General features: G+C 60.6%; 48 protein-coding genes and 2 pseudogenes (1 of these 50 running past the window's edge). 30 read left to right on the top strand and 20 right to left on the bottom strand.

The features are described from left to right. A protein-coding gene (locus ACM5SV_RS30540) for an adenylate/guanylate cyclase domain-containing protein (RefSeq protein ID WP_221969512.1) crosses the window boundary here: on the bottom strand, positions 1–492 show its 5' end (the start). Its footprint begins 1,725 nt before the window's first position; the window shows 492 of its 2,217 coding nt (coding positions 1–492); the start codon lies at positions 490–492; its stop codon lies beyond the left edge, outside the window. Between the two features lie 221 nt (positions 493–713). Further along, on the bottom strand, positions 714–2,453 hold the full coding sequence (locus tag ACM5SV_RS30545; RefSeq protein WP_221973601.1) for a rhomboid family intramembrane serine protease: 1,740 nt from the start codon (positions 2,451–2,453) through the stop codon (positions 714–716). 244 nt (positions 2,454–2,697) lie between these two features. Between ACM5SV_RS30545 and ACM5SV_RS30550 the strand changes: the two genes are divergently transcribed. Further along, a complete protein-coding gene (locus ACM5SV_RS30550; protein WP_222015007.1) occupies positions 2,698–3,465 on the top strand; it encodes an adenylate/guanylate cyclase domain-containing protein in 768 nt (255 codons plus the stop codon). A 259-nt stretch (positions 3,466–3,724) separates the two neighbouring features. Here the strand turns inward: ACM5SV_RS30550 and ACM5SV_RS30555 are convergent, their stop codons facing one another. From ACM5SV_RS30555 to ACM5SV_RS30565, 3 genes are all read right to left on the bottom strand, one after another. Next, positions 3,725–4,114 (bottom strand): hypothetical protein, encoded by a 390-nt coding sequence (locus ACM5SV_RS30555; protein ID WP_221969508.1) that lies wholly within the window; start codon positions 4,112–4,114, stop codon positions 3,725–3,727. Between the two features lie 149 nt (positions 4,115–4,263). After that, complete coding sequence (locus tag ACM5SV_RS30560) at positions 4,264–4,572, bottom strand: DUF982 domain-containing protein (RefSeq protein ID WP_313903245.1); 309 nt, start codon at positions 4,570–4,572, stop codon at positions 4,264–4,266. A gap of 200 nt (positions 4,573–4,772) precedes the next feature. Further along, on the bottom strand, positions 4,773–5,114 hold the full coding sequence (locus ACM5SV_RS30565) for a lipoprotein (protein WP_221969506.1): 342 nt from the start codon (positions 5,112–5,114) through the stop codon (positions 4,773–4,775). Between the two features lie 247 nt (positions 5,115–5,361). On the opposite strand from ACM5SV_RS30565, the gene ACM5SV_RS30570 reads away from it, so the two are divergent. The 9 genes from ACM5SV_RS30570 (at position 5,362) to dusA (ending at position 19,782) form a co-directional block, all read left to right on the top strand. Continuing rightward, positions 5,362–7,152, top strand: coding sequence for a glycoside hydrolase family 15 protein (locus ACM5SV_RS30570; RefSeq protein ID WP_221969503.1), 1,791 nt, complete (start codon positions 5,362–5,364; stop codon positions 7,150–7,152). Positions 7,153–7,330: 178 nt separating this feature from the next. After that, positions 7,331–10,324: an excinuclease ABC subunit UvrB gene (gene uvrB / locus ACM5SV_RS30575; RefSeq protein ID WP_222015008.1), complete on the top strand. Its 2,994-nt coding sequence runs from the start codon at positions 7,331–7,333 to the stop codon at positions 10,322–10,324. A gap of 202 nt (positions 10,325–10,526) precedes the next feature. Further along, positions 10,527–10,913 (top strand): GNAT family N-acetyltransferase, encoded by a 387-nt coding sequence (locus ACM5SV_RS30580; RefSeq protein ID WP_026157400.1) that lies wholly within the window; start codon positions 10,527–10,529, stop codon positions 10,911–10,913. A gap of 381 nt (positions 10,914–11,294) precedes the next feature. Next, complete coding sequence (locus ACM5SV_RS30585; RefSeq protein WP_113545899.1) at positions 11,295–14,093, top strand: metal-binding protein; 2,799 nt, start codon at positions 11,295–11,297, stop codon at positions 14,091–14,093. Positions 14,094–14,320: 227 nt separating this feature from the next. Continuing rightward, positions 14,321–17,149, top strand: coding sequence for a metal-binding protein (locus tag ACM5SV_RS30590; protein ID WP_012757958.1), 2,829 nt, complete (start codon positions 14,321–14,323; stop codon positions 17,147–17,149). Positions 17,150–17,377: 228 nt separating this feature from the next. Then, positions 17,378–17,845 (top strand): DUF3828 domain-containing protein, encoded by a 468-nt coding sequence (locus ACM5SV_RS30595; protein ID WP_003560376.1) that lies wholly within the window; start codon positions 17,378–17,380, stop codon positions 17,843–17,845. Positions 17,846–18,042: 197 nt separating this feature from the next. Beyond that, on the top strand, positions 18,043–18,171 hold the full coding sequence (locus ACM5SV_RS30600; protein WP_260687155.1) for a hypothetical protein: 129 nt from the start codon (positions 18,043–18,045) through the stop codon (positions 18,169–18,171). Between the two features lie 217 nt (positions 18,172–18,388). Beyond that, complete coding sequence (locus ACM5SV_RS30605) at positions 18,389–18,601, top strand: cold-shock protein (RefSeq protein WP_003540801.1); 213 nt, start codon at positions 18,389–18,391, stop codon at positions 18,599–18,601. A 179-nt stretch (positions 18,602–18,780) separates the two neighbouring features. Beyond that, positions 18,781–19,782 carry a tRNA dihydrouridine(20/20a) synthase DusA gene (gene dusA / locus ACM5SV_RS30610; protein ID WP_012757960.1) on the top strand — a complete coding sequence of 334 codons (1,002 nt, stop codon included), beginning with the start codon at positions 18,781–18,783 and terminating at the stop codon, positions 19,780–19,782. 38 nt (positions 19,783–19,820) lie between these two features. Here the strand turns inward: dusA and ACM5SV_RS30615 are convergent, their stop codons facing one another. Further along, positions 19,821–20,777, bottom strand: a complete 957-nt coding sequence (locus ACM5SV_RS30615) for a S1C family serine protease (protein ID WP_222015009.1) — start codon at positions 20,775–20,777, stop codon at positions 19,821–19,823. Positions 20,778–21,372: 595 nt separating this feature from the next. Here ACM5SV_RS30615 and ACM5SV_RS30620 point away from each other — a divergent pair. The 3 genes from ACM5SV_RS30620 (at position 21,373) to ACM5SV_RS30630 (ending at position 22,940) form a co-directional block, all read left to right on the top strand. Continuing rightward, entirely contained in the window at positions 21,373–22,209 is an 837-nt protein-coding gene (locus ACM5SV_RS30620; protein WP_113545901.1) for an alpha/beta fold hydrolase, read from the top strand. A gap of 43 nt (positions 22,210–22,252) precedes the next feature. After that, on the top strand, positions 22,253–22,534 hold the full coding sequence (locus ACM5SV_RS30625) for a hypothetical protein (RefSeq protein WP_222015011.1): 282 nt from the start codon (positions 22,253–22,255) through the stop codon (positions 22,532–22,534). Between the two features lie 196 nt (positions 22,535–22,730). After that, positions 22,731–22,940, top strand: coding sequence for a hypothetical protein (locus ACM5SV_RS30630; RefSeq protein ID WP_222015013.1), 210 nt, complete (start codon positions 22,731–22,733; stop codon positions 22,938–22,940). A gap of 159 nt (positions 22,941–23,099) precedes the next feature. Here the strand turns inward: ACM5SV_RS30630 and ACM5SV_RS30635 are convergent, their stop codons facing one another. Beyond that, positions 23,100–24,152, bottom strand: coding sequence for a calcium-binding protein (locus tag ACM5SV_RS30635; RefSeq protein ID WP_222015014.1), 1,053 nt, complete (start codon positions 24,150–24,152; stop codon positions 23,100–23,102). 448 nt (positions 24,153–24,600) lie between these two features. Here ACM5SV_RS30635 and ACM5SV_RS30640 point away from each other — a divergent pair, with 448 nt between their 5' ends. The 3 genes and pseudogenes from ACM5SV_RS30640 to ACM5SV_RS30650 all read left to right on the top strand — a co-directional run bounded on the left by ACM5SV_RS30640 (position 24,601) and on the right by ACM5SV_RS30650 (position 26,717). Next, positions 24,601–25,083: a BA14K family protein gene (locus ACM5SV_RS30640; RefSeq protein WP_221973604.1), complete on the top strand. Its 483-nt coding sequence runs from the start codon at positions 24,601–24,603 to the stop codon at positions 25,081–25,083. A 266-nt stretch (positions 25,084–25,349) separates the two neighbouring features. After that, entirely contained in the window at positions 25,350–25,871 is a 522-nt protein-coding gene (locus ACM5SV_RS30645; protein ID WP_012757968.1) for a BA14K family protein, read from the top strand. A 255-nt stretch (positions 25,872–26,126) separates the two neighbouring features. After that, a pseudogene (locus tag ACM5SV_RS30650) lies at positions 26,127–26,717 on the top strand (GNAT family N-acetyltransferase). A gap of 131 nt (positions 26,718–26,848) precedes the next feature. Here ACM5SV_RS30650 and ACM5SV_RS30655 read toward each other — a convergent pair. From ACM5SV_RS30655 to ACM5SV_RS30665, 3 genes are all read right to left on the bottom strand, one after another. Beyond that, positions 26,849–27,781, bottom strand: coding sequence for a DUF3313 domain-containing protein (locus ACM5SV_RS30655; protein WP_260690151.1), 933 nt, complete (start codon positions 27,779–27,781; stop codon positions 26,849–26,851). Between the two features lie 75 nt (positions 27,782–27,856). Further along, positions 27,857–29,209 (bottom strand): sensor histidine kinase, encoded by a 1,353-nt coding sequence (locus ACM5SV_RS30660; RefSeq protein ID WP_221993302.1) that lies wholly within the window; start codon positions 29,207–29,209, stop codon positions 27,857–27,859. Further along, a complete protein-coding gene (locus ACM5SV_RS30665) occupies positions 29,209–29,880 on the bottom strand; it encodes a response regulator transcription factor (protein ID WP_017994465.1) in 672 nt (223 codons plus the stop codon). Before ACM5SV_RS30665 ends, ACM5SV_RS30660 begins: the two co-directional genes overlap by 1 nt. Positions 29,881–30,020: 140 nt before the next feature. Between ACM5SV_RS30665 and ACM5SV_RS30670 the strand changes: the two genes are divergently transcribed. Continuing rightward, positions 30,021–30,167, top strand: a complete 147-nt coding sequence (locus ACM5SV_RS30670; protein ID WP_012757973.1) for a hypothetical protein — start codon at positions 30,021–30,023, stop codon at positions 30,165–30,167. A 16-nt stretch (positions 30,168–30,183) separates the two neighbouring features. Here the strand turns inward: ACM5SV_RS30670 and ACM5SV_RS30675 are convergent, their stop codons facing one another. After that, positions 30,184–30,726, bottom strand: coding sequence for an NADPH-dependent FMN reductase (locus ACM5SV_RS30675; RefSeq protein ID WP_017994467.1), 543 nt, complete (start codon positions 30,724–30,726; stop codon positions 30,184–30,186). A gap of 163 nt (positions 30,727–30,889) precedes the next feature. Between ACM5SV_RS30675 and ACM5SV_RS30680 the strand changes: the two genes are divergently transcribed. Genes ACM5SV_RS30680 through ACM5SV_RS30690 form a run of 3 tightly spaced genes read left to right on the top strand, consistent with a single transcriptional unit; the run spans position 30,890 to position 33,494 of the window. Beyond that, a complete protein-coding gene (locus tag ACM5SV_RS30680) occupies positions 30,890–31,891 on the top strand; it encodes an ABC transporter ATP-binding protein (RefSeq protein WP_012757975.1) in 1,002 nt (333 codons plus the stop codon). Then, the gene (locus ACM5SV_RS30685; protein WP_222015017.1) at positions 31,888–32,688 is read left to right on the top strand and encodes an ABC transporter permease; all 801 of its coding nucleotides are present in this window, start codon (positions 31,888–31,890) and stop codon (positions 32,686–32,688) included. Before ACM5SV_RS30680 ends, ACM5SV_RS30685 begins: the two co-directional genes overlap by 4 nt. A 2-nt stretch (positions 32,689–32,690) precedes the next feature. After that, positions 32,691–33,494: an ABC transporter permease gene (locus tag ACM5SV_RS30690; RefSeq protein ID WP_222015019.1), complete on the top strand. Its 804-nt coding sequence runs from the start codon at positions 32,691–32,693 to the stop codon at positions 33,492–33,494. A gap of 25 nt (positions 33,495–33,519) precedes the next feature. Here the strand turns inward: ACM5SV_RS30690 and ACM5SV_RS30695 are convergent, their stop codons facing one another. Next, on the bottom strand, positions 33,520–34,041 hold the full coding sequence (locus tag ACM5SV_RS30695; protein WP_164563625.1) for a winged helix-turn-helix transcriptional regulator: 522 nt from the start codon (positions 34,039–34,041) through the stop codon (positions 33,520–33,522). 90 nt (positions 34,042–34,131) lie between these two features. On the opposite strand from ACM5SV_RS30695, the gene ACM5SV_RS30700 reads away from it, so the two are divergent. Both ACM5SV_RS30700 and ACM5SV_RS30705 read left to right on the top strand, forming a co-directional pair. Next, positions 34,132–34,773 carry a dihydrofolate reductase family protein gene (locus ACM5SV_RS30700; RefSeq protein ID WP_222015020.1) on the top strand — a complete coding sequence of 214 codons (642 nt, stop codon included), beginning with the start codon at positions 34,132–34,134 and terminating at the stop codon, positions 34,771–34,773. A gap of 188 nt (positions 34,774–34,961) precedes the next feature. Further along, positions 34,962–35,165 carry a hypothetical protein gene (locus tag ACM5SV_RS30705; RefSeq protein WP_012757980.1) on the top strand — a complete coding sequence of 68 codons (204 nt, stop codon included), beginning with the start codon at positions 34,962–34,964 and terminating at the stop codon, positions 35,163–35,165. Between the two features lie 144 nt (positions 35,166–35,309). Here ACM5SV_RS30705 and ACM5SV_RS30710 read toward each other — a convergent pair whose 3' ends face one another. Next, positions 35,310–35,954, bottom strand: coding sequence for a TetR family transcriptional regulator (locus ACM5SV_RS30710; protein ID WP_113545909.1), 645 nt, complete (start codon positions 35,952–35,954; stop codon positions 35,310–35,312). Positions 35,955–36,042: 88 nt separating this feature from the next. Here ACM5SV_RS30710 and ACM5SV_RS30715 point away from each other — a divergent pair, with 88 nt between their 5' ends. Further along, positions 36,043–36,696 carry an O-methyltransferase gene (locus tag ACM5SV_RS30715; protein ID WP_221973612.1) on the top strand — a complete coding sequence of 218 codons (654 nt, stop codon included), beginning with the start codon at positions 36,043–36,045 and terminating at the stop codon, positions 36,694–36,696. A 69-nt stretch (positions 36,697–36,765) separates the two neighbouring features. On the opposite strand, the gene ACM5SV_RS30720 is transcribed toward ACM5SV_RS30715, so the two are convergent. After that, positions 36,766–37,386, bottom strand: a complete 621-nt coding sequence (locus tag ACM5SV_RS30720; protein WP_113545911.1) for a TetR/AcrR family transcriptional regulator — start codon at positions 37,384–37,386, stop codon at positions 36,766–36,768. 135 nt (positions 37,387–37,521) lie between these two features. On the opposite strand from ACM5SV_RS30720, the gene ACM5SV_RS30725 reads away from it, so the two are divergent. Continuing rightward, positions 37,522–38,553 carry an aldo/keto reductase gene (locus ACM5SV_RS30725; protein WP_113545912.1) on the top strand — a complete coding sequence of 344 codons (1,032 nt, stop codon included), beginning with the start codon at positions 37,522–37,524 and terminating at the stop codon, positions 38,551–38,553. 149 nt (positions 38,554–38,702) lie between these two features. Here the strand turns inward: ACM5SV_RS30725 and ACM5SV_RS30730 are convergent, their stop codons facing one another. After that, on the bottom strand, positions 38,703–39,578 hold the full coding sequence (locus tag ACM5SV_RS30730; RefSeq protein ID WP_113545913.1) for a bifunctional helix-turn-helix transcriptional regulator/GNAT family N-acetyltransferase: 876 nt from the start codon (positions 39,576–39,578) through the stop codon (positions 38,703–38,705). 62 nt (positions 39,579–39,640) lie between these two features. On the opposite strand from ACM5SV_RS30730, the gene ACM5SV_RS30735 reads away from it, so the two are divergent. Next, positions 39,641–40,537 carry a hypothetical protein gene (locus ACM5SV_RS30735; RefSeq protein ID WP_113545914.1) on the top strand — a complete coding sequence of 299 codons (897 nt, stop codon included), beginning with the start codon at positions 39,641–39,643 and terminating at the stop codon, positions 40,535–40,537. A gap of 151 nt (positions 40,538–40,688) precedes the next feature. On the opposite strand, the gene ACM5SV_RS30740 is transcribed toward ACM5SV_RS30735, so the two are convergent. Then, a complete protein-coding gene (locus tag ACM5SV_RS30740) occupies positions 40,689–41,576 on the bottom strand; it encodes a transcriptional regulator GcvA (RefSeq protein ID WP_222015022.1) in 888 nt (295 codons plus the stop codon). Between the two features lie 177 nt (positions 41,577–41,753). Between ACM5SV_RS30740 and ACM5SV_RS30745 the strand changes: the two genes are divergently transcribed. Both ACM5SV_RS30745 and ACM5SV_RS30750 read left to right on the top strand, forming a co-directional pair. Next, a complete protein-coding gene (locus tag ACM5SV_RS30745) occupies positions 41,754–42,233 on the top strand; it encodes a VOC family protein (RefSeq protein WP_221970859.1) in 480 nt (159 codons plus the stop codon). 43 nt (positions 42,234–42,276) lie between these two features. After that, entirely contained in the window at positions 42,277–43,008 is a 732-nt protein-coding gene (locus ACM5SV_RS30750; RefSeq protein ID WP_221970858.1) for an SDR family oxidoreductase, read from the top strand. 73 nt (positions 43,009–43,081) lie between these two features. Here the strand turns inward: ACM5SV_RS30750 and ACM5SV_RS30755 are convergent, their stop codons facing one another. Next, complete coding sequence (locus tag ACM5SV_RS30755; protein WP_012757990.1) at positions 43,082–43,516, bottom strand: MarR family winged helix-turn-helix transcriptional regulator; 435 nt, start codon at positions 43,514–43,516, stop codon at positions 43,082–43,084. Between the two features lie 122 nt (positions 43,517–43,638). Here ACM5SV_RS30755 and ACM5SV_RS30760 point away from each other — a divergent pair, with 122 nt between their 5' ends. After that, positions 43,639–44,007, top strand: coding sequence for a hypothetical protein (locus ACM5SV_RS30760; RefSeq protein ID WP_012757991.1), 369 nt, complete (start codon positions 43,639–43,641; stop codon positions 44,005–44,007). Positions 44,008–44,024: 17 nt separating this feature from the next. Here ACM5SV_RS30760 and ACM5SV_RS30765 read toward each other — a convergent pair whose 3' ends face one another. Then, positions 44,025–44,492, bottom strand: a complete 468-nt coding sequence (locus ACM5SV_RS30765) for an Lrp/AsnC family transcriptional regulator (protein WP_062941699.1) — start codon at positions 44,490–44,492, stop codon at positions 44,025–44,027. Between the two features lie 124 nt (positions 44,493–44,616). Between ACM5SV_RS30765 and ACM5SV_RS30770 the strand changes: the two genes are divergently transcribed. Next, positions 44,617–45,828, top strand: a complete 1,212-nt coding sequence (locus ACM5SV_RS30770) for an argininosuccinate synthase (protein WP_221993310.1) — start codon at positions 44,617–44,619, stop codon at positions 45,826–45,828. Between the two features lie 347 nt (positions 45,829–46,175). Then, on the top strand, positions 46,176–46,349 hold the full coding sequence (locus tag ACM5SV_RS30775; RefSeq protein WP_003540843.1) for a hypothetical protein: 174 nt from the start codon (positions 46,176–46,178) through the stop codon (positions 46,347–46,349). A 98-nt stretch (positions 46,350–46,447) separates the two neighbouring features. On the opposite strand, the gene ACM5SV_RS30780 is transcribed toward ACM5SV_RS30775, so the two are convergent. Next, a complete protein-coding gene (locus ACM5SV_RS30780; RefSeq protein WP_221993312.1) occupies positions 46,448–47,038 on the bottom strand; it encodes a TetR/AcrR family transcriptional regulator in 591 nt (196 codons plus the stop codon). 220 nt (positions 47,039–47,258) lie between these two features. Then, positions 47,259–47,378: pseudogene (locus ACM5SV_RS30785) on the bottom strand (IS110 family transposase); the annotation flags it as partial.

A 47,378-nucleotide genomic window follows, 5' to 3' on the forward strand; every position in this document is an offset into this window, starting at 1 on the left:
CCGGACCGGTTCGGTGATGCTCTTCAACCGCTGTTCGCCAAGCGAAGCAAAACCGACCGGGACTTTCGATTTCACCTGGTCGTATGTCGTGCCCGATATGGCGATGCCGCCCGGTTCGGCCAGCGCCTGTATTCGATCGGCGATATTGACGCCGTCGCCCTGGATGTCTTCGCCCTCGACGATGATATCGCCGAGATTGATGCCGATCCGGAACTCGAGCCGATGCTCCGGCAGCGCCGCGGCACTCTGCGTGGCTTTCAGTTGCTGAACCTCCACCGCGCAGCGCAAGGCATCGACGACACTCTGAAATTCGACCAGCAGCCCGTCGCCCATGGTTTTGACCAGTCGGCCATGGTGACGCGCAATCGCCGGCTCGAAGACATCGTTCTGGTCCGCTTGAAAACGCGCACGGGTGCCCTCTTCGTCGATCTGGCTCAATCGACTGTAACCGACGACATCAGCGATCAGGATTGCTGCAAGACGGCGCTCCATCCCCGGTCTTTCCTGGAGAGCGAAGGTATTACTAAAAATATTCTACAGTATGTCCTGCCGCGATGCTATCGTCGGCGCTCGCGATATTCAACTTAACGATGCTATCGGATTACACAGACAAAGCAGACGTCTGCCGCCTACCACGGCGGTGTGATCGATACTGGCGAATTCATCCGCCTTTTCCCGGTCCTGGTCGGTTTCGGGCCTGAGCGGGCACAGAATTATTGCACGCCGAGGCTGTTCAATTCACCCTTCGCGCCGTCATATTCCATGTATGTCGTGGGACAGGAGGACAAGGCGGCCTCGAAACGTCGGCGCGCCTCCTGGGTGTTGCCGCCCAACAGATACCATTCGCCATTGTAAAATGTGGCTTCGCAACGCTGGTTGCTATCGGCCGCCTTCGCCATCAGTTCATCCGGTTTCAAATCGCCGAGAAAGAGACTGAAAACGGGATAGGGCCATGTTCCCTGGTCGGTTTTACTGGCCGCGATCTTGAGATCGGCGATTGCCTTTGTATCATTGCCCCGGCTTTGAGCCATAAAGCGCCAGAGATGATAATAGGGAGCCGTCGGGGGATTCTCGGTTGTCCTAATGACGAACCCTGTCGCGGCTTGCTCGTACTTTCCTGCGAAATAGTTCGCCATGGGGTCATTGACGATGAATTGACGTGTGTTGCTGATCGGCCAAAGCGACGCCGCCGCTATAATAACGAACAGAGTGCTGAAGGCTGTTGCCGCGGCGCCGAAACGAGGCGTCGGGCGTTCTCTCGGCCAGAAAGCCAACAGCAGCGACGATAGCGCGGCCCCGGTCAAGGCGCCGCCGAAATGTCCGGCATAATCGATGTTCTCACCGCCTCTTGCTGCCGAAAGGAATGGCAGCAGCGAGGGAATCAGAATTTGAGCTGCCCCGATCCGCAGGGTATCTGCAATCGGCCCTGAGCGGAAACGGAAGCTGGCAGCGATCACGGCTGCAAAAAGACCGACAATCCCGCCGGAGGCGCCGACCCCGATCGTGTTCGGCGCATTGATCCACACCGATGCGACAGACCCGCCAAGCGCGCTTGCGAAAAAAATCGCTGCAAACCAGCGCCAGCCGATCAGCCGTTCAAAGAGCCCTCCTGCGAACCATAAAGAAACGCAATTGAACGCGAGATGGAGGATACCTCCATGCATGAAGGGTGCGGTAAACAGCCGCCACCATTGACCATGCTCGACAATGCTTTGACGAAACGTCCCACCGAGGACGAAGAGAGTCCAATTGGTGGGAGTGCCGGCGACGGGCGGCTCGAGACCGAAGGTTAGTTCGCCGGCATAGACCGCAATCAGAGTGGCGAGAAGAATGTAGGTGAATATAGGATGCCCGCCGCTGTTGAGAGCGGGTTCCAACGCTTCGTCTTCATCATCCGGGGCGGTCGAGCCATCTTCCTGCATGGTTTGGCGTTCGGCTTCGTAAGCTTCGGACAGCAATTCGACGAACTCATCGAATATCCTGTCCGAATTGCCCCGCAAGAGCTTCAGGGCAACGCCGACCTTGGCGCGTGAACCAACAAACCATTCCGGCAGCCGGCTCGTCAGCCCCCGTCTGACCAAGGTCCTGGCGGCAGTGGGATCAAGGTGCAGAATGATGTTATCCGCATATTTGGTCTGGACTCTGCCAATGCTTTGAATGGCAGACCACGGCAGTGTCTGGCCGGGGAAATTCGGCAAACGGATTCCGGCCGTCGACATGACGAGTCCCGGCTCCACGGAGAATAGCTTGGGCAGCAGCAGCAATGCTAGGATGCCAAAAAACGCTGCACCCGGCACCACGAAGAACCAAGCCACACGAGGGTCCTTATCCCCAGGTGGATGGAAGCCTAGCCAAATGATTCCTGCCGTGATGGCAACTATAACCAGGAAGATCAGGAGCAATTTACGTTTGTTGTAGGCATATTCCGATCTGCGCAATTCTTCAGACGTCATCCAAACTTCTCGCTAAAAAAGTATCGACTGCACCTTGTAGACAAGGCGATGACACTGGATCGAATTTATCTACCGGGAATAGCATTTTGCAAGATGGGTTTCGACATCCTCAACAAAATGAACGCATCATAATTCGATATGAAATACTTCAGGTCATCGTCACCCCAGACCATCAGCAGAGTTGCAAAAAGCAGGCGAGTATCGGAAGCTTATTTCTTGGTTATCAGGCGATGGATTGCGCGACATGACGACAGCCTCATCGAGTGAGCCAACCAGGCACGGCAGCGCCAGGATTTGTCGCGGCTGCTGGGACCAGATGCATGTGCCGATCCCGATCGGCGGTCCGCTTGCCCTGCCCTTCCGCGCCCTCGGCATCACGCGCAGCAAGATGAACCCGGATATCTGCACGATCTGCGAACGCTCCTTCCAGTACGTCAAGAAGCAGCGCCAGATCACCGTTGACGCCACCATCCTCTTTGCCGATATCAGGGGCTTCACGGATCTTTCGGAGCGCATCGAGGCGGTGCAGCTGAGCGAGATCGTCAGCCTGTTTCAGGATCGTTGCGCGCAAGCGATCTGGGCGCATGACGGCATCGTCAACAAGCAGATGGGCGACGGCCTGATGGCGATCTTCAATTTTCCGATCGTCAGAAAGGATCACGCCGGCGCCGCGATCCTGGCCGCGCAGGAGATCCAGCGAAACTGCGCCGCCGCGCTAGGCGGTCTGGTGCTCGAGGCATTACCCGGCCGCACCCTCGGCGTCGGCGTCGGCATCCATTCCGGTGAGGTCCAGATCGGCGAATTCTCAAGCTTTCGCAGCGATTTCACCGCCATCGGCGGCGTTGTCAATCAGGCCGCAAGGCTCGAATCCCAGGCCGCCGCCGGCGAGATCCTGATCTCCTCCGAAACAGCCGCGAAGGCCGCCGACCTTGCGGCAGGCGCCGAAACCCGCATGCTTGTGCTCAAGGGGATTGAGCTGCCGGTGCAGGCACGAGTGCTGGCCAAGCGCTGAGCTGCCAACCTCTTCCCAGCGTCTATCTGTCCTCAACGTGGCAGCCGCTGTTTCTCACGCTGTGGTTGCCGAACTCGTCAGATTGCAAGCCAATTAATCTTCCGGAAACGAACATGGCTTATCTCTATGCCATTGCTCCGCCCTGCAGGCTGCGCACCGCAGCATGAAGAAGGCTGGAGGTGCCGCACCCCAACGACGCCGTCGCGCCGCCGCTCAACAAAGCCTTGAACGACGACGCGGCCGGAACCTTCTCCCTGCGTCAGGTCTTCATGCCGGTCAGCTCAGGAAACGGGTAGTAGCGCAGCCGCTTGTCGCGGCAGCGATCGTCATTCACCGTCGCCCCTAATATTTTGCCATCCGTGAAGGAGACGCCGAGGTAGGCCCAGTCTCCCCAGCCGCGCTTGGCCACCAAACGCACGCAGTAAGCATAGATCTTTTTCTCAGGTTCAAGCACCACCACGCTGGAAATGCGGGCCCATACGACTTCTCCTGCTTCGTGCCGGTAGCTTCTCTTGAACACGATGTTGATGAAATTCTGCCGGACATCACTCGAGGGAGGACGCTGGGAATCCGCAACGGATTGCGACACGGGGGCGTTGCAGCCGGCCAGCATCAGCAGAGCGGCACAAGCAAGGACTTTAATTCTCATTCAGTTGAATCCCCAAAGAATCGGAGCGCGGTAACGCTGCGTATTTCCTACAAACACAGCGGGAATAATATTTGCAATACATGAAAGGCACATTGTTGACGCTGCGGATGCCGGCCGCGTGGCGCGTGGATATAGCAGCGTCGCTCCAGCTAGACCGCAGGGTTCAAAGCGGAGGCTTCGGCACCGTCTTCATCATCATTGATCGTAACGCCGGCTTCCAGCGCGGCCAGGATGAAAGCCTGCCGCACCGTCTCGGCCGGCATGCGTCCGGCAAGCCAGGCGCGGCAGAAATCGATCGCCCTTTGCTGGTGGACGCCGCCATTGACCGGCCAGTCCGAGACGAGCGCATAGAGCGCATCCTGCGGTGAGCGGAGAACCAGGCGTTCGCCGGTATCAAGGTCGATCGAGATCGTTTTTTTCCAGAAGGCGGAATGGTCGCTAATGTCAGTAGTACCCAGAGGTGAAGTGACTGGAAACTAACTGCGGAAGGCCGATTTCGGTTCCGATAAGAGGGTCGGACGATCGCCGCGCGGCATTGCACGAATGCCGTCGGTCTTTGGGCGAAGAAACGACGGACGCGAATGGATATTGAAATCGGGATCGCCGGCCAATGCCTCACTTTTGGCCGGGCCGATCTCAATGGTTGCGGCCCCGGCTGTCAACCTGGCAGCTTGCAGCCCTTGCTCATTCCAGCGGACTGCATGGCGGAAACCTTGCCTTTGGACGCGGCAATTTCCCCTTCCTTGTCTCCCCCGGCGACGCTGCCGATGGGGACGCCGACGAGGAAGACACCGAAAGCATCGCCGTTCGCTGCACTGATCTGCTGCTTGGAAAGGTCGTCGAGCTTGGCCTTCTCTTTCTTGAGTTCCACGGCGAGCGCAGCGCAACTGAGGTTCGTATAGGCAGCCATCGGAATATCGACTTGAACGATAGCGTCAGGACGTTTGGCGCAGCCGGCCACTGCCGCGGCCGCCGCGAATGCAATGATTATCTTTTTCATTAATGGTCCCCAATTCCCGCAGCAGCTGTAACATCGGCGCGCGCAATGCGGGAGGCAGCAGAGCCTTCAACCACAGACTTTTATTTATCGACACTTTCCATTTCGGCTTGGCATTGCTGGCGATGCCCCCATTGATATCCGGAGTTTACATGATAGCCGGCACGCCTACCGCCCCGTTAGTTTCCGCGCTTGACCTCCGCGCACGGCCTCTACCTAAAAGCCCGACTGCTATGCAAAGGAGGCTCCGGTGTCGGTACCCATTGAGGACTACGCGCTCATCGGCGATTGCGAAACCGCCGCACTCGTCTCGAAGAACGGCTCGATCGACTGGCTCTGTTTTCCGCGCTTCGATTCCCCCGCCTGTTTTGCCGCCCTGCTCGGCGCCGAGGATAACGGCTTCTGGTCGCTGTCACCGTCAGGTGAAAATGTCCGCGTCACGCGCCGCTACCGCAACGATACGCTCATTCTCGAAACCGAGTTTCAGACCGAGACCGGCACCGCCGTTCTCATCGACTTCATGCCGCTTCGCGATGGCACGAGCGATCTGATGCGCATCGTCGAGGGCAAGAGCGGCACTGTCGCCTTCGATATGGAGCTCAACCTTCGCTTCGATTACGGCCGAACCGTTCCCTGGGTCACGCATGGCGAGGATGGCGGCATCACCGCCATTGCCGGCCCGGACAGGCTAACCCTGAATTGCGCCGTCCCGCTCGAAGGCCGCGGCCTGAGCACGGTCGGCTCCTTCCAGCTTGCCGCTGGCGAGAGCCAGATCTTCACCCTGACCTGGTCTCCTTCGCATATGCCGCAGCCGGCTCAGCGGCAGGTGGAATATGCGCTGCCGGACACGGAGGAATTCTGGTTATCCTTTGCCGCGACCTGCCCGAAAGTGGGCCGCTGGACGGAACAGGTCAAACGCTCGCTCATCACGCTGAAGGCGCTGACCTACATGCCGACCGGCGGCATCGTCGCCGCGGCGACAACCTCCCTGCCGGAAAAGATCGGCGGGCCACGCAACTGGGACTACCGCTATTGCTGGCTGCGCGACGCGACGCTGACCCTGCTCGCCCTGATGAAACTCGGCTATTACGAGGAAGCCAGCGCCTGGCGCAAGTGGCTGCTGCGCGCGGTCGCCGGCGCCCCGGCGCAGATACAGATCATGTATGGCGTCGCCGGCGAGCGAAACCTGCTGGAATGGCAGGTTCCCTGGCTGAGTGGCTACGAGGGCTCGACACCCGTGCGCATCGGCAATGCCGCCGCCGAACAGGTGCAGCTCGACGTTTACGGCGAGGTGGCCGACGCCATGCTGCAGGCCCGCAAGGGCGGGCTTCCGCCGCATCACCGCGAACGCGAACTGGCGGCGGCCATTCTGCCCTTTCTCGAAAAAATCTGGGTGGAGCCCGATGAAGGCATCTGGGAGGTGCGCGGCCAGCGCCAGCATTTCACCTATTCGAAGGTCATGGCCTGGGTGGCCTTCGACCGCGCCGTCCAGATTGCCGAGGCGGACGGCGAGCCCGAGGCCGCCGTACGCTGGCGCACGCTCGCAGATCACATCCATGCCGAGGTTTGCGAGAAGGCTTTCGATCCCGAACTCGGCTGTTTCGTGCAGGCCTACGGCTCCAAGGCGCTTGATGCCAGCCTGCTGCATCTCGGCATGGTCGGCTTCATCCCGCCTGATGATCCGCGCTATGTCGCGACAGTCGAGGCGATCGAGCGCAAGCTGCTGCGCGATGGCCTGCTGCTGCGCTACGAGACGCAGGAGGTGGACGACGGCCTGCCGCCAGGCGAAGGCGCGTTCCTCGCTTGCAGCTTCTGGCTCGTCGACGCCCTCGGCATGATCGGCCGCCGCGACGATGCGCTGCGCCTGTTCGAACGGCTGCTTTGTATCTGCAACGATGTCGGGCTTCTGGCGGAAGAATATGATCCCGCCGCCCGCCGCATGCTGGGCAACTTCCCGCAGGCCTTCAGCCATGTCGGGTTGATCAACAGTGCGTTGAACCTCGCGCGGCTGGAGGGGCCGGCGGACCAGCGTTCGGCTTGATTATATGCTCGGCTTGGTTATTGGGAGACCGGCGGGAGAACACCCGCCGCTGCCCAAGGCGAGGTTAGCGCCCTTAAGCGACACCACCCCACTATTCAAAAATCCGAACGATTCATTCGTTTCCCTTTTGTACTCTTTCCCTCTTCACTTTCGCCCTGACTCTCTCCATATTCCCGCCATGGCCAGATCTCCGAAGAAATCCCCCGCCCCTGACGGTTTCGAGGAAGCCCCTCAATCGTCTTTTGAGGGAGCCCCCCTCTCAGGCTCGGTTGCCGACTGGGTCAAGCAGCTGGAGGCCGATGCCGAAACCTCGGGCGTCGAGACCCAGCGCCAGATTGCCTCCAAGGCCGGCAAGCACCGCAAGAAGGTGGAAATCGCCGCCAGGACGAAAACCAGCGACGGCGGCGTCAGCGCCTCGAAATCGGCGCGCGGCACCTCCATGGGCGGCTCGACCGACCCGAAGACGCGCGCGGCTGCCGGTCTCAATCCCGTCTCCGGCATGGATACGACGCTGGAAGAAGCCTCGTCGCTGCAGGCCGGCACCGCCGTCACCGCCACGGTCGAAGCGCTGTCGGCGCTGATCGAGAGCGGCAATCCGCTGCACAAGAACGGCAAGATCTGGACGCCGCACCGCCCTGCCCGCCCCGACAAATCCGAAGGCGGCATCGCCATCCGCATGCAGTCGGATTACGAGCCGGCCGGCGACCAGCCGACCGCCATCCGCGATCTCGTCGAGGGGCTGGAGAATGGCGACCGCAGCCAGGTGCTGCTCGGGGTCACCGGCTCCGGCAAGACCTTCACCATGGCCAAGGTGATCGAGGCGACGCAGCGCCCGGCCGTCATCCTGGCGCCGAACAAGACGCTGGCCGCCCAGCTCTATTCCGAATTCAAGAACTTCTTCCCCGACAATGCGGTGGAATATTTCGTTTCCTACTACGATTATTACCAGCCGGAAGCCTATGTGCCGCGCTCCGACACCTATATCGAGAAGGAAAGCTCGATCAACGAGCAGATCGACCGCATGCGCCACTCGGCGACGCGCTCGCTGCTCGAACGCGACGACTGCATCATCGTCGCCTCAGTCTCCTGCATCTACGGTATCGGCTCGGTCGAGACCTATACGGCGATGACCTTCCAGATGTCGGTCGGCGACCGGCTCGACCAGCGCCAGTTGCTGGCCGACCTCGTCGCCCAGCAATATAAACGCCGCGACATGGATTTCACCCGCGGTTCTTTCCGCGTGCGCGGCGACACGATCGAGCTCTTCCCCGCCCACTTGGAAGATGCCGCCTGGCGCATCTCGATGTTCGGCGACGAGATCGATGCCATCACCGAGTTCGACCCGCTCACCGGCCAGAAGGTCGGCGACCTGAAATCGGTGAAGATCTACGCCAATTCGCACTATGTCACCCCGCGCCCGACGCTGAACGGCGCCATCAAGTCGATCAAGGAGGAGCTCAGGCTCCGCCTCGCCGAGCTGGAAAAGGCCGGCCGCCTGCTGGAAGCCCAGCGCCTGGAGCAGCGCACCCGCTACGATATCGAAATGCTCGAAGCGACCGGCTCCTGCCAGGGCATCGAGAACTATTCGCGCTACCTCACCGGCCGCGACCCCGGCGATCCGCCGCCGACGCTGTTCGAATATATCCCCGACAACGCCCTCGTCTTCATCGACGAAAGCCACGTCACCGTGCCGCAGATCGGCGGCATGTACCGGGGCGACTTCAGGCGCAAGGCGACGCTGGCCGAATACGGCTTCCGCCTGCCCTCCTGCATGGACAACCGGCCGCTACGCTTCGAGGAATGGGACGCCATGCGCCCCGACACCATCGCGGTTTCGGCCACGCCCGGCGGCTGGGAGATGGAACAATCAGGCGGCGTCTTCGCCGAACAGGTGATCCGCCCGACCGGCCTGATCGACCCGCCGGTCGAGGTCCGCTCGGCCCGCAGCCAGGTCGACGACGTGCTCGGCGAGATCCGCGAGACCGCCGCCAAGGGCTATCGCACCCTCTGCACCGTGCTGACCAAGCGCATGGCCGAGGACCTGACCGAATATCTGCATGAGCAGGGCGTGCGCGTCCGCTACATGCACTCCGATATCGACACGCTGGAGCGCATCGAGATCCTCCGCGATCTCCGCCTCGGCGCCTTCGACGTGCTGGTCGGCATCAACCTTCTGCGCGAAGGCCTCGACATTCCCGAATGCGGCTTCGTCGCCATCCTCGACGCCGACAAGGAAGGCTTCCTGCGCTCCGAAACCTCGCTGATCCAGACGATCGGCCGCGCCGCCCGCAACGTCGACGGCAAGGTCATCCTCTATGCCGACCAGGTCACCGGCTCGATGAAGCGGGCGATGGAGGAAACCAGCCGCCGCCGCGAAAAGCAGATGATCTATAACCAGGAACACGGTATCACGCCGGAATCGGTCAAGGCCAGGATCAACGACATCCTCGACAGCGTCTACGAACGCGACCACGTCCGCGCCGATATCTCGGGCGTCTCTGGCAAAGGCTTCGCCGATGGCGGCAACCTCGTCGGCAACAACCTGCAGACCCATCTCAACGCCCTCGAAAAGAGCATGCGCGACGCCGCCGCCGACCTCGACTTCGAAAAAGCCGCCCGCCTCCGCGACGAAATCAAACGCCTCAAGGCCGCAGAACTGGCGATTATGGACGATCCCATGGCTAGAGAAGAGTCAAAGGCAATGGAAGGCGTCAGACGGAACGCCAAAGCGACCCGCGAATCCCTTCTCCCAGCCGGCGAGAAGGTGCCCGGCAGGGCGGATGAGGGGGCCACCCCCTCCTACTTCGCCAAACCCTCGATCGACGACATGGGCCCAGGCACCGACACCACCACCCCTCTCTTCCGCAAACCCGCTCTGGATGAGATGGGCCGCGACATTGCCGAGCCCACAAAGAAGACCCTCTTCCGCAAGAACGACCTCGATGAAATGACGGTCGGCCGAACCGAAAAGCCGGTCACCGGCGCACTGCCGGAAAAGCCGGATGCCGCTAAAAGCACGAAGCGGTTTTCACCGCTGCTCGAAGGCCAGCCAGAGCGCGATGACGTGCGGCCGGTTGTGCGCGGAAAGACGGGCGTGGGGAGCTATGAGGACCCGGGCGAGCAGAAGCGCAAGGGGCGGACGAAGGGGAAGACTGGGCGGCCGGGGCGATAACGACAAATCGGCCAACCAGGCGGCCTGGTTAAGATGGTTTGTGTGTCGCGGGGTCAGCCGCGCCTTTCGTAATCGGCGCGGTTGACGAATCTCGGATGCTAACACCATGGGTGCGTGTCTAGGCAATCGCTTTGGAGACACCATGGGCGATTTTATGGATCAGCCTTTCTGGCTTGCAGCGTGTCCACAGACGGAATTCCCCATGCCAGAAATTTGCATCGACCCCTTCCCCTCCGCCGCCGAACTGAACGCGCTCTTTTCCGCCGCCTGGGGCAGCCCGCACAACCGCGATTTCACCCCCATCCTCTCCCGCAGCCTCGCCCATATCGGCGCCTATCAGGACGACCGGCTCGTCGGCTTCGTCAATGTCGCCTGGGATGGCGGCATCCATGCCTTCATCCTCGACACCTCGGTTCACCCTGACATGCGCCGGCAGGGGATCGCGACGCGGCTGGTCAGGGAAGCGACGCGGGTTGCGGGGGAGCGCGGCGCCGAGTGGCTGCATGTCGATTTCGAACCGCATCTGACCAGCTTCTACCGCGCCTGTGGATTCAGGCCGACGAAGGCAGGACTCATCAAGCTCGTGTAGTTCTTCCGCGCGGGAAGTCTGAACAAGTCGAAGCCAAACACCAACCTGCGATAGTGACGCGAATGGTCGCGCGGCGCAGCGCTACCGACAAACCCGCTGAAAACACAATTTTCGCGAGAGCATCCCGCCCGAAAATGAAAGATAATACTATTTACGAAACCAAACCATGACTTTGAGTTCTCAAATTAAAATTCGTTTCCCCAGTATTTCATCCTTAGTTTTTCATTAAAAAAGCAATGAAAAGACACAATTTTGCATTGAAAACTTAATCAGGGATTGGCATAGATCCCCGAGGGGTTGTCGTCCGCCGAGCAATAAAACAGTTTTTTCGGGGATGTCTCATATTGCCGAGTACAACGCATCTTTTGGGGAAAGATATATATGGCCTTGAATATTCTGGACACGAACGGCGCCACAGTTACCAAGACCGGCGCTGAGTTCGAAGCTTACGATGTTATCCGCGACTCTGAAACCAGCCCTTCCGCACCTGTCTCTCTCACTGTTTCCGATTCCTCGGCGGCAGATCTGGCCGACGAGTTGGGCTTGGTATCGGCGAACGTGACGGTATCGAGCGGCGGCAGCACGGTCACGACGGGCGCCGGCAACGACAACATCTCAGGCGGCGAAGGCGCGGACACGCTGAGCGGCGGCGGCGGCGACGATACGATCTACGGCAACGCCGGCAACGACAAACTGATCGGCGGTGACGGCAACGACAGGATCACTGATGGTGGTTTTGGCTTTGTGCTCGGACCTGATGGCAGCCTCCAGTCAGAAATCGTCGACATTGACGGCGGCGACGGCGACGATTTGATAACCATTGAGAGATTCGCTCCACTGATATCGGGAACGATCGATGGCGGTGCCGGGATCGATACGTTGCGTGCCTCGGCGCTCCGGGGCCTGACGATCAAGAACGTCGAAGTGCTTGAATTGGCAGATTTTCGGGTTAGCGGTTCGAGTGCACAGTTCGAAAGCTTTGATAAGATCGCCAGATCGACCGATCCAGTCTTCAATTTTGACCCCTCACTGGTAGTGACGGATAGCGCCCACCTCGATCTTTCCGACGAACTGGGAGATCTCGGGACCCTTGTCCGCGGCTTCTCCGGCATTGACGTCAAAACCGGCGACGGCAATGATGAGTTTGCGGGCAGCGACGTCAACGACATTTTCGACGGCAGCGGCGGCAGCGACCTCATCAATGGCAACGACGGCAATGACAAATTGACCGGCGGCGACGGCAACGACACCATCAATGGCGGCGCCGGCATCGACACGGCGGCATTCGCCGGCAATTTTGCCGAATATTCCTTCGAGATCGACAATGGCAGCCGTGTCGTGACGAGCGCGCTGGAAGGCACGGATAGGCTGACAGACGTCGAATTCGCGCGCTTTGCCGATGGCGTTTACGACTTCGCGACGGAAACCTTCACGCTCAACAGCACCGAGCCGGGTACTCCGCTGAATATCCTGGACACAAACGGCGCCACAATTACCAAGACCGGCGCTGAGTTCGAAGCTTACGACGTCATCCGCGACTCCGAAATCAATCCTCTCGTCGCGGTCAATCTGGTCGTCTCGGATTCCGGGGCGGTGGACCTTGCCGACGAACTGGGCTCCGGCTCCGCAAATGTGACGGGCTCAAGTGGCGATAATGCGATCACGACAGGCGCAGGCAACGATAACATCAATGGCGGTGACGGCGCAGACACGCTGAACGGCGGCGCCGGAAACGATCTGATCCAGGGCGGAAATGGCAATGACACGCTGAATGGCGGTGACGGCAACGACCACATATCCGGCGACCTTGGAAACGACGTTATCAGAGGCGGCGCGGGTAACGATACGATCTCCGATGGTGAGCTTTTTGGCCTTGCCTCTGAAGTGGTTGATATCGATGCAGGCGACGGTAACGATGCCATAACTCTTGAGACATTCGCCCCAATGAATTCCGGAACGATCGATGGCGGCGCCGGGATCGATACGCTGCAGATAAGCTCGCTCCAGGGCCTGACGATCAAGAACGTCGAGATTCTTGAAACGGCCGGATGGTCGGTTGCCGGATCGAGCGCGCAGCTCGAAAGCTTCGACAAGATCGTTTGGTCGACCGATCCCTTCGGCGATTTTCGCGCCTCAGTGGCACTGACGGACAGCGCCCACCTCGATCTCTCCGACGAGCTGGGAGATCTCGGATCATTCATCGACGGCCACGCCTTCGGCATTGACGTCAAGACCGGCAGCGGCGACGACGAGTTCACAGGCACCGACGGCAACGATATTTTCGACGGCAACGGCGGCAACGATATCCTCAATGGCAATGCCGGCAATGACAAATTGACCGGTGGCGCCGGCGACGACACCATCAATGGCGGCGACGGCATCGATACGGCAATATTCTCCGGCAATTTCGCCAATTATTCCTTCGCATTGAATAATGGCGATCACATCCTGACGAGCGCCGGGGAAGGGACGGATACGCTGACAGACGTCGAATTGGCGCGCTTTGCCGACGGCGTCTACGATTTCGCCACGGAAACTTTTACGCCTAAGGGAAATGCCGCGCCGACCAATATCCAGCTTTCGAAGACCGCCCTCTCAGAGGACACGCCGATCTGGACCACGGTTGGCCTGCTCAGCGCCAAGGACGCCGATGGCGACGCCCTCACCTATACGCTGATTGACGGGGCGAATGATCACTTCCGGATAAAGGGCAACCGCATCGTTACCTCGAAGGAATTCGACTACGAGACCGACAAGTCGCACACGATCAAGGTGGCAGTTTCGGACGGCAAGGTCACCGTGGAGAAGGACATCACGATCAATGTCCTCGACGTCAACGAAGCCCCTGTCAATCAGGCGCCGACCAAGCTCGCCTTCTCGCGCAGCTCGGTCTCCGAGAATGTCGCGATCGGCACCTCGGTCGGCCTTCTCACAGCCGTCGATCCGGAAGGCGGCGCCGTGAAATGGCGTCTGACGGACGATGCCGACGGCATCTTCAAGCTGGTCGGCAACAAGATCCAGACAAAGGCGGCGATCGATTATGAAAGCACCCATAGCCTGACCTTCACCGCCGAAGCCTACGACGCGGCCGGAAACGTCACGGGCCACGATTTCACGCTCGCCGTGAAGGACGTCTTCGAGGCGTCGGTTTCGAGCTTGTCGCATGAGGCGTTGATCTAGCCACAACACTGTGGCGGGACGCAGAAATGGGTCCCGCGACAAGGGCAGGATGCGCCCGCGTGCTCCTTTAAACGAGCACGCGGGCGCTACCACCGCACCGAACGCACAGCCTAAGGTCGCAGTCTTTCCGAATAAGAGGGCTGCCCCCACGAACCTTCTCCACCCGGAACGGCAGAAAAGACACAATTCGTTCTTGCAGAATCCAACGCATCTTCTGGAAAGTTTACATGGCCTTGAATATTCTGGACACGAACGGCGCTACAGTTATCAAGACCGGTGCGCAGTTCGAGGCGTACGACGTCATCCGCTACTCCGCCGATAATCCTCTCGCCATGGTCACTCTGAAGGTGTCGGATTTCGGCACGATAAACCTTGCCGATGAGTTGGACTCGGTTTCCGCAGAAATAACGGGCTCGAGCAGTGCCAATGCGATTACAACCGGCAGGGGCAACGACACTATATCGGGCGGAAATGGCAATGACACGCTGAATGGCGGAGAAGGCAACGATACGCTAAATGGCGACGATGGCGCAGACACGCTGAACGGCGGTGCCGGAGAAGATACGATCCGAGGTGGAGCTGGTAATGACACGCTGAATGGCGGGGACGGCAACGACACGCTCGACGGCGGGCAAGGTAATGACAAGATCAATGGTGGCGCGGGCAATGACACGATCACCGACTCTGCGCACTTTAACACACCGAAAACGACGATCGATGCAGGGGACGGCGACGACAAAGTAATTATATTAGCAAGCGATGAATCGCTGACAGGGGCGATCGATGGCGGCAACGGGATCGACGTTCTTTCCGGCTTGAACAATCTGACCGCTTTTACGATACAGAACTTCGAAATTCTTGAAACGGGAGGGATCCACCTTGCCGGTTCGGCTGCTCAGTTCGAAAGCTTCGACAAGATCATCTACGGTGACAATCCGATCTACGACAGTTCCGTCATCTCCTTGATATTGGCGGATGGCGTTCATGTCGATCTCTCCGACGAACTGGCAGCCCGTCGGACCTCCATCACAGGCACCGCCTTCGGCATAGACGTCACGACGGGCGCCGGTAATGACAATTTCGTCGGAACAGCCGGTAACGACATTTTCGACGGCGGCGCCGGCAACGACACATTGCATGGCAATGCTGGAAATGACCTGTTGACCGGCGGCGAAGGCAACGACCAAGTCTATGGGGGCGCCGGAAATGATGTGATCAGGGGTGGAACGGGTAACGACACGATCGGCGACGGTGACTTTTTCGGCCCTCCAGAAGTCTTCGATATAGATGGGGGCGACGGCAATGATACCGTGAACCTGCAGATCGCATACAGTATCGAAAATTCGGGAATAGTTGATGGCGGTGCCGACACCGACACGCTGCAAGCCTATAATCTGACCGGCTTGACGATCAAGAATTTCGAAATTCTTGAGACGGGGGGAATGGAAACTATTGGTTCGGCGGCGCAGTTTGAAAGCTTTGAAAAGATCGTCGTCTACGACGATCCAAACTACGATAGCTATGCCATCTCGTTGAAATTGACGGACGGGGTTCACGTCGACCTTGCTGGTGAACTGGCCACCCGTTCGGCGCATATCAGCGGCAATGCCTTCGGCATCGACGTCACGACCGGTGGCGGCAATGATCAACTTGAAGGTACTGATGGCAACGACATTTTCGACGGCGGCGCCGGCAATGACGTTATCGATGGCTACTCCGGCAATGACGTCCTGAGAGGCGGTGCGGGCGATGATACGATCACCGATGGTGACGACTACGCCGATGCAAAAATCTTCGATATAGATGCAGGCAACGGCAACGACACCGTAACTGTGTTTCGCGGCTCCGATGTCGAGGCGTCCGGAACACTCAATGGCGGTGCCGACACCGACACGCTGCAAGCCTATAATCTGAGCGGCCTGACGATCCAAAATTTCGAAATCCTCGAATTGGGCGGAGCGGGCGCTATTGGTTCGGCTGCGCAGTTCGAAAGTTTCGACAAAATCGTAGTCTACGAGCCGGGATACGAAAGCATCATCTCCTTGACATTGACCGACAGTGCCCATGTCGATCTCTCGGACGAGTTGGCCACCCGTTCGGCATATATCAGTGGCACGGCCTTCGGTATTGACGTCGCGACCGGTGGCGGCAGCGACCAACTTGAAGGCACCGATGGTAACGACATATTCGACGGTGGAGCTGGTAATGACAGAATTGATGGCTATGGCGGGAACGACATGCTCTTTGGAGGCACCGGCATCGACACGGCCGTCTTCTCCGGCGATTTCGCCAGCTATTCCTTCGCGATCGACAATGGCAGCCACATCCTGACGAGCGCCCTGGAGGGCAAGGATACGCTGACTGATGTTGAATTCGCCCGTTTTGCCGACGGCGTCTACGATTTCGCCACGGAAACTTTCACAAGCAATAACACCGCGCCGACCAATTTCCAGCTTTCGAAGACCGCCCTCTCAGAGGACACGCCGATCTGGACCACCGTTGGCCTGCTCAGCGCCAAGGACGCCGATGGCGACGCCCTCACCTATACGCTGCTCGACGGAGCCAACGATCATTTCCGGATAAAGGGCGACCGTATCGTCACCTCCAAGGCGCTGGATTACGAGACCGACAAGTCGCACACGATCAAGGTTGCCGTTTCCGACGGCAAGGTCACGGTCGAAAAGGACATCACGATCAATGTCCTCGACGTCAACGAAGCACCTGTCAACAAGGCGCCGACCAATCTCGCCTTCTCGCGCAGCTCGATCTCCGAGAATGTCGCGATCGGCACCTCGGTCGGCCTTCTCTCGGCGGTCGATCCAGAAGGCGGCACGGTAAAATGGCGGCTGACGGATGATGCCGACGGCATCTTCAAGCTCGTCGGCAACAAGATCCAGACGAAGGCTGCAATCGACTACGAAAGCACCCACAACCTGACCTTCACTGCCGAAGCCTACGACACGGCCGGAAACGTCACCAGCCACGATTTCACGGTCGCCGTGAAGGACGTCTTCGAGCCGGCGGTTTCGAGCTTCTCGCATGAGGCGTTGATCTAACTGCGACTGGATTCCAGGCGACGCAGAAATGCGTCGCCAATGGCCTTCAAAACGGGGTGCTTGCGGTCAGCAAGCCCCCGTATCGATCAGGCGGAACAAGGTGCCCCACCGAATCTCTTTTCCCCACTGGGTAGAACAGGGGGTTCGGCTTACCGCCCGGTCCAAATTGCTGCTCCCCCTTCGCACCCGATTCGGCTATGATTTCCTGCCGATCCGAGGAGAGCCCGCATGCGCCTGCCCACATTCATCCTCGCCCTCGCCGTCTCGGCGCTCGCAGCCTTGCCTGCATCGGCAGCGACCTACAAGACGCCGAAGGCGCTGCTCAAGGCGCTCTATAGCTACGACACCGACAACAGCGACGCCGAGGCGCCCTCGCCCTATTCCGCCTTCTTCTCCGACCACCTGAACAAGCTCCTCCAGACCGATCTCGACAACACGGCAGAGGGCGATGTCGGTGCGATCGACTTCGATCCCGTCATCGCTGGCCAGGATGGCACCGCCAGCGACGTCAGGATCGGCCAGCCGATCCTGCTGGATGACAAGGCCGAGGTGGAGGTGGAGTTCGAAAACGGCGAAGAGGTGACGCTCTTCTATACGCTGGTACGCGAACACGGCGGCTGGAAGGTCGACGACATCGCCAATCAGAAGGGGGATAATCCCTGGAGCCTGAGCGGGTTGCTGGGGGATGCGCAGTAGGCTGGCAGCCCAGCCACCCGCCCTCCCGGTCGAGGCGACCCTGCGTTTGTCACGGGCAATCAATTCACTGGATCGATTGCTCCGCTCCTCACCCTCACCATGAGACTGATCGGCGTGCCTGCCGCCCCGCCCACGAACAAAAAACCTGCCCGGCTATCGAATCTGCCGCTCATCCCGTTTCGGCACGGAATCCCGATATGGCACAGCCGCGCAAGAATCCGTTAACCCATCGTCAAGTATCTGAATCTTCGGCATTTCCCGACATCGATGCAGGCATGCCAAAAGAATCCCGCTTGCTTTTTGCCCGAAATGCTGGCACGAATTGACTTACTCGGGCATTTGCATGCCGGTGACTGGACTGATGTGGTAATCCCTTCCGTTTGGAAGGCGGCGCGGGACTACCCGCCTACGTAGACGTTCTTTCCCCGTACGTGACTTCTCCGACTGACCCTTCGTCCCAATCGATCGGGGCGAAAGCTAAAGCCGTCCGCTTCCTCTCGGGGGCGCGGATACTACACAGACTAAGGGAAAAGGACGATCCCAATGGCCACCAAGGGCACCGTAAAATTCTTCAACCAGGACAAGGGTTTTGGTTTCATCACGCCGGACGGCGGCGCAAAGGACGTTTTTGTCCATATCTCTGCGTTGCAGGCTTCTGGCATCCAGTCGCTGCGCGAAGGCCAGCAGGTTACCTTCGACACCGAGCCGGACCGCATGGGCAAGGGCCCGAAGGCTGTCAACATCTCGGCTTCGTAAGTCAGACTTCCGCTCGCGCGGCATAACGGCGCTCCGCAAGGGGCGCCGTTTCTGTTTGTGGTGATCGGCGGTCATTTGTCGATCACATTGGCAAGTGTTATATGCGCCCTTTATAGATGCCCGCCCCTGCGGCGGGGGCACCGCACTGCGGCGCGGTAACAAGGAACAGTGGAACGTCGATGACGCAGAAGAGGCCGATTTTTGCAGTCGCCCCGATGATCGACTGGACGGATCGGCATTGCCGCTATTTCCACCGCCAGATCAGCCGCGAGGCGCTGCTCTATACCGAGATGGTGGTGGCCGATGCGATCATCCACGGCCCGCGCGATCGGCTGCTCGGTCATGACGCCGCCGAGCATCCGCTGGCGCTGCAGCTCGGCGGATCGGACCCGGCAAAGCTTACCGAAGCGGTGAAAATCGCCCAGCCCTATGGCTATGACGAGATCAACCTCAATGTCGGCTGCCCTTCCGACCGGGTGCAGTCCGGCACCTTCGGCGCCTGCCTGATGTTGACGCCGGAAACGGTGGCCGAATGCATCGCGGCAATGAAGAGGGTTGCGACCGCGCCGGTAACGGTGAAATGCCGGATCGGCGTCGACGAGCAGGAGCCGGAACAGGCGCTGCCCGAGCTGATCAGCCGCGTTCTCGATGCCGGCGCCGACGCGATCTGGATCCATGCCCGCAAGGCATGGCTGAAGGGTCTGAGCCCCAAAGAAAACCGCGAGATCCCGCCGCTCGACTACGAGATCGTCTATCGGATGAAGCAGCGCTGGCCCGATGTCTTCATCGGCATCAACGGCGGTATCCGCACGCTCGACGAAGCCGCCGTCCATCTCGAACATGTCGACGGCGTCATGCTTGGCCGCGCCGCCTACCAGAATGCCGCGATCCTTGCCGACATCGACCAGCGCTTCTTTGGTGCGCCTGCGGCCGAACCGGATTGGGAGGCGCTCTGTAACCGGATGATGGCCTATGCCGAACGCCACATCGCCGGCGGCGGCCGGCTACAGCACGTGGCCCGCCACATGGTCGGTCTCTTCACCGGCCTGCCCGGCGCCCGCCGCTACCGTCAGATCCTCTCAACCGATGCGGCAAAAACCGGCGCCGGGCCGGAAGTGTTGGCGGCGGCCTTTGCGGCAGTGGATTTCTCGGGGACGGATCAGGAAGCAGTCAGCGCCTGACGTGAGGTGATGCCTAGTCATGGCGCTGAGGTGAAGCGTCAGGACCGGGCCATCGGCAGCAAGATCTTCTTCTCGACCCGGCCCGCCACTGAGAACACCAGGATCTCCGTATCCCTGCCGATCCTGCTGCCATCCATCAGTCGGACGATATCGTCGACACCGCCGACCGGGCTGCCGTCGATGGCAAGGATATAATCGCCCTCTTGCAGGCCTCCCTTCGCTGCCGGCCCCTCCGGTTCGACGCGGCGGATGCGGACGGAGGTCGTCTGCGTCGTGCCTGCCGCAAGCGCCACCCGGCGCGGCAGCACGATCGTATCGCCTGCTATGCCGATGAAGGCGCGCCGGACCTGGCCATAGCGAAGAATCTCCGAAACCACGAAGTTGGCCGTATTCGACGCCACGGCAAAGGCGATGCTCTGCGCGCCCTGAATGACGGCGGTGTTGACGCCAATGACCTCCCCGCCCGAAGACACCAGTGGCCCGCCCGAATTGCCGGGATTGAGCGCCGCATCGGTCTGGATGACATCTTCCATCGGCCGGCCGCTGGCCGCCCGCATCGACCGGCCGAGCGCCGAGACGATACCGGCCGTAACCGTCCATTCGAAGCCGAGCGGGTTTCCGATCGCGATCGCGATATGGCCCCTGCGCAGACGCTGGGAATCTCCGAGCTTCGCCCAGGCGCCGGTGCTTGTATTGGCGCGAATGAGGGCGATATCGGTATCCACATCCCGGCCAAGCACGCGGCCCTCGGTAACGAAACCGTCAGGCGTGGTGATGCGAACGACCTTGGCATCGTCAACGACATGGTTGTTGGTGATGATCAGGCCATCAGGCGAGACCGCGAAGCCGGACCCGTGCCCCTGCCGGCCTCCCACCCTCTCGATCCGGCTGACTGCTGGCCCGACCGTATCGACTGCTGCTGCGATCGATTGCGAATAGGCATCAATCAGCGCCCCATCATTCTGAGGCGCTATGTCCTTATCCATGTAACCCATGATTTGATCCTCAGGCGGCAATAACGGCCGTCCCGCCGCCGGCGAAGCCGTCGCGGTTGCGACGGTCCGCCATGGCGCTGTTGTATGAGGATTAGATGGTTGGGCGATGAACCGCGTTCAAGTGAGCGCCAGCAGCGGCATGCACGCGGCGGCAGAATGGGAACACACCTACCCCGGACAGATATATTGAACTACCCGGACGGATATATTGAACGAATAATAAAAAAATGGCTCATTGCAGACGTTCGTCTCGCCCGTGACGAACTAGCCTGAGGTGGCCGACAGGCGAGATACAGTGGATTAAAACAATGTTCGCAGCGCAAAGCAGCCAGGCGAGGATCACCCGGGCCCCCGCGCGTCATGCGAAATGGGCGGGTGCCATACGCATCTCGCGCAGACATACAAACTTCTGTCATATCAATAGAATAGAAAGATGAACTCAATAAGCACATCAATATATTCGGGTTGATCAGGCGCGACCTTCTTGCCCCGAGCCTCCGGCCCAACGGCGCTCGTGGCCTTGTCAATTCTGCAGGCAACAGCGCAAACTTCTGACCGCATTAATCCAACCAACCCCAACCAACGGAGCCAAAAGATGAGCACGGTTACCACCAAGGACGGCGTCGAAATCTTCTACAAGGATTGGGGGCCGAAGAGCGCTCAGCCGATCATGTTTCATCACGGCTGGCCGCTCTGCTCCGACGACTGGGATGCCCAGATGCTGTTCTTCCTTGAGAAGGGCTACCGGGTCGTCGCCCATGATCGGCGAGGCCACGGCCGCTCGACCCAGGTGGGCGACGGTCACGACATGGATCACTACGCCGCCGATGCCGCAGCCGTCGTCGAGCATCTCGATCTCAGGAACACCGTCCATGTCGGCCACTCCACCGGCGGCGGCGAAGCGACCCATTATGTCGCCCGCCATGGCCAGCCGCAGGGCCGCGTCGCCAAGCTGGTGATCATCGGCGCCGTGCCGCCGATCATGGTGAAGACCGAAGCCAATCCCGGCGGCCTGCCGATCGAAGTCTTCGATGGGTTGCGCCAGCAACTCGCCGCCAATCGCGCGCAGTTCTATTACGATCTGCCGGCCGGTCCGTTCTACAGCTTCAACCGGCCGGGCGCGAAGGTCCTGGAACCGGTCATCAACAATTGGTGGCGCCAGGGCATGATCGGCGGCGCCAAAGCGCATTACGACGGCATCAAGGCCTTTTCGGAAACCGACTTCACCGAAGATCTGAAGATCATCACCGTGCCGACCCTTGTCATGCACGGCGATGACGACCAGATCGTGCCGATCGCCGACTCGGCCCTGCTCTCATCCAAGCTCCTGCAGAACGCCACGCTGAAGGTTTACGAGAAATTCCCGCATGGCATGTGCACCACCCATGCCGACATCATCAATCCCGACATCCTCGCCTTCATCAAGGGCTGATCCGCGATGTTGCCGGGCGCCGATCAGGCGCCCGGTTGCCACGATGGCTTGCCATCCCACACGCCGGCATTCTGGCCACGTCGATCGATTGACGGCCGGTGACTCATTTTCCTATGAAACCGTTTTCGGCGATTTGCGTTTAGCGGCCATGAAAAGAGAACGTGAACCCTCATCAAAGGCTTACCGGCAGGATCGTTTCGAAAACACCGAGCGCGCCGCCAAGGAAACCATCGAAGCGGAGCAGCGGGCCCGCCTCGAAAAAACCAAGCGGCTGAAAGAGCTGCGCCTGTCGCAGCAAGGCGCCAAGGACCCCGCAATCAAGTAGCACGCGCACGTCATCCATCAAGCCAACACGCCGATCGATCTCATATCCACGCCCTGCCGCCCTCGCCGGTATGTTCCCGTGCGTGCCCAGAATTCTTTTTGAATTTCGGACCTTCGCCCATCTTGCAGAGCAAAGATCGCGAAATTATCTTTTTTCACGAAAGCGATTCACGGCATCCAAAAAAGGGCAGATTGCGATGTCAGACAAGCTGTTCAGCACGCGTGACGAACCGCTCGCCTCCGATGACCTCGATGTGTGCAGGCGTGTCCACGAAGCTCTCTGTAGCGGGCTAAAGATCGACAGATCGAGCAAGGAGGCCGACCGTCTGGGCGCCCTCATCATCGAGCTTTACCGCCAGGGTGTGCATGACGAAAGCCAGCTTCGATTGCTGGCCGGCGGAAGGTAAGCCTGATAGCGCGCCTCACGTTGGCACAACGAAGGGCGGACCGACTCCTCCCGCCATTTACCGGCACCGACACGCACTGGAGACCCAGGGCGCAGAAACTTGGGCCGCCGCTGCATGAACACACGACGATGGGGCGGCGCAGTCATTCCAGCTCGGCACCTAGCGCATAAGAATCTTGTCCCTGTCCCAGGACTTTCCATCGGAAAATTCGATCTTTTCAATGCCCCAATAGCCCTCGGCCAAGAACTGCTTCTCGACGGTGATCACTTCGCCCGTGGGCTTGACGATCACCATCAGCTTTGCCGCATTCCGCAGCAACATCACGTCGGAAGCGGTGAGATCGGTCAGGCGAAGCGTGTCGATCTCGTTCGACATGTTGACGATGTCATCGATGACGTCGGAGCCATGGCCGCTGGTATAGACATAGGTGTCGTCGCCAAAGGATCCGGAAAGCGTGTCGTTTCCTTCAAGTCCGATGATCAGATCGTCGCCCATGGTGCCTTCTAGAGTTTCCCGGCCGACAGTGCCGGCAATACCCTCGGGCAGAACCACACTGATATGCGCGGCGATGTCCTGCTTCGACCAGATTGTCCCGTCGCTGAACCTGATGCTTTCGATCCCCTTATCACCACCTGATCGTCCCGACTCGATGAGGATCGACCCGCCCGCGGCCATACGTGCGGCAGTCCTTTCAAGCGCCCAGGCGAGCCTGCCGTCGCTCTTGGCCGCAAGCCTCGCTTCCTCGAGAATTGATACGTTCTTGGCGGCATCTGCCGCACTCATCCTGATCGCAATGATGAGATCGTCGCCCTCCTGGCGAAGGCCGATATCGCCTGGGCCGATATCGGAAAAGATCAGCGTGTCGGCGTCGCCGCTATCCTCGATCGTTTCCACAATGGTGTCGTTGCCGTCGCCGCGGGCATAGCCGTAGGTGTCGTTGCCGGTGCCGCCGGTCAGAAGATCGTCATCCTCGTTGCCGTAGAGCGTGTCATCTCCCTCGTCACCTCGGATTTCATCCTGTCCGCCTCGGCCATACACCACATCATCGCCCGCACCGGCATGGATCCGTTGGTTGCTGTCCGGATCGGATGTAAGGATGATGTTGTTGACGACCCGCCCGCTGTCACGCGAGGTCCTATCGTAGATGCTTATCGACAAAATCAGGCCCAACCCAAGGATCAGGGCCGTCCGCCGCACGCGCCAATTCGGCATTCTTCCAGTCCCCGGCAAGACGCGCCCCGGTGGCATCAACCGCCGCCGGTAGCCAAGCTCTGTTTGGAGGGAATTACCACCCTGAGATGTCTGTTGTGTTAACGGTACCTATTGCAAGAATGACCGGCCCCCGCGCCCCTCCGGTAAATCCCGTCCCCCTCTGGGCCTTGGCGGCCCTTCTGGGAGTTTGAACATGCCGTTCCGCGCTCTGCCATCCTGTTCTTCGTCATGAAGGTGGCCGCCCCTTCCTTGTCGCACTCGGGCTGCGGTTGCTCTGGAGTGCTCGCGAGACCCCATAGGGGCCGGCCGATTTGCCGTCCAGCAGTGCGCGCAACCTAGCTGCGTTAGCACCCACGCACATACACCGCCTCATTCCATCCCAAAATGAAACCTATTCCCTTCCGCTGCGTTATCCCCTCGATACATCCGTTTACCCAAGGTGAGTGAAATGAATAGATTCGCCATTATTGCCCTGTCGATAACGACGGCCTTCTCCGGAATGCCAGCCTCGGCAGGTCCGGCTTTTGTGCCGAGCCCGGTGCAATCGGCGCAGCCAGCGCCTCAAAATACCGATGCCCGCATCACGACCATCGGCTGCAATAACTTCACGAACTGCCCGGGTCAGTTCGGCAATAATCGCAGGTGGTATCGCAACCGCAATCACTATCGTGACCGGAATTACGACCGCGACGACCGTTATGGCTGGGATCGTCGCTATGATCGCCGGTATCGCCGCCATGACAATACCGGTGCCATTATCGGCGGTCTGGCGGCAGGCGCCCTCCTCGGCGGTATCATCGCTTCGCAGCCGCGCACGCGTGCCTACAGTTCTGGTTCGCATGCGGAGTATTGCTATAGCCGGTATCGGTCCTATCGCGCCTATGACAATACCTACCAGCCGAACTACGGCCCACGCCGCCAGTGCCGCTAGCCGGCCCGTTCCATTGGAGCAAGCCTCGCATGAAGATGCGGGGCTTTTTGATACCCGAAAGCCCGTTACGCGGCTCTCCCGGGGACACCGTAGACTGTCACGCCGTCCAGCAAATCGCCTTGCCCCCTATCGACCAGCTCTATATGTATGAAAGCACGGTACGTTAGCAGATACGCACATACATAATCCCTCCCGATCCCAAAATGAAACCTATTCCCTTCCCCCGCGTTATCCCCCAATACATCCGTTGACCCAAGGTGAGTGAAATGAACAAATTCGGCATCATTGCCCTGTCGATAGCGACGGCCTTCTCGGGAATGCCGGCCTCGGCGGCCCCGGCCTTCGTGGCGAGCCCGATGCAATCGGCCCAGCCGGCGCCTCAAAGTATCGATGCCCGGATCATGACAGTCGCCTGCAACCCTTACTCCATCGTCTGCTCGGGCAACGGCGATAACCGCAGATCCTACCGCAACCGAGACCGCGACAACGATCGAGACCGCGACCGCCGCAGCTACCGCGATCGCCGCTACGACCGCGACGACCGTTATGGCTGGGATCGCCGTCACGATCGCCGGTATCGCCGATATGATAACCGATATGACAATAACGGCGCCATCATCGGCGGCCTGGCAGCAGGCGCCCTCCTCGGCGGCATCATTGCTTCGCAGCCGCGCGCACGTGCCTATGGTTCTTCGCATGCTGAATACTGCTATAGCCGCTATCGGTCATACCGCGCCTACGACAATACCTATCAGCCGAATTATGGCCCGCGCCGCCAGTGCCGGTAATCCGGCCCACGCATCAGAGCAAGCCTCGCATGAAGATGCGGGGCTTTTTTGATGATCGGAAGCCCGCTACACGGCTTCCGATCGCCGGTCGGCCGTGCTGGTCTGCGCGGTCATGGTCGACTCGCTCAGTTGGGCGACACGAACCTAAAGCATGTCGCGCAATAGTGCGCAGCCGTTTTGCGATAACGACATGCGTTGGATAGAAAGATGCGTCAGGAGCGAATCTAAAAGATCGCGACGTGCTTTAGGTGCGGAATGACATCCGGAGAGACAACAAAGCCCGCCGGGCCCGTCATCCTGCTGCCGCCGGATATGGAAAACCTGTCGGGCTTCGAAGCGGCGCTCGCCGCCGGCTGGTCTCCCGATCCGCGCCGCGCAGGCGACGAAACCTATGTTCGCGGTGAACTTCAGCGGCTGCGCCAGGACCGGGCGAAGTTCCCCGACGATCTCATTCGTGATGGCAAACCGCACGCCGGGTCCGGATCGCCGCCTCTCACCACCCGTCTGTTCTGGATCTGGGACGGCGAATTCTGCGGCAGCATCAGCCTGCGTTTTCAAGCGGGCATAGAGGAGCTGCCGCCCGAGGTGTCGGGTCATGTCGGGTATTCCGTCGTGCCGTGGAAACAGCGCAACGGCCACGCGACCGCTGCGTTGAGACTGCTGTTGGCACTGGCATCGAAGTAAGGCCTCGACCGCCTCGTCATCCTCTGCAACGAGGATAACGATGCCTCGCGGCGCGTGATCGAGCGCAATGGCGGCGAATTGTTCATGCGCGGCCCGCATCCCTCCGACAGGCCCGATCAGATCAAGCTGTATTTCTGGCTGAAGCCCGGAGCCGCCGGCTGAAATGAAGCGCGACGGATTTCCAGACGGACGGAGCACAAGCCTTGCCGCCTTTACTCCGTCCGTCCCGTCAGCCTGGGGCGAGGCTGAGTGCTGGTCGCGCAGCAGCTCGCGGCGTCGCCGCGCATCGTCTCTCAGTAGGTCGCGACGGGTTTCGGCTTCTTCTCGGTCCATTGCGGCGGCGCGCCATATTTGGCAGCCACAGCCCCCATCAGTCCGGGCGGCCGGCCGAAGGCGTCGCAGGCGGCATATTTCGGTTTGCCGCCGAGCCAGGATTTCATCCGCTGCCCCGTGGGCAGCGAAATATCCAATCCCTTCGGCTCCTTGCCTTTGATCAGCATGCGGGAAAACTCGCTGCTGAATTTCGATGCCAGGCTGTAGGCGTCGCCGACTTCGGAAACGCGGGGGTTGTTCTGCAGCGAGTTTGCCCCGCGCGACCAGACGATCGCCGCCCGCTGCACGCCACCGCTGTCGACGGCTTCCGCCTCGACCGCCAGTCCGCCGAGGCCGGCCGGCAGCCGCGGCACGCCGACGGGCAGTACGAAACCGGTGCCGACGGTCACGACGGTCGAAACACTCGCCATCGCCTTGTTGGTCGGCACGATGTCGGTGACGACGGAGCGGATCGTCAGATCCGCCGGCTGGCCGGCAGAGACCAGCTGGTATTTGTCGCTGAGCGAAATGCAGAGCGCCCGGTCCAGAGCGTTCGCCACCATCACGCGATCGGCGTCCGATTTGACGCGGGTCGCGGCGTTGAAGGCGAAAGTCGTCGGCACGATGCTCACCGTCTTTGCCGGGCTAAGGCGCGTCCCGTCGACATAGACGCGCGATTTCGACAGCTTGCCCTTCGGCGCGCCGAGATTACCATAGGAAGAAAGCGTGCCGGACTCCTTCAGCGGCACCGAGCTGCACCCGGCCGCGGCCATGGCGAGCGCCACCGGCAGAGCGAGAGACAAGCCTCTCGACGCCACAGGAAAGGAAAATAGGAATGGATTGCTGCGCACGCTGTCTGGCCTCCGTCGCCGATGAACTCGGGCGAAAGTGGCGGTCGACAATTGCCGCAACATTACAGATCCAGAGCCTTTCCTGATCAGAACCAGGAAAGGCTCGGGGGGCGGATACTACTCAAGCAGGCCCGACCTTTATGCGAGTTCGATCGTCACCCGCGTCCCTGCAGCACTGCTCTCGATGCTAACCTCGCCGCCATGATTTGCGACGATCTGCTTGACGAGGCTGAGGCCGAGACCGGCGCCCTTGCTCTTCGGGGTGACGCGATAGAAGGGCTCGAAAACCAACTCCCGGTGTTCAGCCGGAATGCCCGGCCCTTCGTCGGTGACCGTGATCCGCTCGCCGCCGGAAGGTGAACCCGACACAGAAACCGCGATCATACCGCTGTTGCCTCCGTGGTCGATGGCATTGCGTACGAGGTTGCTCACCGCCCTCGGTAGCGCCGACGGGCTGCCTTTGCGTTCGAGCCTCTCGACCTCGCTTTGAAACGAAATTTGGTAGCCGGCGACAATCGCCAGCGGCGCGAGATCGGCAACCGTCATTCGGGCGATCTCGACGAGATCGACCGGTTCGTCGAGGTCAGCCGCCTGATCGTTGCGCTCGAAATCGAGCAGTTGCTCGGCCGCCTGCCCAAGCCGCGCCACGTCATCGAGCAGCCGCTGCCGCTCGCGCCCGTCTGGCATGCCGTCGATCCGCGTCTGCATGATGGCGATCGGGGTCCGGAGCTCATGCGCCGCGTCGAGCAGGAAGCGCTGACGTTTCTTAAACTCGTTCTCAAGCCGCTCAAGCGTTCCGTTAAAAGCAATCACCAATGGTGCGATTTCCGTGGGAATACCATCCACCGGCAATCGGGCTCCTTGCCGGCGGGGTTCGATTTCCGATGCCTTGCTCGCTATATCCTTCACGCCGGCCAAAGCGCGCGCTACGACGCGGGGGATCGTTAGAAAAACCCCGGGCAAAGCGATGGCCAAAAGTGGTGTGTAAATGAGGTAGGTTTTGCCGAGTATTGCCAGAAATGCGGAGCTTCTGCTGGCGTTTCCGCCGTACATCACTCTGTACTCGCCTTCTGCCGTGTCGACACGGTCGATGGAGGCGACCTCGGTCGTACCAGACGCCCCTCGTATGTCGGCGTCTTTGATGAGGTAAACGTACCGGGCTAGGTCCGCATAGGGCGCCGGTATTACGCCATAGGAGGCCGTTTCTCCACTGGGTGTTGCGACGAAAAACCAGAGCCTGTTGTTCTCAGCCTTGAACGACCTGAGACGCGGTCTATCAGCTATGACGATCCTGCCCCGCGAGTCACGCGTAAGAGCTTCCTCGAGGGCTGCAGTCAGCTGAACCTGCATTCCTTCATTGGGTGAGAGGATGCTGGTGGCGTAAATGCAAAGCCCGATGATGACAGTCGCAACAACAGCCACGAAAACGATACTGAGCTGCCAGCTGAGCGTCCACCAGAGTGAAAGGTTCGACTTGGTCGCCTCGCGCATCATTCTTCCTTCATGAGATAGCCGACGCCGCGGATATTATGGATCGCTACGCCGGCGCCGGCATCGATCAGCCGCTTGCGCAACCGCGATATATGCGCGTCGAGCGCATTCGACTGGATTTCCTCCTCGTAATTATAAACCGCCGCCTCCAGCGTCGAACGCAGCACGGTCTTCTCGTTGCGCCTAGCCAGTGCGGCCAGCACCAAAAGTTCGCGTCGGGGCAGGTCCAGCGGCACGGCATCGACGGTGACGCTCAGATGCAGCGGGTCGATCACCATTCGTCCGGCCGTGATCTTGAGTTCCGCCAGTTCAGGCGATCGCCGCAGCACGGCCCTGAGCCGCGCCATCAGCTCCTCCACCAGGAACGGCTTGCCGAGATAGTCGTCGGCCCCGAGGTCGAGGCCTTCGATCCGCTCCTTCGGTTCGTTCAGCGCCGTCAGCACGATGATCGGCGTATCTTTCCCCGTCCGCCTGAGCTCCGGAATGAAGCTCAGCCCCTCGCCGTCGGGCAGGCGCCGGTCGAGCAGGATCGCATCGTAGAGGTTCTGCCGCGTCAGCTCGACGGCGTCTGCCAGATGCATCGTGTGGTCGGTGACGATCCCATGTTTGCCGAGTGCGGCCGACAGCGCCTCGGCCAGCTCCCTCTCATCCTCTATCAGCAGTATCCGCATCGCCCGTCCATTGTCTCGCTCACCCCTTCTGTCTGCCACAAGGGTTGCGGCAGCATTGCGGAGCTTGCAAGGCAGCCGGTCATGCTGCTGCAATTGTTGAGGTCCAGCACAAAGACTATCCGCAGCAGCTGGAGATCAAGATGATCCGACCTATCCTCCGTCTCCTGACGAGACACTTTCTCTCCGCCTTCATCCTTGCCGCGCTGCTCGCAGCCCCACTCGTCATTCTGCACACGCTTCACGAAAAGACGGCATTCGAGAACGGCCTGCTGATGGACGTCCGATGATGCAGCGAGCGAACCCTCAGGCGGTCTTACTGTCTGCCATGCAATAGGCCGAGAATGCCTGAAGATAGGCCTGCACCTTGAAACGGTTCTCCGCTGCCTCAATGGTGTTGAACACCTCGGCCGGCTCCAGCTTCATCAAAGGAAGCCTGAGGAAAATATCGCCCGCGAACCGGTCGGTAATGGTCGCAAGAACGGTGCGAAGACCCGCCAGCATGTCGTCGCCGCGATGTGATGCGTGCAGCAGGGCGATCGGCTTATGGACGATCTGCTCTCCTGACACGAGCCAATCGATCGCGTTCTTGAGGCCGCCCGGGATGGATCGGACATATTCCGGGCTGGCAATGATCACCCCGTCACTCTGAGCGATCACATCGATGAGATCCCGCACCGCCTCCGGCAGATGCTCTCCCTCGAGATCGGGCGAGAATACCGGCAACCGCCCCACACCGTCGAAGATCGAAATCTCGATCTCATTTGGCGCAACGGCGCGAACAGCCTGCAGCATGGCGGTATTGGTGGAATTGCGCCGGGCGCTGCCGGATATTGCGAGAATCTTCATGACCCTAACAGGAATCGATTGATCATGGCTGTCAACGCAAAAGGCTAGGCTAGGCGCGATTGAGTAGCGCCCCAAAAGCGACTTTAGCTTGAACTGGCCGAGCCCCGCGTTAGCTTGGGTGCTGCTGCCGAATCGGCTGGAATTACCCCTTGAGGAAATACACATGTCGGCTTTGATCGAGGCGCGGGGCGTCAGCAAACGCTTCCGGCAGCACAAGAGATTTCCGGGCCTGATGGGCGCGCTGAAGACGTTGGTGACCAACGAATATACGGAAGTCCTGGCCGTTTCCGACATCGGTTTCGACATCGCGGCAGGCGAAGCCGTTGGCTATCTCGGCCCGAATGGCGCCGGCAAATCGACGATGATCAAGATGATGACCGGCATCCTGGTGCCGAGCGACGGCACGCTCTCGGTGCTCGGCCGGACGCCACATCTGAAGCGGATGGACAATGCCCGCGAGATCGGCGTCGTTTTTGGCCAACGCAGCCAGCTGTGGTGGGACCTGCCGCTGGTCGACAGTTTTACCTTGCACCAGCGTATCTACGACATCCCCGCCGCCCGCTATGCGGATAATCTCCGACGCTTCAGCGAGTTGCTCGACTTGACGCCCTTTCTCGACCGCGCAGTGCGCCAACTCAGCCTCGGCCAGCGCATGCGCGCCGAGATCGTGATGTCGCTGCTGCACGATCCCAAGATCCTCTTTCTGGACGAACCGACCATCGGTCTTGATGTGGTCGCCAAGGATGCCGTGCGGCGTTTTCTCGCCGAGATCAACCGTGAGCGCGGCGTCACCCTCATCCTCACCACCCATGATCTGCAGGACATCGAGACTATCTGCCCGCGGCTGATCATGGTCGATCATAGCAGGCTCATCTTCGACGGCGAGTTGAAGAGCCTGCGCGCAGCATTGGGCTCGGCCCGGCGGCTGACACTCGAATTTGCCAGTGACCCTGGACCGCTGCCATTGCGCACCGCGGCCCTCGTCAGCGACGAGGGCCTGCGCAAGAACTATCTCATCGAGCGTGAAGATATCTCGCTGGTCACGATCCTGTCGGAGGTCGGCAACGGCCGCGATCTCAAGGATGTGGCGCTGCACGAGCCCGACATCGAAGAGGTCATCCGCACCTTCTACCAGCGGCGCAATGCCAAGGCTCTGGCATCATGAGCGCCTATTTCGCCTTCGCGCGCAGTTCCTTCCATTCGCAGCTCGCCTACCGCAACGAAGTATGGGCCAATATCTTCGGCAAACTCGTGCAGGTTTTCGCGCGGGTCGCCATCTGGCAGGCGGCCTATGCCGGCGTCAGCGCAATCGTGGTCGACGGCGTCTCACTGCAGCAAATGGTGACCTATGCGCTGCTCGGCGGCGCGGTGATGGGTGCAACCCGCCCTGAAAGGATCATCGGTGAGATCGGCCGGTCGCTCAAGACAGGCGATATCGCGGTTTGGCTGCTCAAGCCCTTGTCCTATCCGCTCTATCTCTTCGCCAACGAATGCGGCAGCTTCGGTTATCGCCTGATGACCCAGGTCATTCCGACCATCGCCTTTACCGCGTTGTTTTACGGCATGCTGCCGCCGGCAAGCCTGTTCGATGGCCTGATGTTCATCGCCTTCTGGGCGCTGTCCTTTACGCTGCTGTTCCTGATGTCGGCGCTCTTCGGCCTCGTCGCCTTCTGGCTGATGACGAGCTTCTCGCTGGACTGGATCCTGGGCGCCCTGCTGCAATTGTTCTCGGGCCTGCTGATACCGTTCTGGTTCTTCCCCGAACCGCTGGCCACGATTGCCCGCCACCTGCCCTTCGCCTGGGTGGTCTATTATCCCAATGCCGTCTATCTCGGCAGGCTTTCCACTGCCGATGTCTGGCTCCATTTCGGCCTGGGCCTTGCCTGGGCCGCGTTGTTCCTGGCCGGCGTCCTTTGGCTGTGGCGCTGCGCCTCCGGCCGCATCACGGTGCAGGGAGGTTGATCATGCTCATGCACCACCTGCGCGTCCTTCCTTTGCTGGTCCGGATGCACGTCCGCTCCAAGATGGAATATCGCGGCGCTTTCTGGCTCGACCGTCTTGCGCAGATCCTTTCCTATGGCAGCGTCTTCGCCACCATCGGAATCCTGCTTGCCCGCTTCGACACGCTCGGCGGCTGGACCTGGCCGGAGCTTGCGCTGCTGTTCAGCTTCCAACTGCTGGCTTATTCGCTCGGCGCGGCGATGAGCTTCGTGCAGTTGCGCGAGCTCGAAGAACTGGTGCGGCTCGGCACTTACGACACGCTGTTAGTCAAGCCTTTCAGCCCCTGGGCCTATCTGGTCTTTTCCGGCCTTAATATCGGCTATGCCGGCCACGTCATCCTCGCAGTGGCGCTGATGGCTTGGGCAGTTCTGTCCGTCGACTTCACCTGGTCGATCTGGTCCGCGTCATTCTTAATTGCTGCGCTTATCAGCGCGACGCTGCTGACGGGGGCACTCATCACCATGATCGGCGCCACAGCGCTGATCTGGGTGCGGTCCAACCACCTGTTCTCGATCTTCTTCGGCTTTTGGGAATTGACGCGCTACCCGCTCAATATTTTTCCGGGCGGCATCCAGACCATCCTCATCACCGCGGTTCCGCTGGCCCTCACCAGCTCGGTCCCTGTCGGCGCCCTGCTAGGCAAACCCATCCCGATCCTCGGGGACTGGGCCGGGCCGGCGTCTCTTGTGGCCGGGCCGATCTGGGTCTTGATGGCAATCACTCACTGGCGGTACGCCACCGGCAAATACCAGGGTGCCGGCGGCTGATCGAGCCGACCGACCTTCCTCGATATCAGGATGCCTGCGACAACGATCTCGCGCGAACCTCGAGGAATGCCGCAGTCAGCTTCACCAGCACCGGTGAGGTGCATGTACCGTTGGCGCCGCCGATCGGGTCGGCGATGTGGATCTGCCGGAGATCCTCCATAAACTCGTCCCAAAGCGGCGGTCCGCCTTCTTCGAGAAGCTGTGCGCGGATGCTCAGCTCCTCGCTGACCGGGAGATGCCGCCGCCCCCAGGCGCCGATCATGGCGAAGACGGGCACGAGCTGGATCGCCGGCTCCGCTAAGCTGTAGATCGCTTTCTGGCTGTGGCTCGGGTCGTCCCGCTTGGTGATGAATCCGAGCGAGAGCAGACGCTTCAACCTGGCGGCCAGAATATTGGAGGCAATCCCCTCCTCCGAATGGGTCAGAAGATCGCGGAAATGGCGGCGGTTGCCGAACATGATGTCCCTGATGATGATGAGGCTCCATCGATCGCCCAACACTTCCATCGTCAGGTTGATCGGGCAGCCCGACCGCAGTTCAATATCCACGAATTCTCTCCTTAAAACTGGTTGCAATATAGGATCGCTTATGCGACAACGCAACTAGTTTCGGTATGCAATCAGATGGAGGAGAGCAGCATGTCCAAAGTGCGTGTCGCAGCATTTTCCCTTTCCGTGGATGGTTTCGGCGCCGGGCCGGAGCAAAGCATGAACGATCCGCTGGGCAAGCGGGGAACGGAGATGTTCCAATGGTTTTTCCGCACCCGCACCTTTCGTGCGATGATCGGAAAGGACGGCGGTTCCGAAGGCGTTGATGAGAATTATGCGGCCCGCGGCATGGCCAATTTCGGCGCCTTCATTCTCGGGCGCAACATGTTCGGCCCCATCCGCGACGATTGGCCGGATGATGCCTGGAAGGGCTGGTGGGGACCGAACCCGCCCTATCACGCGCCGACCTATATCCTGACGCATTATCCCCGCGAACCGATCGTCATGGAGGGCGGCACGACGTTTCACTTCGTCACCGGCGGCGTCGAGGAGGCGCTTGACAAGGCGAAGACTGCGGCCGGCGGCAAGGATGTGAAAGTCGGCGGCGGCGTCAGCACCGTCCGTCAGTATCTGCAGGCCGGCCTGATCGACGAACTGCATTTCGCCGTCTCGCCGGTCGTGCTCGGCAAGGGCGAGGCGATGTTCACAGGCATCGACCTCCCGGCCCTCGGCTTCCGCGTCGCCGAGCATGTCGCGACCGAACACGCCACGCATATCGTGCTGGCGAAATAAACGAGTCGAAGCAATCCTGGCAGGTGCCGCCCTGACGGCCGCCTGTCGGGATCGTTCGGCTGTCACCAAGCCGTGTCAAAATGGCCGTGGTATTGCTGCGGAATGAGCGTAGAGTAAACGCCATCGGATCATCGACGCGACCGCTTGAGAGACATAGGTGCTCTTGCCGCTTCATGGAAGATACGAAGATGCTCCTGTCGCTCATCTCGCTCAACGATGATGAAATAACCATCGTCACCGATGCCGTTCGGCAATGGTGCTGCGAGAGGAAGCTCGACATCGACAGCATAGAAGGACGCCACGCCATCACCGTCGCCGTCGATCTCGTCCAGATGAACACTAACCACGACGGGCTTTTTGCCGAGCTGTCGAAGCAACTGGACAACCAGTAGAACCCTCTCCCTCCATCTAAGCACCGTAGCATTCTGCGATGACAGGCGCTGGGATGCAGCGCTTTCGCTTACCGCTCCCTCGCGCCGCCGCCCCGGAACACCAGCATCCAGGAACACCAGGCCCAACAGATCGCAGCCGGAACATCATGCCCCGTCCCGGCCAGCCCTAAGCTGTTCGAGGTAGGCACAGAACATATCGGCCATGGCGTCGGCATAGGCTTCGATCTCCGCATCGCTCCGGGGTGCCTCCGAGAACTGCTTTCCCACTGTGCCGAGGGTCGTGGTGATCAGGTCGCCGGCGAGCACCCGTGTCGCCTCCGGCGCAGAAGGCAGCACTTCCTGCATGAACAGTTCGACGATGCGGTCGCCCGATGCCCTCGCCGCCTGCGCCTCCGGTGCATCGCGATAAAGAGGTGCTGCGTCATGGAGCGCCACGCGCATCGCCGCCTCCTCGCACTCCGAGCGGAGGAAGGCATGGACGAGGCGGCGCAGCCGTTCGAGCGGCGGCCTTTGCGCATCGGCGAGGATGCCCCCGAGCATGTCCGTCGTCTGCCGCCATTCGTCGCTCTGCAGGCGGAAGAGGATCGCCGCCTTGTTGGGGAAATACTGGTAGAGTGATCCGATGCTGACGCCCGCCCTTTCGGCCACCCGCGCCGTAGTGAAGCGCTGGGCGCCTTCCCGCGCCAAAACCTGAGCAGCGGCATCCAGGATCGCCGCCACGAGCTCGCTCGATCGGGCTTGTTTGGGCAGTTTTCGTGAGGAAATCCGGGCTCTTGGACGATCGGTCATGGCAGCGCTCCGCAATGCGAATAGCAGATGCGACGAATTACTCGTATTTTTCGCTCCATACAAGAAGTTGTCACCAAGGAGATTTTATATGACGACACTGACCACCGCCCCGCTGGCGCCCCTGCTCGATGGCCTATTCGAGGAGGCTGATGCGGCGGCGAGCTCTGCAATGTCGGGCCTGTCAGGCGATGAGCGGATGCGCCTGATCGGCAGCAAGACCGAATATCTCGACCTTTACGGGCGCTTGAAGGATCTTTGGCTTCCCGTCTCCAGGGAGGCCGGCGTGCTGCTCTACATGCTGACGCGAAGCAGCCGCGCACGAACGATCGTCGAATTCGGTACGTCCTTCGGCATCTCGACCCTCCATCTCGCAGCGGCGCTCCGCGACAATGGCGGCGGCCGGCTGATCACCAGCGAGTTCGAGCCGTCGAAGCTGGTCCGCGCCCGCGCCAACCTGACGGCCGGCGGCCTCATCGACCTCGTCGAGATCCGCGAAGGCGATGCCCTTGAGACCCTGAGCACGGATCTCCCGGAAACGATCGACCTTCTCTTCCTCGATGGCGCCAAGGCGCTCTATCGCGATATCCTGGAACTGGTCGAAGACCGCCTTAGGCCTGGCGCCCTCATCATCGCCGACAATGCCGACCTCTGCCCGGAATATCTCGCCCGCGTACGCTCGCCCGCGGCCGGCTACCTCTCGACACCATTCGAAGAGGATATCGAGCTGTCGATGCGGACCTGATGACGCCAGGTCGTTGTCCGGCCGGGCGCGCGTGCCGGCCGGGCAATGGCGCGTTTCATTGTCGGAGCGTCAACGCCGTACAGCGCCGTAGCGCAGCCCGTCGACCAGAAGGGACACCATGCGCCGGGCATGTTCGGACCCTTGGGCGTAGGCGTGCATGCTGAGGCTTGCGGCCGCATTCAAAAGATCCTCGGCGGCGATATCGGTGCGGACCTCGCCGGCGGCAGCGGCGGCGTCGAGAAGCGAGCGAAGGGCCGGCCGAAGCCGCTGCTGGAAGTAGGCGGGCAAGGCATCGAAGGCTGGGTTGCCGGAGTGCAGGGCCGCCGCAAGCCCGCGCTTTGCCGCGATGAAATCCACGAAACGCTGCATCCATCTGGCCAGCGCTTCGCCCGGCGCATGTTCGGCAGCAAGGATCGGCGCAGCGTCGGCGCAGGCGTCGATTTCGCGGCGGAAGACGGCGACGACGAGGTCGGAACGCTCGGGAAAATGCCGGTAGACGGTGCCGATGCCGACGCCGGCCTTCTCCGCAATCTCACGCACCGGGGCATCGACGCCGGAGGTCGCAAACACCGTCAATGCCGCCTGAAGCAGCCCGTCGAGATTGCGCTTGGCGTCGGCGCGCACGCGCCTGTCCGCCTTTTCCCCGGGCTTCAGGCCGTCTTCCTGCTCTTTCCTCTCGTCGCTCATCATTCACTCGCTTGAAAAACGGAACATTGTTCCGTATATAAACGGAATACGGTTCCGTTTAAGCAAATTAACACAGCGCGACGGTGTTGGCCACATCGATGCGCACGAAGTCCGCCTCCCCAATAAAAGGAACAGACCATGCAATACCGCACGCTTGGAAGAACCGGCATCAAGGTCAGCCCCTATTGCCTCGGCGCGATGATGTTTGGCGCCGCCGGCAATCCTGACCACGAGGATTCGATCCGGATCATCCACAAGGCTCTCGATGCCGGCATCAACTTCATCGATACCGCAGATATCTACAGCCGCGGCGAATCCGAGGAGATCGTCGGCAAGGCGCTCAAGGGCCGGCGCGACGACGTCGTGCTCGCCACCAAGGCACATCTGCCGATGGGCGACGACCCGAACCGACAGGGCAATTCGCGCCGCTGGTTGACGCGGGCGATCGAGGATTCGCTCCGTCGCTTGCAGACCGACCACATTGATCTCTACCTGATCCATCGGCCGGCACCCGATACCGACATCGAGGAGACGCTGTCGGCCCTCACCGACCTGATGCGAGCAGGCAAGGTGCGCGCCGTGGGATCGTCGACCTTCCCCGTCTCGGAAATTATCGAGGCGCAATGGGTTTCCGAGCGCCGCGGGCTGGCGCGCTTCCGCGCCGAGCAGCCGCCCTATTCAATCCTCAATCGCAGCATCGAACGCGAAGTGCTGCCCGCCTGCGAGCGTTACGGAATGGGCGCGATGGTGTGGAGCCCGCTGGCGATGGGCATGCTCACCGGCAAATACCGCAAGGGCGCGCCGCAGCCCGACAGCGCCCGCGCCAAACGCTTCCCCAGGCAGATGAACGACGAGCGCCGGCTGGACGCGGTCGAACGGCTCATCCCGCTCGCCCAGCAGGCGGGGCTCTCGCTGGCGCACATGGCGATGGCCTTCACCATCGCCCATCCCGCCGTCACCTCGGCGATCATCGGCCCGCGCACGATGGAGCACTTCGACGATCTGCTTGCCGGCGCCGGGGTGAGCCTGACGGACGAAATCCTCGACCGGATCGACGCGATCGTCCCGCCCGGCACCGACACCGGCCCGTTGGAAGCGGCCTATAACCCACCTGCGGTAACGCAGCCGAACCTGCGCCGCCGCCCGACAACGGAGCGCTTCGCCGCCTGACCGGCAGGGGGTGAGGCCCGGTCCTGCGAAGCAGGAGCGATCTATCCAGTGAATCGATCGCAGGGCCGAACGCCCTGAGCCATGCGAAGGGCCGGGCAGCGGCGACCCCCTTACCTCCCTCATTCCCGTGCTCGTCACAGGAAGAGAGCTTAAAGGCGTTTTTCAAAGAACGTGTCCGGGTATGGGTCGTCATTGAAACGGTCGATCTCACTCCAGCCGGTTCCGCGATAAAGCTGTGTTGCCTCGGGTAGCGCGCTATTCGTATCCAGACGCAGGAGCTTGATGGATAACTCGCGGGCGATGTTCTCGGCGGCTGTCATAAGGCGCCTTGCGAGCCCAAGGCCACGCGCGGATGGGGCGACCCAGAGCCTTTTGATCTCCGCGACCTCGCCGCCATTGCCCTTCAGCCCGACACAGCCGATCGGCAGGCCATCCGACATGGCCACCAGGAACGCACCGCGCGGACGGATCATATCCTTGGCGTCAGGATCGCGAGAAAGCGATACATCGAAACCCTTCTCGAAGCGGCGTGCGAGTTCGCCGTAATATTCGCGGAGACAATAGCTGGCGTCCTCGTGCCGCGGATCTTTCTCCTCGAGCACGATCTGCTCACGCCTCAGCGAAGAAGCGACGATATCCATGGCGCGCAACAGTTCGTCCGGGCGGCTATGGCGCGCCAGAAACGATTTCGCCTGCGCATTGGAAAGCGCTTCATAAGCCTGAAACTCGGAGCGGCCGGTTTCGGTCAACCTTGCAATGCGGCGGCGCGCGTCCTGAGGGTTCGGTAGCGTCTCGATGAGACCCTCCTCTTCCAGACTGCGTAGCAGACGGCTCATCAGCCCCGAGTCGAGACCGAGATAATCGCGGATCACCGCAACATCCGTTTGTCCCCGGCCGATCGAATTGAGAACGCGGGCTGCGCCCAGCGGACGGCCGCGCCCGAGGAAAGACGTATCGAGAGCGCCGACTTCGGAGGTGACGGCACGGTTGAAGCGACGGACACGAGCGACAGGATCGTAAGCCATATTATCTGACTTTAGTCAGATAATTGATCCTGTCAATTCAAAGCACCCAAAGGAAGGGTATAATGAGCCGCGCACTTCCCCGCCATCCGCCTTGCGCATCAGCATCGCCTCGCCTATGGGAACGACAACGTCCGCAAGGCCTTCCCGTGTTCCGTTTTGCCCTTCACGCCCTGATCGTTCTCATCCTGACGCTGCTGACGCAGATCGGCGGCATCGCCTATCTCGTGGCGCTGGCCGCATCGCGCGGCTGGGGCTTCCGGCGGCTTCCGGCAAAGTTTGCAATCTTTCTGCTTTGCTATGCCGGCGCCACCTTTACCGCGAGCCTCGCCGCGCCGATCTTCGGGCGGGTTCCCCTCTCCTGCGTCGCCGACGCTGCAGACAGGCTCGTGGTCCGCTCCCCGATCTATTGCCTGCTGAACCGCAACTACGTCACCCCAGACGTGCGCGATCTCGCAAAGGCGCTTGCCGCCCACATGGACAAGGAATTCCCCGGAACCGTCACCGTCGCGCTGGATGCGAATTTCCCCTTCGTGAACGGCTTTCCGCTGCTGCCGCATCTGTCGCATGCCGACGGGAAGAAGCTAGACTTCGCCTATTATTACAAGGATGCCGACGGTGCCTTCCTGAATGGCGCCACCCGCTCCCCGATCGGCTATTTCGCCTTCGAGCAACCCGCCCCCGGCGACGAACTGCCATGCGAAGGGCGCAACGACTGGCTCACCACCCGCTGGAACTTCGATGCGCTGCAGCCTCTGTTTCCTGCCTATCGGATCGAGGAGCAGCGCACATCGGCAGCAATCGGCTGGCTGACGAGCGAAGGCGTTGCGCGCTTCGACCTGCAGAAGATCTTCATCGAGCCGCATCTGAAGAACGCGCTCGGCATCACCGACAGCCATGTCCGCTTTCAAGGCTGCCGCGCCGCCCGCCACGACGACCATATTCATATCCAGGTCGACTAGTGGCCGCATCTGAGGAACGTAGCCGTGCCATATAGATCGCCGTCGTCATGTTGCATTCGACGCATCCGTCAAATCGGGATGCGGCTATGGCTTCCAGAGCACCGAGCAGCAATTCAAAGTGCGACAGCCGAGCCCTGTTGCACCCGACATCTCAAGAATGACTGATTTCGGCAAAGAGCCAATCACGAAATGCCTTCACCTTGCGTTGGTTGATTGCGCGCGGCGGATAGACCACGAAATACTGCGACGCGGATGTCAGCGCCTGCCTGAAGGGTCTGACCAGCCGACCCGCGGCAAGGTCGGCAGCGACTAGCATCGTGCGCCCCAAAACCACGCCCTCGCCCTGCACGGCGGATTCGACGGCGAAGGTGGCAGAGTCGAAGGTCAGGCCGCTCTTCGGATCGACATCCCTGACATCGGCACTGCGCAGCCAGGTCGCCCAGTCGATGGGGAATCCATCGTGAATGAGGGTGTGATGCTTCAGATCCCCAGGCTCGCGCAGGGGATGCGTCCCCTTCAGAAGCCGTGGGCTGCAGACGGGAAAGACCTCTTCGCCGGTCAGAAATTCCGATGTCAGCCCAGGATATTCGCCTCCGCCGTAGCGGATTGCGATGTCGATGCCGTCGGCAAGGAAGGTCGTCAGCCGGCCTGTCGTCGATATCCGCACATCGATGTCGCGGTTGGCCTGATGGAAACGATAGAGCCGCGGCACCAGCCACCGGCCGGCAAATCCGTCTGACGTGCTGACATTGAGCGTCTTGTCCAAATGGCGGGCCGATGCGGATTTCGTCGCCGCCGCCAACAGATCGAGCGCTTCGCGGACCGACTGCGCATAAGGCTCTCCAATGGCGGTCAGACGGACCGACCGCGTTCCCCTTTCGAACAGTTGCACGTCGAGTTGCTCCTCGAGGTGCTTGATCGCCCTGCTGATCGCGCCATGCGTCACGTTCAGTTCGTCGGCGGCCCGGGAAAAGCTCAGATGGCGCGCGGCCGCCTCAAAGCTCGGCAGGGCGTTCAGCGGCGGCAATCGTCTCGGCATAGCTCGGCTCATTTGTGAGTTTTGATCACAGATCATTGCCGAAATCTGGTTTGTCGTCCAGCCATGCGCTTCATATGTTCTGGATGAGCGCAGCGTCTCGTTACGAGACGACATCGGCGCCAACGAGACGATCTGTGATTTCCTATCACCTATATCCGATGTTGCGGAGCAACCGACATGGCAACGATTTTCCCCTTCCTCTGGTTCAACACCCAGGCTGAAGAAGCCCGCGATTTTTATCTCTCCGTCTTCAGAAACGCGAAGAAACTCGGCTCCACGGAGGTGCCGGACTGGGTCTCAGGAACGACCCGCACTGTGCCAATCGCCACCTACGATTTCGCGCTCGAAGACCTCAGGCTCAGAACATTCAACGCAGGCCCCGGCGACGGCTTCAACGACGCCGTCTCGTTCTTCATCGAAACCAGGGATCAGGCCGAGACCGACTATTACTGGGAAGCGTTGACATCGCGCGGTGGCTCAGAGCGGGCCTGCGGCTGGCTGCGGGACAAATTCGGCGTCAATTGGCAGGTCTGCCCGGAGATCACGCTCCGCCTTATCGGCGATCCCGACCGCAAGAAAGCGGAGCGGACGCTCCAGGCCATGTACAAAATGCAGAAGATCATCATCGCCGATCTTGAAGCGGCCTATGCCGGCTAGATGCCGTCCACGCTCCGAACCTCATCAGCAAACGAGAGCAGCCATGACCTCGCTCACAGGAAAAACCATTATTATTTTCGGCGGTAGTTCTGGCATCGGCCTCGGCGTTGCCGCGGCCACTCTCGAACGCGGTGCCAATGTCGTCATCGCCGGGCGCTCCGAGGAAAAACTGCAAGCTGCGGAAGAAGAGCTCGGCGGGCCTCCCCACCTGCGAAGCTTTGCCGCCGATCTCGAGCGGGAGTCCGATCTCACTCGCCTCTTCGAGACGGTTGGGGAGTTCGACCACCTCGTTACCACGGCCGGCACGCCGCCGCCGGGCGCACCGATCGAAGCCCTCGACCTCGACGTCATCAGGCGCTTCGTCGACAACAAGCTGATCGGCACCATCGCCCTCGCCAAGCATGCATCGCCATATCTCAAGCGTGGCGGGTCGATGACGATTACCTCGGGGATCAACAAGGATCGGCCGCCCGTACCGGGCGGAGCGGTCGTGGCGGCGATTGCCGGTTCATTCAGCTACTTCGCCCACGGCCTGGCCCTCGAACTTGCGCCTTCGCGGGTCAACGTCGTCTCCCCCGGCTGGGTGGATACCCCAATGTGGGATGTACTCGTCGGAAGCGCCAAATCCGGCTATCTCAAGGACATGGCCGGGCGCCTGCCCGCAGGCCGCATCGCCACCCTCGCCGATGTCGCCAGCGCCTACATCTACCTCATGGAGAGCGATTTCACGACCGGCGAGACGATCCATGTGGATGGCGGTCAAAGACTGATCTAGCCGGGATGAACCGCTCTCATCTCTATGCGATCGTCTAGGGAGTGCGGTAAACGGCAATCGGTCCCGAACCCCGTCACCCCTCTCCTTCGGTCTTGGCAAGCAGCCTGGCCAGTTCTTCGAGCTCTCCGGTCGAAAGGTGCCGGAGTTCCGCCGGCGGGCGATAATGCTCCGTCAAAAGCTCATCCTTGGTGGCCGCGCCCTTGCCGGTCAGCCGTACCAGCTTGACGCGGCGGTCACGTTCCGGGGTTACGCGTTCGGCAAGACCCGCACGCTCCAGCCGGTCGACCAGCCATGTCGCGGTCGAGGCGTCGCACCCCCATTGGCGGGCAAGCATGCTGATCGGCTCCCCCTCGTCGTGCAAGGTGAACAGAGCCCTGGAATCGTTTGGCGTCAGCCCCCTCGCCTGAAGGCTTTCCAGCCGCTGTGGCGCCGATTTCATCAAGAGATCGAACATCATCCGCCACGCCGAGGCGGCGGCTTTGGCATGGCGGTCGGAGGCAGAAGGCATCAAATATCCTCACAACACACTTGAAAAATAGTTTTGTTACTCAAATTATCGTATCAATCAAACCTTATCGGCGACTTCCCCGGAAAGTCCATTGGGCGTCCACCTTGCTACGGAGCCATGCCATGCGTTCAGCTGTCGCCATCCTCTTCCTGATCGAAACCTGTCTTTATGCCATTGCCTCGCTCACCCATGCCGGGTTCGTCCTAGAAGGACACGAACACCGGCAGGCGATGATTGCCGAAGCGGTGATATCAGCGGTACTCCTTCTCGGCCTGATCTCGCTCGGCCTTGACCGATCATGGAGCCGAACGGCTGCGATCTTCGCCCAGTCCTTCGCCCTCCTCGGCACCATCGTCGGCGCCTTCACCATCGCCGTCGGCGTCGGCCCGCAAACCAACCTCGATTACATCACCCATACCGTGATGATCCTGCTCCTGGTCACTGGCCTCGTCTGGCTGGCAAGGAGCCGGAGCGCCTCTTCTCTCGGATAGGGATCGGGCCACGACGCCTATCTCAACGGCAGTTCGAAGCTTCGCTTCAGCGTTTCCATCGGCACGTCGGTCTTGACGCTGAGGACGCTCGGAATGCGCGTCAGGTGATCGGCCTGAAAACGCCAATAGCTATGCAGATCGGCGGTGACAATCCGAAGCACGGCGTCGCATTCCCCTGTCGTCAAGTAGCATTCCATCACCTCGGGAAACCGCCTGACGGCTTCGGCGAAGCGGAGGGTGACCTCGGCATCCTGGGTCTTGAACCAGACGCGGGCAAAAACCGTCAGCCCCGCCCCGACTTTTGCAGGGTCCAGCACGGCGACGTAGCGATCGATGATCCCGGCCTCCTCCAGCAGCCGAACGCGACGCAGGCACGGTGACGGCGACAGGCCTACCTCCTTCGCCAGATCGACGTTCGAAATACGCCCGTCACGCTGAAGCACACGCAGGATATGGCGGTCGATCGGGTCCAGGATGACTGGCATTTCATAGCTCCGATTCATACTGTAGTGGCATGATATGCTAAACTTTTGCAATTTCCCGGATGCTTCGCAAGCTAATTGCGCAGGACTTGGCCTATCGTTCCAGCATCGAGATGGAGATGGGTAAATGACGAAGATAGAGAAAATTGTGCTTTCTTATTCGGGCGGACTGGATACCTCGATCATCCTCAAATGGCTGCAGGAGACCTACGGATGCGAGGTGGTGACGTTCACCGCCGATCTCGGCCAGGGCGAGGAGCTCGAGCCGGCGCGGGCCAATGCGGAGATGGTGGGAGTCAAGGACATCCGCATCGTCGATCTGCGCGAGGAGTTCGTCAGCGACTTCGTCTTTCCGATGCTGCGGGCGAACGCGCTCTATGAGGGGCAGTACCTGCTGGGCAGTTCCATCGCACGGCCGCTGATTGCCAAACATCTGGTCGGCATAGCCCGGGAGGTCGGCGCGGATGCCGTTGCCCACGGTGCGACAGGCAAGGGCAATGATCAGATCCGGTTCGAGCTGGCCGTCAATGCGCTTGACCCGTCGATTAAGGTCATTGCTCCCTGGCGCCAATGGAACATCCGCTCCCGCACGCAGCTTCTGGATTATGCCGAGAAGCATCGGATTCCAGTGCCGAGCGACAAGCGCGGCGAGGCGCCGTTCTCGATCGACGCCAACCTGCTGCACACCTCGACCGAAGGCAAGAGTCTCGAAAATCCGGCGGAAGTCGCGCCCGATCATGTCTATCAGCGCACCGTCGATCCCATCGACGCGCCCGACACACCCGAGATCATTACCGTTGGTTTCGAGAGGGGCGATCCGGTTTCGGTGAACGGCAAGGCCATGACGCCGGCTGCATTGCTGATCGAACTCAATGGACTGGGCGGCCGGCATGGTGTCGGACGGCTCGATCTGGTTGAAAACCGCTTCATCGGCATGAAGTCGAGGGGAATATACGAAACGCCGGGAGGGACAATCCTGCTCGCGGCCCATCGCGGCATTGAATCGATCACGCTCGATCGCGCCGCCGCCCATCTGAAGGATGAGATCATGCCCCGCTACGCCGAACTGATCTACAATGGCTTCTGGTTCGCGCCCGAGCGGGAAATGCTGCAAGCCCTGATCGACCACAGCCAGGCTTTCGTCAGCGGCGAAGTGACGCTCAGGCTCTACAAGGGAAGCGCCTCGGTCATCTCCCGCGCCTCCCCCTGCTCCCTCTACTCCGCCGACCTCGTCACCTTCGAAGAAAGCACCATCGCCTTCGATCATCACGACGCGGAAGGTTTCATCAGGCTCAACGGATTGCGGCTCAGGAGCTGGGTCGCCCGCAACGGCAGATGACCGCCCGATCTTACGGCAGCCAGCGCACTCAACGCTCACGACGCTCCAAACGCCTTCACTTCGACCGGCAGGAACCGGACGAAACGAGCGGTTCGGATCCCAATAAGCTGCGAGGGTCAGATGGGCGGATAGGTCAATGCCCACATTGACGGCATCTTCCCTCGCGGTTGGCCGAAGCAGTCCAGGCATCCATGGAGAAGCCCGAATCCAATTTCAAACGATTTTTAAAATAGCCACTCCGAAAGCTAATCGATTTTAATTTTATCGTTAAAATTTTCTTGTTGCAGCGCAAAAGAATTTAGACATTAATTTTTGCAGATGCTCAGTTTATTCGTTGGAGAACTCGCATGACTGTGACATTTCCGCTAACCGAAAAGCGCGACGCCGAGACATTGCTGAAACACTTGACGTCGCACAATCTCAGCGTTCCGGGAAACTGCGTCGTGTCGCTCAAGGCGCACGTCGCCCAGGTCTCATCCTCTCATACGACCGCGCTCGGCACCGCCCGTACCGCCTGGTAGGGATTTGAATGTCCCGGCATCGCCGTCCCCAATAGGATCGAAGCGATCCTGGCTGGATCGTCCATGCGGAAATGGATGAAGCCGAGCGCGTCGACAGCCTATCTGGCGGCAGGCAGCCCCACGCCGGCGAGCTTCAGGATATCCTCGACCTTTGCGTCTGGATCGGCGCCGGGTTCGACCTGGCCGTCTATCATCAGCAAGGCAAGGCCATGCGTCAGCGACCAGAGAAAGAGCGCGGCGTTCGGCACGTCCTCGGGCGTCAGCCGCTTTTCCAGGTCGTCCTTCATCTGCCGGTAGACCTGCATCCGCAAGGCGCGTATCGCCTCATTTCCTTTGGAATAGGCCTGAAAGCCCTCCCCGAACATCAGCCGGTAGAGACCGGGATTCGCGCGGGCAAAGCCGACATAGGCGATGCCGCCGGCGAGCAGATTGCGTCGAGGACCGGCTAGCGCGGCATCGATGCTTTCGCTGAGTTCGGCAAACCCTTGTTCGGCGAGTGCCGCCGCGATGGCGTCCAGGCTGTTAAAATAATGGTATGCCGCCGGAGCCGAGACGCCGGCACGACGGCCGATCTCCCGCATGTTCAGCGCAGCCGGGCCTCCCTCCTCCAGCAGCGCTCTCGCCACGGACAGCAGTGTGGGGCGCAAATTTCCGTGATGATAGCGGGTCGATCCGTCGTGCATGGCCATGTCTCGATCTAATCTTTACAGCGTTAAAATCGTGCTGTAGTTTGCTGCTAGTGACAAGGGCTTGATGAGACAGCATCGTGATCAGGGGCGGCATTCTCCAACTTCCCTCATCCTGAGGTGCGATCCGTAGGATCGCCTCGAAGGACACGCGCAACGCTGCCTCTTGCATGTCAGACGCCTGCATGCCCGCCTCGCCCTTCGAGGCCCCCGCGAGGGCACCTCAGCAACCGTGTTGTTGGGGCTGGTTCCATGGGGTTCGTCTTTTAAGAATAGTGTTGATCATGATGATGAGCTTTCGCATGGCGGCGACGATGGCGACCTTGGGCGGTTTGCCCGCGTC

The sequence above is a fragment of the Rhizobium sp. CRRU65 genome, assembly GCF_048551595.1.
GTDB lineage: Bacteria > Pseudomonadota > Alphaproteobacteria > Rhizobiales > Rhizobiaceae > Rhizobium > Rhizobium leguminosarum_J.

What these genes read in the sequence shown, in the direction of transcription:
- ACM5SV_RS30775 (WP_003540843.1), top strand. Translation starts at nt 46,176, where the DNA reads ATGACTGTGACATTTCCGCTAACCGAAAAGCGCGACGCCGAGACATTG.
- ACM5SV_RS30765 (WP_062941699.1), bottom strand. Translation starts at nt 44,492, where the DNA reads ATGCCAGTCATCCTGGACCCGATCGACCGCCATATCCTGCGTGTGCTT.
- ACM5SV_RS30675 (WP_017994467.1), bottom strand. Translation starts at nt 30,726, where the DNA reads ATGAAGATTCTCGCAATATCCGGCAGCGCCCGGCGCAATTCCACCAAT.
- ACM5SV_RS30545 (WP_221973601.1), bottom strand. Translation starts at nt 2,453, where the DNA reads ATGACGTCTGAAGAATTGCGCAGATCGGAATATGCCTACAACAAACGT.
- ACM5SV_RS30700 (WP_222015020.1), top strand. Translation starts at nt 34,132, where the DNA reads ATGTCCAAAGTGCGTGTCGCAGCATTTTCCCTTTCCGTGGATGGTTTC.
- ACM5SV_RS30615 (WP_222015009.1), bottom strand. Translation starts at nt 20,777, where the DNA reads ATGGGTTACATGGATAAGGACATAGCGCCTCAGAATGATGGGGCGCTG.
- ACM5SV_RS30750 (WP_221970858.1), top strand. Translation starts at nt 42,277, where the DNA reads ATGACCTCGCTCACAGGAAAAACCATTATTATTTTCGGCGGTAGTTCT.
- ACM5SV_RS30580 (WP_026157400.1), top strand. Translation starts at nt 10,527, where the DNA reads ATGCCAGAAATTTGCATCGACCCCTTCCCCTCCGCCGCCGAACTGAAC.
- ACM5SV_RS30770 (WP_221993310.1), top strand. Translation starts at nt 44,617, where the DNA reads ATGACGAAGATAGAGAAAATTGTGCTTTCTTATTCGGGCGGACTGGAT.
- dusA (WP_012757960.1), top strand. Translation starts at nt 18,781, where the DNA reads ATGACGCAGAAGAGGCCGATTTTTGCAGTCGCCCCGATGATCGACTGG.
- ACM5SV_RS30685 (WP_222015017.1), top strand. Translation starts at nt 31,888, where the DNA reads ATGAGCGCCTATTTCGCCTTCGCGCGCAGTTCCTTCCATTCGCAGCTC.
- ACM5SV_RS30735 (WP_113545914.1), top strand. Translation starts at nt 39,641, where the DNA reads ATGAGCCGCGCACTTCCCCGCCATCCGCCTTGCGCATCAGCATCGCCT.
- ACM5SV_RS30690 (WP_222015019.1), top strand. Translation starts at nt 32,691, where the DNA reads ATGCTCATGCACCACCTGCGCGTCCTTCCTTTGCTGGTCCGGATGCAC.
- ACM5SV_RS30730 (WP_113545913.1), bottom strand. Translation starts at nt 39,578, where the DNA reads ATGGCTTACGATCCTGTCGCTCGTGTCCGTCGCTTCAACCGTGCCGTC.
- ACM5SV_RS30665 (WP_017994465.1), bottom strand. Translation starts at nt 29,880, where the DNA reads ATGCGGATACTGCTGATAGAGGATGAGAGGGAGCTGGCCGAGGCGCTG.
- ACM5SV_RS30620 (WP_113545901.1), top strand. Translation starts at nt 21,373, where the DNA reads ATGAGCACGGTTACCACCAAGGACGGCGTCGAAATCTTCTACAAGGAT.
- ACM5SV_RS30780 (WP_221993312.1), bottom strand. Translation starts at nt 47,038, where the DNA reads ATGGCCATGCACGACGGATCGACCCGCTATCATCACGGAAATTTGCGC.
- ACM5SV_RS30760 (WP_012757991.1), top strand. Translation starts at nt 43,639, where the DNA reads ATGCGTTCAGCTGTCGCCATCCTCTTCCTGATCGAAACCTGTCTTTAT.
- ACM5SV_RS30755 (WP_012757990.1), bottom strand. Translation starts at nt 43,516, where the DNA reads ATGCCTTCTGCCTCCGACCGCCATGCCAAAGCCGCCGCCTCGGCGTGG.
- ACM5SV_RS30585 (WP_113545899.1), top strand. Translation starts at nt 11,295, where the DNA reads ATGGCCTTGAATATTCTGGACACGAACGGCGCCACAGTTACCAAGACC.
- ACM5SV_RS30680 (WP_012757975.1), top strand. Translation starts at nt 30,890, where the DNA reads ATGTCGGCTTTGATCGAGGCGCGGGGCGTCAGCAAACGCTTCCGGCAG.
- ACM5SV_RS30600 (WP_260687155.1), top strand. Translation starts at nt 18,043, where the DNA reads ATGGCACAGCCGCGCAAGAATCCGTTAACCCATCGTCAAGTATCTGAA.
- ACM5SV_RS30740 (WP_222015022.1), bottom strand. Translation starts at nt 41,576, where the DNA reads ATGCCGAGACGATTGCCGCCGCTGAACGCCCTGCCGAGCTTTGAGGCG.
- ACM5SV_RS30590 (WP_012757958.1), top strand. Translation starts at nt 14,321, where the DNA reads ATGGCCTTGAATATTCTGGACACGAACGGCGCTACAGTTATCAAGACC.
- ACM5SV_RS30635 (WP_222015014.1), bottom strand. Translation starts at nt 24,152, where the DNA reads ATGCCGAATTGGCGCGTGCGGCGGACGGCCCTGATCCTTGGGTTGGGC.
- ACM5SV_RS30550 (WP_222015007.1), top strand. Translation starts at nt 2,698, where the DNA reads ATGACGACAGCCTCATCGAGTGAGCCAACCAGGCACGGCAGCGCCAGG.
- ACM5SV_RS30705 (WP_012757980.1), top strand. Translation starts at nt 34,962, where the DNA reads ATGCTCCTGTCGCTCATCTCGCTCAACGATGATGAAATAACCATCGTC.
- ACM5SV_RS30630 (WP_222015013.1), top strand. Translation starts at nt 22,731, where the DNA reads ATGTCAGACAAGCTGTTCAGCACGCGTGACGAACCGCTCGCCTCCGAT.
- ACM5SV_RS30745 (WP_221970859.1), top strand. Translation starts at nt 41,754, where the DNA reads ATGGCAACGATTTTCCCCTTCCTCTGGTTCAACACCCAGGCTGAAGAA.
- ACM5SV_RS30605 (WP_003540801.1), top strand. Translation starts at nt 18,389, where the DNA reads ATGGCCACCAAGGGCACCGTAAAATTCTTCAACCAGGACAAGGGTTTT.
- uvrB (WP_222015008.1), top strand. Translation starts at nt 7,331, where the DNA reads ATGGCCAGATCTCCGAAGAAATCCCCCGCCCCTGACGGTTTCGAGGAA.
- ACM5SV_RS30595 (WP_003560376.1), top strand. Translation starts at nt 17,378, where the DNA reads ATGCGCCTGCCCACATTCATCCTCGCCCTCGCCGTCTCGGCGCTCGCA.
- ACM5SV_RS30720 (WP_113545911.1), bottom strand. Translation starts at nt 37,386, where the DNA reads ATGATGAGCGACGAGAGGAAAGAGCAGGAAGACGGCCTGAAGCCCGGG.
- ACM5SV_RS30715 (WP_221973612.1), top strand. Translation starts at nt 36,043, where the DNA reads ATGACGACACTGACCACCGCCCCGCTGGCGCCCCTGCTCGATGGCCTA.
- ACM5SV_RS30710 (WP_113545909.1), bottom strand. Translation starts at nt 35,954, where the DNA reads ATGACCGATCGTCCAAGAGCCCGGATTTCCTCACGAAAACTGCCCAAA.
- ACM5SV_RS30660 (WP_221993302.1), bottom strand. Translation starts at nt 29,209, where the DNA reads ATGCGCGAGGCGACCAAGTCGAACCTTTCACTCTGGTGGACGCTCAGC.
- ACM5SV_RS30645 (WP_012757968.1), top strand. Translation starts at nt 25,350, where the DNA reads ATGAACAAATTCGGCATCATTGCCCTGTCGATAGCGACGGCCTTCTCG.
- ACM5SV_RS30555 (WP_221969508.1), bottom strand. Translation starts at nt 4,114, where the DNA reads ATGAGAATTAAAGTCCTTGCTTGTGCCGCTCTGCTGATGCTGGCCGGC.
- ACM5SV_RS30625 (WP_222015011.1), top strand. Translation starts at nt 22,253, where the DNA reads ATGGCTTGCCATCCCACACGCCGGCATTCTGGCCACGTCGATCGATTG.
- ACM5SV_RS30655 (WP_260690151.1), bottom strand. Translation starts at nt 27,781, where the DNA reads ATGTTGCGGCAATTGTCGACCGCCACTTTCGCCCGAGTTCATCGGCGA.
- ACM5SV_RS30725 (WP_113545912.1), top strand. Translation starts at nt 37,522, where the DNA reads ATGCAATACCGCACGCTTGGAAGAACCGGCATCAAGGTCAGCCCCTAT.
- ACM5SV_RS30640 (WP_221973604.1), top strand. Translation starts at nt 24,601, where the DNA reads ATGAATAGATTCGCCATTATTGCCCTGTCGATAACGACGGCCTTCTCC.
- ACM5SV_RS30565 (WP_221969506.1), bottom strand. Translation starts at nt 5,114, where the DNA reads ATGAAAAAGATAATCATTGCATTCGCGGCGGCCGCGGCAGTGGCCGGC.
- ACM5SV_RS30670 (WP_012757973.1), top strand. Translation starts at nt 30,021, where the DNA reads ATGATCCGACCTATCCTCCGTCTCCTGACGAGACACTTTCTCTCCGCC.